49 protein-coding genes (2 of these 49 running past the window's edge) are annotated in these 57487 nt (G+C 66.1%); 21 read left to right on the top strand and 28 right to left on the bottom strand.

Annotation, left to right across the window (positions count from 1 at the left end):
• Positions 1-846, top strand: the 3' portion of a protein-coding gene (locus ASF90_RS06925; protein WP_055847668.1) for a PH domain-containing protein. 663 nt of this gene lie to the left of the window's left edge; 846 of the gene's 1509 nt are visible here — the last part of the coding sequence; the start codon falls outside the window, past its left edge; the stop codon is at positions 844-846.
• A gap of 82 nt (positions 847-928) precedes the next feature.
• Here ASF90_RS06925 and ASF90_RS06920 read toward each other — a convergent pair whose 3' ends face one another.
• Positions 929-1987, bottom strand: coding sequence for a CDP-glycerol glycerophosphotransferase family protein (locus ASF90_RS06920; protein ID WP_115560233.1), 1059 nt, complete (start codon positions 1985-1987; stop codon positions 929-931).
• Here ASF90_RS06920 and ASF90_RS06915 point away from each other — a divergent pair, their 5' ends adjacent.
• A complete protein-coding gene (locus ASF90_RS06915) occupies positions 1988-2812 on the top strand; it encodes a glycosyltransferase family 2 protein (protein ID WP_055847662.1) in 825 nt (274 codons plus the stop codon).
• 199 nt (positions 2813-3011) lie between these two features.
• Here ASF90_RS06915 and ASF90_RS06910 read toward each other — a convergent pair whose 3' ends face one another.
• From ASF90_RS06910 to def, 5 genes are all read right to left on the bottom strand, one after another.
• The gene (locus ASF90_RS06910; protein ID WP_055847659.1) at positions 3012-4289 is read right to left on the bottom strand and encodes an O-antigen ligase; all 1278 of its coding nucleotides are present in this window, start codon (positions 4287-4289) and stop codon (positions 3012-3014) included.
• Between the two features lie 152 nt (positions 4290-4441).
• The gene (locus ASF90_RS06905) at positions 4442-6163 is read right to left on the bottom strand and encodes a glycosyltransferase family 39 protein (RefSeq protein ID WP_055847657.1); all 1722 of its coding nucleotides are present in this window, start codon (positions 6161-6163) and stop codon (positions 4442-4444) included.
• A 49-nt stretch (positions 6164-6212) separates the two neighbouring features.
• The gene (gene rsmB / locus ASF90_RS06900) at positions 6213-7523 is read right to left on the bottom strand and encodes a 16S rRNA (cytosine(967)-C(5))-methyltransferase RsmB (RefSeq protein WP_055847654.1); all 1311 of its coding nucleotides are present in this window, start codon (positions 7521-7523) and stop codon (positions 6213-6215) included.
• A complete protein-coding gene (fmt, locus tag ASF90_RS06895; RefSeq protein ID WP_055847651.1) occupies positions 7523-8446 on the bottom strand; it encodes a methionyl-tRNA formyltransferase in 924 nt (307 codons plus the stop codon). Before fmt ends, rsmB begins: the two co-directional genes overlap by 1 nt.
• A 313-nt stretch (positions 8447-8759) precedes the next feature.
• Complete coding sequence (gene def / locus ASF90_RS06890; RefSeq protein WP_055847648.1) at positions 8760-9272, bottom strand: peptide deformylase; 513 nt, start codon at positions 9270-9272, stop codon at positions 8760-8762.
• Between the two features lie 131 nt (positions 9273-9403).
• Here def and ASF90_RS06885 point away from each other — a divergent pair, with 131 nt between their 5' ends.
• The 9 genes from ASF90_RS06885 (at position 9404) to ASF90_RS06845 (ending at position 19468) form a co-directional block, all read left to right on the top strand.
• Positions 9404-10540, top strand: coding sequence for a LysM peptidoglycan-binding domain-containing protein (locus ASF90_RS06885; RefSeq protein ID WP_055847644.1), 1137 nt, complete (start codon positions 9404-9406; stop codon positions 10538-10540).
• 71 nt (positions 10541-10611) lie between these two features.
• Positions 10612-11748, top strand: coding sequence for a DNA-processing protein DprA (gene dprA / locus ASF90_RS06880; protein WP_055847641.1), 1137 nt, complete (start codon positions 10612-10614; stop codon positions 11746-11748).
• A gap of 43 nt (positions 11749-11791) precedes the next feature.
• Positions 11792-12265: a DUF494 family protein gene (locus ASF90_RS06875; protein WP_003484452.1), complete on the top strand. Its 474-nt coding sequence runs from the start codon at positions 11792-11794 to the stop codon at positions 12263-12265.
• A 40-nt stretch (positions 12266-12305) separates the two neighbouring features.
• Complete coding sequence (locus ASF90_RS06870; RefSeq protein ID WP_055847638.1) at positions 12306-13028, top strand: pilin; 723 nt, start codon at positions 12306-12308, stop codon at positions 13026-13028.
• A 40-nt stretch (positions 13029-13068) separates the two neighbouring features.
• Positions 13069-14400: an RDD family protein gene (locus ASF90_RS06865; protein ID WP_055847634.1), complete on the top strand. Its 1332-nt coding sequence runs from the start codon at positions 13069-13071 to the stop codon at positions 14398-14400.
• Positions 14401-14582: 182 nt separating this feature from the next.
• A complete protein-coding gene (locus tag ASF90_RS06860; RefSeq protein ID WP_055847631.1) occupies positions 14583-17096 on the top strand; it encodes a DNA topoisomerase I in 2514 nt (837 codons plus the stop codon).
• 8 nt (positions 17097-17104) lie between these two features.
• Positions 17105-17668, top strand: coding sequence for a Sua5/YciO/YrdC/YwlC family protein (locus ASF90_RS06855; RefSeq protein WP_055847628.1), 564 nt, complete (start codon positions 17105-17107; stop codon positions 17666-17668).
• A 376-nt stretch (positions 17669-18044) separates the two neighbouring features.
• Positions 18045-18818, top strand: a complete 774-nt coding sequence (locus tag ASF90_RS06850) for a hypothetical protein (RefSeq protein WP_055847625.1) — start codon at positions 18045-18047, stop codon at positions 18816-18818.
• A complete protein-coding gene (locus ASF90_RS06845; protein WP_055847622.1) occupies positions 18815-19468 on the top strand; it encodes a hypothetical protein in 654 nt (217 codons plus the stop codon). The genes ASF90_RS06850 and ASF90_RS06845 overlap by 4 nt, the downstream gene beginning before the upstream one ends.
• Positions 19469-20238: 770 nt before the next feature.
• Here ASF90_RS06845 and ASF90_RS06840 read toward each other — a convergent pair.
• The gene (locus tag ASF90_RS06840) at positions 20239-21015 is read right to left on the bottom strand and encodes an SDR family oxidoreductase (protein WP_055847620.1); all 777 of its coding nucleotides are present in this window, start codon (positions 21013-21015) and stop codon (positions 20239-20241) included.
• A gap of 107 nt (positions 21016-21122) precedes the next feature.
• Here ASF90_RS06840 and ASF90_RS06835 point away from each other — a divergent pair, with 107 nt between their 5' ends.
• Positions 21123-21338: a hypothetical protein gene (locus tag ASF90_RS06835; RefSeq protein ID WP_046964303.1), complete on the top strand. Its 216-nt coding sequence runs from the start codon at positions 21123-21125 to the stop codon at positions 21336-21338.
• Positions 21339-21486: 148 nt separating this feature from the next.
• On the opposite strand, the gene sppA is transcribed toward ASF90_RS06835, so the two are convergent.
• Positions 21487-23388, bottom strand: a complete 1902-nt coding sequence (gene sppA, locus ASF90_RS06830) for a signal peptide peptidase SppA (RefSeq protein WP_055847617.1) — start codon at positions 23386-23388, stop codon at positions 21487-21489.
• Between the two features lie 84 nt (positions 23389-23472).
• Complete coding sequence (locus ASF90_RS06825; RefSeq protein WP_055847614.1) at positions 23473-24849, bottom strand: MATE family efflux transporter; 1377 nt, start codon at positions 24847-24849, stop codon at positions 23473-23475.
• Between the two features lie 272 nt (positions 24850-25121).
• Here ASF90_RS06825 and ASF90_RS06820 point away from each other — a divergent pair, with 272 nt between their 5' ends.
• On the top strand, positions 25122-26279 hold the full coding sequence (locus ASF90_RS06820; RefSeq protein ID WP_082473512.1) for a DUF3667 domain-containing protein: 1158 nt from the start codon (positions 25122-25124) through the stop codon (positions 26277-26279).
• A 151-nt stretch (positions 26280-26430) separates the two neighbouring features.
• On the opposite strand, the gene ASF90_RS06815 is transcribed toward ASF90_RS06820, so the two are convergent.
• Both ASF90_RS06815 and ASF90_RS06810 read right to left on the bottom strand, forming a co-directional pair.
• Positions 26431-27021 (bottom strand): DUF3106 domain-containing protein, encoded by a 591-nt coding sequence (locus ASF90_RS06815; RefSeq protein ID WP_055847607.1) that lies wholly within the window; start codon positions 27019-27021, stop codon positions 26431-26433.
• Positions 27008-28039 carry a hypothetical protein gene (locus ASF90_RS06810; protein WP_055847603.1) on the bottom strand — a complete coding sequence of 344 codons (1032 nt, stop codon included), beginning with the start codon at positions 28037-28039 and terminating at the stop codon, positions 27008-27010. The genes ASF90_RS06815 and ASF90_RS06810 overlap by 14 nt, the downstream gene beginning before the upstream one ends.
• A 459-nt stretch (positions 28040-28498) precedes the next feature.
• On the opposite strand from ASF90_RS06810, the gene ASF90_RS06805 reads away from it, so the two are divergent.
• Complete coding sequence (locus ASF90_RS06805; RefSeq protein WP_055847600.1) at positions 28499-30721, top strand: primosomal protein N'; 2223 nt, start codon at positions 28499-28501, stop codon at positions 30719-30721.
• 249 nt (positions 30722-30970) lie between these two features.
• Here the strand turns inward: ASF90_RS06805 and ASF90_RS06800 are convergent, their stop codons facing one another.
• From ASF90_RS06800 to ASF90_RS06790, 3 genes are read right to left on the bottom strand one after another with little or no spacing between them, the layout of a single operon-like run.
• Positions 30971-31621 (bottom strand): glutathione S-transferase, encoded by a 651-nt coding sequence (locus ASF90_RS06800; RefSeq protein WP_115560237.1) that lies wholly within the window; start codon positions 31619-31621, stop codon positions 30971-30973.
• Positions 31622-31623: 2 nt separating this feature from the next.
• The gene (locus ASF90_RS06795; RefSeq protein ID WP_055847594.1) at positions 31624-32451 is read right to left on the bottom strand and encodes an NYN domain-containing protein; all 828 of its coding nucleotides are present in this window, start codon (positions 32449-32451) and stop codon (positions 31624-31626) included.
• Positions 32448-33035: a hypothetical protein gene (locus ASF90_RS06790; RefSeq protein ID WP_055847591.1), complete on the bottom strand. Its 588-nt coding sequence runs from the start codon at positions 33033-33035 to the stop codon at positions 32448-32450. The genes ASF90_RS06795 and ASF90_RS06790 overlap by 4 nt, the downstream gene beginning before the upstream one ends.
• Before the next feature lie 117 nt (positions 33036-33152).
• Here ASF90_RS06790 and ASF90_RS06785 point away from each other — a divergent pair, with 117 nt between their 5' ends.
• Positions 33153-34445 (top strand): NAD(P)/FAD-dependent oxidoreductase, encoded by a 1293-nt coding sequence (locus ASF90_RS06785; RefSeq protein ID WP_055847588.1) that lies wholly within the window; start codon positions 33153-33155, stop codon positions 34443-34445.
• A 52-nt stretch (positions 34446-34497) separates the two neighbouring features.
• Entirely contained in the window at positions 34498-35112 is a 615-nt protein-coding gene (locus ASF90_RS06780; RefSeq protein ID WP_055847585.1) for a trimeric intracellular cation channel family protein, read from the top strand.
• A 146-nt stretch (positions 35113-35258) separates the two neighbouring features.
• On the opposite strand, the gene rpoH is transcribed toward ASF90_RS06780, so the two are convergent.
• The 6 genes from rpoH to rhlB all read right to left on the bottom strand — a co-directional run bounded on the left by rpoH (position 35259) and on the right by rhlB (position 41333).
• Positions 35259-36134: an RNA polymerase sigma factor RpoH gene (gene rpoH, locus ASF90_RS06775; RefSeq protein ID WP_055847581.1), complete on the bottom strand. Its 876-nt coding sequence runs from the start codon at positions 36132-36134 to the stop codon at positions 35259-35261.
• 198 nt (positions 36135-36332) lie between these two features.
• On the bottom strand, positions 36333-37058 hold the full coding sequence (gene ung, locus ASF90_RS06770; RefSeq protein WP_055847577.1) for a uracil-DNA glycosylase: 726 nt from the start codon (positions 37056-37058) through the stop codon (positions 36333-36335).
• Positions 37055-37897, bottom strand: coding sequence for a response regulator (locus ASF90_RS06765; RefSeq protein WP_055847573.1), 843 nt, complete (start codon positions 37895-37897; stop codon positions 37055-37057). Before ASF90_RS06765 ends, ung begins: the two co-directional genes overlap by 4 nt.
• Positions 37898-37905: 8 nt before the next feature.
• A complete protein-coding gene (ftsX, locus tag ASF90_RS06760) occupies positions 37906-38856 on the bottom strand; it encodes a permease-like cell division protein FtsX (protein ID WP_055847570.1) in 951 nt (316 codons plus the stop codon).
• A complete protein-coding gene (ftsE, locus tag ASF90_RS06755) occupies positions 38853-39539 on the bottom strand; it encodes a cell division ATP-binding protein FtsE (RefSeq protein WP_003484499.1) in 687 nt (228 codons plus the stop codon). Before ftsE ends, ftsX begins: the two co-directional genes overlap by 4 nt.
• 75 nt (positions 39540-39614) lie before the next feature.
• Entirely contained in the window at positions 39615-41333 is a 1719-nt protein-coding gene (gene rhlB / locus ASF90_RS06750) for an ATP-dependent RNA helicase RhlB (RefSeq protein ID WP_055847567.1), read from the bottom strand.
• 198 nt (positions 41334-41531) lie between these two features.
• Between rhlB and trxA the strand changes: the two genes are divergently transcribed.
• Positions 41532-41873: a thioredoxin TrxA gene (gene trxA / locus ASF90_RS06745; protein WP_046964286.1), complete on the top strand. Its 342-nt coding sequence runs from the start codon at positions 41532-41534 to the stop codon at positions 41871-41873.
• A 217-nt stretch (positions 41874-42090) separates the two neighbouring features.
• Complete coding sequence (rho, locus tag ASF90_RS06740; protein ID WP_055847564.1) at positions 42091-43965, top strand: transcription termination factor Rho; 1875 nt, start codon at positions 42091-42093, stop codon at positions 43963-43965.
• Between the two features lie 245 nt (positions 43966-44210).
• Here rho and ASF90_RS06735 read toward each other — a convergent pair whose 3' ends face one another.
• From ASF90_RS06735 to ASF90_RS06725, 3 genes are read right to left on the bottom strand one after another with little or no spacing between them, the layout of a single operon-like run.
• The gene (locus ASF90_RS06735; RefSeq protein WP_055847561.1) at positions 44211-45083 is read right to left on the bottom strand and encodes a hypothetical protein; all 873 of its coding nucleotides are present in this window, start codon (positions 45081-45083) and stop codon (positions 44211-44213) included.
• Positions 45084-45142: 59 nt separating this feature from the next.
• The gene (gene aceK / locus ASF90_RS06730) at positions 45143-46882 is read right to left on the bottom strand and encodes a bifunctional isocitrate dehydrogenase kinase/phosphatase (protein ID WP_055850212.1); all 1740 of its coding nucleotides are present in this window, start codon (positions 46880-46882) and stop codon (positions 45143-45145) included.
• A gap of 13 nt (positions 46883-46895) precedes the next feature.
• Complete coding sequence (locus ASF90_RS06725; RefSeq protein WP_055847558.1) at positions 46896-47837, bottom strand: LysR substrate-binding domain-containing protein; 942 nt, start codon at positions 47835-47837, stop codon at positions 46896-46898.
• Positions 47838-47939: 102 nt separating this feature from the next.
• On the opposite strand from ASF90_RS06725, the gene ASF90_RS06720 reads away from it, so the two are divergent.
• On the top strand, positions 47940-48278 hold the full coding sequence (locus ASF90_RS06720; RefSeq protein WP_055847555.1) for a hypothetical protein: 339 nt from the start codon (positions 47940-47942) through the stop codon (positions 48276-48278).
• Between the two features lie 79 nt (positions 48279-48357).
• Here ASF90_RS06720 and ASF90_RS06715 read toward each other — a convergent pair whose 3' ends face one another.
• From ASF90_RS06715 to ASF90_RS06695, 5 genes are all read right to left on the bottom strand, one after another.
• On the bottom strand, positions 48358-50589 hold the full coding sequence (locus tag ASF90_RS06715; protein ID WP_055847551.1) for an NADP-dependent isocitrate dehydrogenase: 2232 nt from the start codon (positions 50587-50589) through the stop codon (positions 48358-48360).
• A gap of 373 nt (positions 50590-50962) precedes the next feature.
• Positions 50963-51517: a hypothetical protein gene (locus ASF90_RS06710; RefSeq protein ID WP_055847548.1), complete on the bottom strand. Its 555-nt coding sequence runs from the start codon at positions 51515-51517 to the stop codon at positions 50963-50965.
• A gap of 107 nt (positions 51518-51624) precedes the next feature.
• Complete coding sequence (locus ASF90_RS06705) at positions 51625-51918, bottom strand: LysM peptidoglycan-binding domain-containing protein (protein ID WP_055847545.1); 294 nt, start codon at positions 51916-51918, stop codon at positions 51625-51627.
• Positions 51919-52021: 103 nt separating this feature from the next.
• Positions 52022-52837 (bottom strand): NADPH-dependent 7-cyano-7-deazaguanine reductase QueF, encoded by an 816-nt coding sequence (gene queF / locus ASF90_RS06700; protein WP_055847543.1) that lies wholly within the window; start codon positions 52835-52837, stop codon positions 52022-52024.
• Between the two features lie 162 nt (positions 52838-52999).
• The gene (locus ASF90_RS06695; RefSeq protein ID WP_055847540.1) at positions 53000-54316 is read right to left on the bottom strand and encodes a M20 family metallopeptidase; all 1317 of its coding nucleotides are present in this window, start codon (positions 54314-54316) and stop codon (positions 53000-53002) included.
• A gap of 306 nt (positions 54317-54622) precedes the next feature.
• Here ASF90_RS06695 and ASF90_RS06690 point away from each other — a divergent pair, with 306 nt between their 5' ends.
• Positions 54623-55864, top strand: a complete 1242-nt coding sequence (locus tag ASF90_RS06690) for an efflux RND transporter periplasmic adaptor subunit (protein WP_055847537.1) — start codon at positions 54623-54625, stop codon at positions 55862-55864.
• Between the two features lie 93 nt (positions 55865-55957).
• Positions 55958-57487, top strand: partial view of an efflux RND transporter permease subunit gene (locus ASF90_RS06685; protein ID WP_055847533.1) — the start only. Its footprint extends 1719 nt past the window's final position; only the first 1530 of its 3249 coding nucleotides appear in the window; its start codon is at positions 55958-55960; the stop codon falls past the right edge of the window.

The following is a 57487-nucleotide window of genomic DNA, read 5'->3' as shown; positions in this document are numbered from 1 at the left end:
CGCTACGTCAGCCAGATCCATCCGGGCGCGGCGGTGACCACGATCCTGGTGGCGATTGCCGCCGTGGCGGTGCTGCTGGCCATGCGCGCGCTGTCGGTGGCCCTGGCCGTGGCGCAATACCACGGCTTTCATCTCAGCGAATCGGAGCGGCGCCTCACCGTGGAGCGCGGCCTGCTGACGCGGATCCGCAGCAGCGTGGCACTGCGGCGGATCCAGTCATGGACGGTGTACGAAAGCCGGCTGCATCGCCTGTTTGGCCGCCGCCAGTTGCGCGTGGATACCGCCGTGACCAACACCGGCGACAACCACGATAGCGCGCTGAAAGAGCTGGCACCGATCGCCGAGCCGCAGCGGTGCGATGCCTTGCTGCAGCGTCTGCTGCCGGGTATTGCGTGGCCGCCGGCGCAGTGGCAGGCGATCGCCACGCACTGCTGGTGGCGGCTGAGCCTGCCGACGCTGCTGATGTTGCTGCCGCTGGTGGCCGGGCTAGCGTGGCAGTTCGGCAGTCAGGCTGCGTGGCTGCTGCTGTGGCTGCCGTGGAGCGCCTTCAAGGCGCATCGCCAAGTGCACCGCATGGGCTATGCGGTGGACGCGCGCTATGTGGCGGTGCGCGGCGGCTGGTGGAAGCGCTGGTGGCGGCTGGCCGAACTGGACAAGCTGCAGGCGCTGCAATTACAACGCTCGCCGCTGGATCGCCTGACCGGCACCGCCACGCTGTGGCTGGACACCGCCGGCGCCAGTCCCACCGGCCCGGCGCTGCGCTTGCGCTTTGTGCCATTGGCGCAGGCGCAGGCGCTGCAAACGCAACTTGGCGCCGCGCTGGCACGGCGCAAGCTGCGCTGGTGATTGCTGATTGCTGATTGGCGATTGCTGATCGCTGGTTGGACCAGCCTCGCTGATCGGCAGGGAGATCGCCCACGACCGACGATCAGCGCTGCGCCGGACCCCAATAGCCGAGTTCGCGCCGAATCTGCAGCCCTCGCCACACAGCGCCCAGCGGCTTGCGTCGCAGCGTGCCGAGCTTGCCGGCGATGAAATCCTCGGTGGCGGCAATCACCCGTTCGGACGATCTGCCATCGCGATACGGATGGATCGCATCGGCATAACTGGCCAGCGCGCTGCGTAGTTCGGCATCCGGCGCCAGCGCACGTGCCAGCTGCTGCGGCAACTGCGCCGGCTGCTGAAAGTCCAGCATATGCGGCTGCGGCACGCGGTTGCGGAAGGTCACCACCGGTTTGTGCTGCACCACGAACTCGGAAACGATCGACGAGGTATCGGAGACCAGCACATCGGCCGCACGCTGCGCCGCCACGACCTCTTCGGGCTCGACAAACCGCGCATTGGCACCAGCCAGCGCGCGATATCGGTCGAACAATTCCGGCGCGCATTTGGGATGCAAGGTGAGCAGCCAGTATTGCGCACCGCGCGCGATATCGGCGGCGATTTCCTCATACAGCACAGGTGCCGCGCTCAGGCGCTCGGTAAAGGTGGAACCGAACAGGATCACCGGCCGCCCGTTAGCGGGCGCACGCAGCGTGGCGCTGTGTCCGCCGTCATCGCGAAACACCGGATCGAGCTTGGGCCAGCCGGTCTCCACCACCGCAAAATGGCCCTCGCGCGCCGCCAGCGCACGAAACGGCGCAGTGGTGGCCGGGCCTTGCGTGCAATACAGATCGAACAAGCCGCGCACGCGAAAATGGCCGCGATTGTCCTCGCGCTTTTGCACGTTGAAGCCATGGAAGAGCTGCACCTTGGCGCCGGAGATAAACGGCGGCACCCAGTTGGCCGCACTGAACACCGCACGCGGACGCAGGGCCAGCGCCTCGCGCAACCCCACTTCGCGTACGCCCGGCAGCACCAGTCCGCGCGCACCGCCTTCGTACCAGGCGGCAACCGTGTCGCCGCGGGCCTGTAATGCCTGCGCCAATGGCGCCAGAATAGGCAACGCGTAACGCTCCGTTGCGAACAGCAGGTAATCGGCCATCACATGTCCTCTTCGACCGCACCCGACGAACGGCCTCGCATTAGCGCCTGCATTATCGCGTTCAACGAGGCCGATCGCCTACGCGACTGCCTGACCTCGCTGGCGTTCTGCGATGAGATCGTGGTGGTGGACTCCGGTTCCACCGACGCCACTGCTGCCATTGCCAGCGCGCATGGCGCGCGCGTGCTGCAACGCGCCTTCGATGGCTACCGCAGCCAGAAGGCGTATTGCGTCGCGCAAGCCGGCCACGACTGGGTGCTGTGCCTGGATGCGGACGAACGCATCAGCGACAGTTTGCGCGCATCGATCCTGACGGCACGCGATGCCGGCTTTGCCGACGCGGCCGGCTACCGGTTCGCGCGGCTCTCCGAGTATTTCGGCCGCTTCTTGCGCCACGGCAATGCGTATCCGGACCGCGTGCTGCGCCTGTTCGACCGACGCCGTGGCGGCTGGCGCGGCAAGCGCGAGATCCACGAAGCGGCCAGCGTCGATGGTGCCGTGGTCACCTTGCGCGGCGACCTGGTCCACTACCCCTATCGGTCGCTGATGCAGCAGCTGGCCAAGACCCAGCGCTACGCACAGATGATGGCCGAGCACGACTACGCCCGCGGCAAGCGCGCGACCTGGAGCAAGCTGGTGTTGGCACCGGCCTGGCGCTTCTGGCGCGGCTATCTGCTGCGCGGCGGGTTTCGCGATGGCTGGCACGGGCTGATCTACGCCTACGTGCGTGCCAACTACGTGCGCCAGAAGACCATCATGCTGTGGCTGCTACAGCACAACCAGCCGGTACAGGACCCGCCGCGCGCCGCGGATCAACGCAGCGACTGAGCGCGGTCAGCACGGCTGCTGCGCTCATCGCCAGGCGGCGCGACCGATGCGCTCGGTGGCCACGTACTCGTCGCACAGATGAGTCGCTTCGCATGGGCGGGCAACCGCATGACGGCTTGCGAAGGTCTTGATGCTTGTTGGCCGCACTCAGCCGATCAGGTTCCGAACACGCGAAGCGTCTCCAACTCACCACCGCTCGCTACGCGTTGCCGACAGCCTTCGGCATTGCCGGCTGTGCCTGACGTGCGGCCAGGCCCACCAATATGCCGACCATCGCCGAGTAGAAGCTTGCCGAGACCTGGTGCGCGAACATCGACTGGGTCAACCCGCACAGCGCATAGCTGATCACGATCATCACCCCGGCCGCCGCCGGCCCGCGGAACTGCACCTGCCCGCTGCGTCGATGCAAGCGCACGAACACCCACAGCGGCACGCCATAGACCGCAATCAGCAGCAACAGCCCGGGCACGCCCTGGGTGGCACCCCATTCGGCCAGATCGTTATGCGCATGGCCCAGATGGCAGCGCAGCAGCCAGGTGCCGCTGGAACAGACCGGCAACTCGCGCATCGCATCATCGAACCGACCTACACCGACGCCGGTCAGCGGATGCGCGCGCAAGGTATCCCAGGCCACATGCAGGCGTTCGATGCGGGCCCCGGCAGACGAATCGCTGTCGCCCACTTCGTAGCGTTGCAGATCGCTCTGCAACTCGCCCAGGCGCATCTGGTCGGTCAATGCGGGCACGCTGACGACCACGCCCACCGCCAGCACCGCACCGCCGACGAAGGTCAGCAGCCGCATGCGCGCGCTATGCCACGGCGCGCCCCAGGCCAGCACGCCCACGGTGGCCAGCAACGCCAGCCACACGCCACGGCTGCCGCTGAGCACGATCACCACCACCGCTGCGACCCCCGCAGCGACCAGCCAGCGCACAGCGCCGACCGGACGACAAAACGCCACCACCACCAGCAACATCAGCGCGATGTCGGCAAACACAATCGCATTGGTAAAGCCTTCTGCACGGTCGGCGCCATTCATCACCTGCAGCAATGCGATCAACATGGCCGCAAACACGCCGGCCAATGCGCCCCGCCACAGCCAGACCTGGCGTGGTTGCAAGGCGTAAGCCCATAACGCTGCCCAGGGCAGCACCAGAAAGCGCGAGCGGTTGTCGACATCGCGCAGGCCGTGCTCGAACAAGGCGATCGACAGCAGCGACATTGCGATCACGACCACCGTCAGCCACCCCACCGCGCGCAACGCACCGCTGCGCGCCGCGATGCCGGCACGCAGGCTGCGCCAGCCGACCAGCGAGCCAAGCAACAAGCACAGGCCGAACGGCAGCAAGCCGCTGGGCATGCTCACCACCAACGCGGTCAGCGTGAACACCCCCAGCTCGGCGATGCCCACGCCCGCGCGCGATGCCACGGGTGCGGACTGCGGGAGCGAAGTGGGCTGGGTACGCAGTGAATTCATTGAAAGATCGGTGGCGGAAGGGGGCGAGACAGGCACTGCACGTCAGCAACGCCGACCAAGCTAACGATGTCCCGCATGAATGACTGCTAGACAATCGCCAGTCACTGCAGTGGCCTGATGCAGGCAGGACCTGAAATGCGCGCGTGAAGGGCTCATTCGACGTCCAGGTTGCCCTGCTCTTTTTCTTCGACCGCCCGCTCCGTGGAGCTGGCCACGCAGTCGCCGCGCACCGCATCGCCCGGCACCAGCCACCAACGACGGCGATTGGCCACACCGACCAGCTGGCTGCGACTGCGGTCTACGCAACCCAGCAGCGCCGTCTCCTGCGCCATCAGCCAACGCTGCCCCGGTTGCTCGGCCTGCCAGGCCACGCCGCGTCGCAGCTGTTCTTCCCATGCCACCTTGAAGCCGAAGGTCTGCGCCGGGCGGTCGGCCATCAGCAGGTTCTGCTCCTTCCACGCCACCAGGCCGAGCTGGGCATCCGGGCCGATACGGCGCCCGACCTCGCGCATCACCGCACCGGCCGAACTGGAATCGTTGAAGATCGGGTAGCAGACCAGCCCGAACGCCACCCACCACGCGCCCAGCAGCGACACCACCGCCAGCGCGGAGCGGCGCACGCGCAACAGCAGCAGGCTCGCCACGCCCCAGGTGCCCACCGCCAGCAGAAGCCAGCCCAGCGGGTCGGTGGCTTCGCTGCCGACCCCGCGGCTGTCCATGATCTTCTGCTCGAATCCGGGGTGCCCGATCAGCATCGCCGCCCCGCCTGCGGCGAAGACCACAGTCAGCAGCAGCGCAAAACCGAACAGCACCCGCTGCACCCCGACCCGGCGCAGCAAACCCGCGGCCAGCGGCGCCAGCGCCAGACAGAACATCGGCAACGCCGGCAGGATGTAGACATCGCGCTTGCCGCTGGGGATGGTGAAGAACACCAGCACCAGCAACCACCACGCCAACGGCAGCAGATAGCGCGCATCGCGCCGGCGCAACCGCCGCCGCCACGCCGGAATCGCCCATGGCAACAGCAGGACGGTCGGCATCCACATCGTGGCCATGCTCTGCAGGTGGTACCAGATCGGCTGCGCGTGATCCCACGAACTGGCGTAGCGCTTGGCGGTCTGGCGCAGCAGGATGTCGTTGAGATACACGCGGTATTCGGGCTGGCCGGCGGTCAGCGCGGTGACCATCATCGGCACGAACCACAGCGCGATCGCCACGAAGAAGAACAGCGGCCCGAGCCAGAAGCGGCGGTCGCGCACATGCACGCGCACACCCGGCCAACCGCGTGCGGCGGCAATGCCGGCCGGGATCAGCATCAGCAGCGCGATGATGCCCACGCCCTTGGTGATCACACCCAGCCCGGCGGCAAACCAGCCCAGCGTCCACCAGCGCCAGGCCGGGCCCAGCAACAGATGCCGCAGCAGCCCGTAATTGGCCAGGGTGATCCAGAACACCACAAGCGGGTCGATCTGCGCCTTCTTGGCCTGGAAGGTGAAGTGCAGGGTGAACAGCAGCAGCCACGCGGCATACACCCCCACCCGCCGGGTCCATAGCCGCCGTCCCAGGTCGTACACACAGGCCAGCGTGCCCAGCGCCGCGAGCAGCGACGGCAGCAGGAACGCCACCCGCCAATTGCCCAGCAGCGTGTAGAACAGCGCCTGCAGCCACATCAGCATCGGCGGCTTGTCCGAATACAGCTCGTTGCCGCGATGCGGGAACAACCAGTCCCCGCTCAGCACCATCTGCTTGGCGACCAGCGCAAAACGCGGCTCGTCCGACGGCCAGGGGTCACGCAACCCCAGCCCGGCACCGATCACCAGTACCGCGGTGATGGCCAGCAACCAGAAATCCTTTGAAGCACGGGTCTTGAGCATGGCAGGCGGCAATGGGACGCGAAAAGGGAGCGCCGGCATCGGCGCGCGATCAGGACGCTTTTAGCAAAAGCGCGTAGAAGAAACCGTCGCAGTACTGCTCGCCGGGAAACCGCTGACGTCCCGGGCCCGCCGCATGGCCGAACTGCGCAACCAAGGGCTGCGCCTGCGCATCGGGCGTGCGTTGCAGGAAGGCCTCGACCTGCCCCTGGTTCTCGCGCGCCAGCAGCGAGCAGGTGGTGTAGAGCAGCTGGCCGCCCGGACGCAACGTGCGCCACGTCGCATCCAGCAAACGCGCCTGCAGGGCGCACAGCGCATCGATGTCGTCGGCGCGGCGGTGCAACAGCACATCCGGCTGACGACGCACCACGCCGGTGGCCGAACACGGCGCATCCAGCAGTACCGCATCGAAGGGCTGACCGTCCCACCATGCCGCCGGGTCGGCCGCATCGGCCGCATGCAGCGCGACCTGCGCGTTCGGCACGGTGCGCTGCAACGTCTGTTGCACACGTTCCAGCCGGCGCGCATCCACATCCAGCGCGGTGAGCTGCAACTGCGGGTAACGCTCCAGCAGATGCGCCGCCTTGCCACCGGGCGCAGCGCAGGCATCGAGTACCCGCGCTGCCGGCGTCAGCGTCAGCGCGTCGGCCACTTGCTGCGCGGAGCCGTCCTGCACCGAGACCTCGCCTTCGGCAAAGCCCGGCAACTGGCTCACCGGCACTGCACTGTGCAACCGCAGCGCATCAGGCAGCACCGTGTCGATCTGTGCGGCGATGCCCACCTCTGCCAGCCGCGCCACGTAGGCGGCTGGGTCGGTGCGCCCGCGATGCACGCGCAGCCACATCGGCGCCATCTGCGCGCTTGCGACGAAGATCGCTTCGGCCTGCTCGCCCCAATCGGCACGCAGCTGCTTGCGCAACCACGACGGCCAACCGGCATCGTCCGAGACCGCCGGAAATCCTTCGCGCTGCGCACGCCGCAGGATCGCGTTGACCATGCCGGCCTGGCGCGGCCGGCCCAGCGCGCGACACGCCTCCACGGTGGCCGACAGCGCCGCGTGCGCGGGCAGTTGCAGCACGTCGAGCTGAGCGAAGCCGGCCATCAACAATGCCTTGAGTTCGGCATCGCGCGGCGGCAGCGGGCGTTCCAGCCACTGCCGCAAGGCGACGTCGTAGGCCGGGCGGCGCCGCAGCACCGCAAAACAGATCGCCTCCACCAGCGCACGATCGCGCGGATCGGCAATCCCAGGCAGCGCAGCGGTCAGTTCGGCCTTCAACGAACGGCCCTGGTCGAACACGGCCGTGAGCACCTTCGCGGCTGCCAGCCGTGAGGCGACGCCGGCCGCCGCGGTGTCGGCGGCCATCAGCGCAGCGCCGGCAGGTCGCGGCGCGCGTTGAGGTAATCGGCGGCGGTGATCGCCTTGCCGCCCTCACGCTGCAACACGCGCACCCGCAGCGCGCCCTGCCCGCAGGCGATGTCGATGCCCTGCTTGCTGGCGGCCAACAAGGTGCCCGGCGGCTGTTGATGGGCCAACTCGAGCGCCACCGCGCCATGCAGACGCACCCGCTCGCCGGCCAGCGTGGCCTCGGCCACCGGCCACGGATTGAACGCACGCACGCGCCGCGCCAGTTCCTGCGCCGGCTGCGCCCAGTCCAGCCGCGCCTGCGCCTTGTCCAGCTTGTGCGCGTAGGTGACGCCCTCGGCCGGCTGCGCTTGCGCCACCGGGCGAATGCCGGCACGCAGCAAGCCCAGGCCATCGGACAGCACCTGCGCGCCCAGCGCGGCCAGGCGGTCGTGCAGCTGGCCGCCGGTTTCCTGCTCGCCGATCTCGATGCGTTGCGACAACAGCACCGGGCCGGTATCCAGACCGGCTTCCATCTGCATCAGGCAAACACCGGTTTCGGTATCGCCGGCCTCGATCGCACGCTGGATCGGCGCGGCGCCACGCCAGCGCGGCAGCAGCGAGGCATGCACATTCCAGCAACCGTGGGTCGGCGCAGCCAGCACCACCTTGGGCAGGATCAGCCCGTAGGCCACCACCACCATCAGATCGGCATTGAGTCCGCGCAGCGTGGCCAGCGCCTCGGGCGAGCGCAGCGTCTGCGGCTGGTACACCGGAATGCCGCGCGCGATCGCCTCCAGCTTCACCGGCGACGGCGTCAGCCCGCGACCGCGACCGGCCGGCCGATCCGGCTGCGTGTAGACCGCCACCACTTCATGTCGTTGCGCGGCAACGCGTAACGAGGCGACAGCGAAGTCCGGCGTACCGGCGAAGACAATTCTCATAGGGCTGGGATTCGGGAGTCGGAATTGGGGATTAGCAACCGCGGGTGACGCAGCCGAATGGAATCGGCGGGCCGATGAGTGGGGATTGGGGAAGTGGGATTGGGAATTGGCAACAGCGGTTGGCTGGTGCTTTCAGTCGCCGGGATAGACAGGCCGGACTTCAAACCAGGTCTGTGCAGAGACACACGACCTCGCGCCCCATGCATGACGCCGTCAATCAGGTTTGTTGAACAAACGACCTGCACACCGGCATCAACACGTGCACGGGGACCGCATTTGCCAATCCCCACTCCCGAACCCCAAATTCCCGCCCTCAAGCCACATGCTTGCGCATTTTGGCCAGCTTCTTGCGCACCATTTCGCGCTTGAGCGGCGACAGGTAATCCACGAACAACTTGCCGTCCAGGTGGTCCATCTCGTGCTGGATGCATACCGCCAGCAGCCCATCGGTGCTCAGCTCGTGAGGCTGCCCATGGCGGTCGAGATAACGCAGGGTGATCGCATCGGCGCGGCTGACATCGGCAAAAATGCTTGGCACCGACAGGCAGCCTTCCTGATACACCTGCTCGCCCTGCCTGGTGATGATTTCCGGGTTGACGAACACCTGCGGGGTGTTCTTTTCCTCGCTGACGTCGATCACCAGGAAGCGCTTGTGCACATCCACCTGACTGGCAGCCAGGCCGATGCCGGGCGCCTCGTACATGGTCTGGAACATGTCATCCAGCAGCGTCTGGAACGCCTGGCTGGTGACTTCGGTCGCATCGACCGGCACGGCTTTGGTGCGCAGCCGCGGATCGGGAAATTCGAGAATAGGGAGCAAAGCCATGGGGTTACCCGTCCAGAAACACCGGCGCGGCGCCGGCAAGACGGGGGCATTCTAGCGCAATGCTTGCGTGGCGCCCCGGTTTCTGGACTATAGTGCGCGGACCTGTTGGGGAATCAGGCAAGAAGGCACTCATGTTGAACCGACTTCGTACGGTCGTCGCTGCGGCGATGCTGACCGTCGCGACCTACGCTGCCGCGCAAGCGGTGGGCGAGCATCCAGACACCTATGTGGTCCGCAAGGGGGATACCCTTTGGGACATTGCTGGGCGTTTTTTGCAAAAACCATGGCTGTGGCCAGAAATTTGGCAAGCCAATCCACAGATCCAGAATCCGCACCTGATCTACCCGGGTGACGTGATCAGCCTGGCCTACCTGGACCGTGTAGGGAAAGGCACGATCCAGCCCGGCCCGCGCCAGGAAGCGCCGATCAACGCGATTCCGCTGGCTGATGTCGAGCCGTTCCTGAAGAATCTTCGCGTGGTCGAAGACTTCGACGAGCTGCCCTACGTGGTCGGCCTGGAAGGCGGACGCTCGCGCGCCACCACCGGGCAGGTCGCTTATGTGGTCGGTCTGGAAGACGCGCAGCCGGGCCAGCGCTTTGCGGTGGTGCGTCCAACCGTGAAGTTCAGCCTGCCCAAGCCCAACGAAGACCTGGATATGGCGGGCAATATCACCGCCGGCTCCGGCAACATCTGGAAGAACTTCATCGCGCCGAGCACGCGCCGTGAGTTCCTCGGCTATGAGATGGCGCAGGTCAACGTCGGCACCATCACCCGCAGCGCGGCGGGCGGCAATTCCAAGGCGGCGACCTTGCTGCTGCAGGACAGCGGCCGCGAAGTGCGCGCCGGCGATCGCATCGTGGCAGTGGAAGCGCAGCCGTATGATCTGCAGTTCATCCCGCATCCGCCGTCCGACCAGGCGCTGCAGACCGAGCTGCGCGTGCTGGCCATTTCCGACGCCTTCATCGTTGGCGGTACCCGCGACGTGATCGCCATTTCCGGCGGCGCGCGCGAAGGCATCAACAACGGCACGGTGTTCTCGATCTGGCGCAAGGGACGCACCGTCAGCGACCGCGTGAAGCATTCGCGCTTCTCGCGTACCGATGACGATTTCAGCGGCCCGTCTGGCTCCACCGTCGGCCTGCCCGATGAATATGCCTCGCACGCGATGGTGTTCCGCACCTTCGACAAGGTCAGCTATGCGCTGGTGATGGAAAGCGTCAAGCCAACCGGCCTGGGCTACTTCGTCAAGCATCCTGACGCGCAGTAATCTGAAAGTCCGATGCGGTAACGCGACGGCGCCTGAGGGCGCCGTCGTCGTTTTCGGCCCAGGCTGTGCGCATGGCTCCCACCTCTCCCGATCTGCGCGCAATGTTGATGTTGCTGTTGGCTGGCGGCCGCAGCCCACCGCGTCGCGCGCTGCTGAGCTCTTTCGCCAGCCTGTCCGACGTTCTGACTGCCGGGCCCGGCGCCTGGCGTGCGGCCGGCTGCGACGACCTGCAATCGGAACGGCTGCAGACGCCCGACCCGCAAGCGCTGGATGCGGCGCTGCGCTGGTGCGAACAGCCCGGCCACCACCTGATCGGCTGGCAAGACCCGGACTACCCGGCACTGCTGCGCCACATCGCCAACCCGCCGCTGGCGCTGTTCGTGGACGGCGACCCCAACGCACTCTGGCATCCCGGCGTGGCCGTGGTCGGCAGCCGCTCCGCCACCGCTGGCGGACGCGACCACACCCGCGCCTTCGCATCGAGCCTGGCATCTGCAGGCCTGGGCATCGTCAGCGGGATGGCCGCCGGCGTGGATGCAATCGCACACGACGCCGCGCTCGCCCAGCCTGACGGCATCACAGTGGCGGTGGTCGGCACCGGTGCCGACGTGGCTTACCCCGCGCATCACCAGGCATTGCGCGATCGCATTGCCGCACGCGGCGCAGTGGTCAGCGAATACCTGCCCGGCACCGGGCCGGTGGCCGCGCATTTTCCGGCGCGCAACCGGATCATTGCCGGGCTGGCGCTGGGCACCTTGGTGGTCGAAGCGGCGATGCGCTCGGGCGCGCTGATCACCGCGCGCCTGGCGGCCGAGGCCGGGCGCGAGGTGTTCGCCCTGCCCGGCTCGCTGCACAACCCGCTCGCGCGCGGCTGCCACCACTTGATCCGCCAGGGTGCAACGCTGGCGCAGGAACCGGCCCAGGTCATCGAGGGACTACAGCTGCTGTCGGGCGAGTTGGCCACCGCCTTGCGCGAGCGCCTGGCCGCCCCCACTCAGGTGCCCAGGACGACGCGCACCACCACTTCCACGCGCCCGGACCCCGACTACCAGCGCTTGTGGCAGGCACTAGGCCACGACCCTACCCCTATGGATTCCCTGGTCGAACGCACCGGATTGACGGCCGCCGCGCTGTCCTCCATGCTGCTCATCATGGAACTGGAGGGAGACGTGGTCACCGAGCACGGTCGCTATACCCGCAATCCCTAGTTTCTTCACCTCCACAGCGTCGCGCGACGCAGGCCGAGGGGCAATGAAAGAGAGCATTCTCGATGTACTGCTGTACCTGTTTGAACATTATTTCAGCGAAGACGCGGACCTGGTCCGTGACCGTGACTCGCTTCAGAATGGCCTGATCCAGGCCGGCTTCAGTCCCGCAGAAATCAGCAAGGCGTTCGACTGGCTGGACGCGCTCTCCGAGCAGCGCCCAAGTGTGGCGCGTCCGCATGTCGATGGCCCCGTGCGCATCTATCACGGCCCGGAGCTGGACAAGCTCGATGTCGATTGCCGTGGATTTCTGCTGTTCCTCGAACAACACCGCATTCTCGATGCCGACCAGCGCGAGTTGGTGCTGGACCGCGCCATGGCGTTGGACCAGGACGAGCTGGATCTGGACGACCTCAAATGGGTGGTGCTGATGGTGTTGTTCAACCAGCCGGGCGCGGAAGCGGCCTATGCCTGGATGGAAACCCAGATGTTCCTGGACGAGCCTGAACCCGTACACTGAAGGCTGAAGCCGCCACGGACGTGCGTGCGAGGGGACGGGGATGAGCAGTTGGTATTACGCCGAAGGCAACCGCCAGCGGCGTGGCCCGGTGGCCGACGAGGTTCTGCTGGGCCTGTATCGCGATCGTCAGATTGCCCTGGACACGCTGGTCTGGCGCGAAGGCCTGGAGCAGTGGATGCCGCTGGCCGCCTGTGCCGACGCGCTCGGCCCGCCGATCTCCACCGATCTGCATGCCGCTACGGTCCCGCCGCCATTGCCAATGGCAGCAGCGGGCGCCCCGCCGGTCAACCCTGCGTCACCGCACCTGCGCCAACCTGCCAAGGGGCCAGCATGGCCACTGCTGTTGGTGTTGGGCGCGGTGGCAGGCTTGTTTGTGGTCGTTGCCATGATCGGCATCCTCGCGGCGATCGCATTGCCGGCCTACAAGGACTATCAGACCCGCGCCAAGGTCACCGCGGCAGTTGCTGCATTGGCGCCACTGAAGCCGCAGATCGCCGACTTTCTCGCGCGCGAAGGCCGCTGCCCGGAGAATGGGGATACCGGCTTCCAGACGCCCGAGCACTACGCCAACGGCACCCTGACCAGCGTGCAGATCGGCCGTTTCGACACCAGCGCCTGCGGTGTCGAGGCCATGCTGCATGCTCCCGGCTCGCCCAAGATCGACGGCAAGGCGCTGTGGCTGGATTTCGATGCGGATGCCGGCACCTGGCAGTGCAGTTCCGAGATCGACGACAACCAACTTCCGCAGGACTGCCGCGGCTGACCGGTCGCTGCACGCACAACGCATCATCCAAGGGGACATCATGACGCAGTGGTACTACGCCGACGCACAGCGGCAACGCCAGGGGCCGGTCGACACGGACACGCTTGCCGCGCGCCTGTCGCAGGGCATCATCGATCACACCAGTCTGGTCTGGCGCGAAGGTCTGCCGCAGTGGGTGACCCTGAGCGAGGTTGCGTCCGAACTGGGCCTGGACACGCTGGCGCCAGCATCCCCGCCCATTGCAGCCGATGCGCCGATGCCCGAACAGGGCGAGGCTGCGCCGGCCGTCGCACTGCCTGCTGACACCGCGCCCCGGGATGCGGCACCGGTTGCCGCAGCCCCGGCGACGGACCTCCCGTCGCAGGCCTGGTCGAGACAAGCAGAGCCTGCCGCGGCTGATGCTAATGCGGATGCGCTGCCCGGACCCGGACCATCTCCGACTCACTCCGACGCGACGCCGGAAGCCGTGTCCTGGACGGGCGCGCCTGTGGACGCCGCAGACCATCCGCCGCACACGGCTGAGCACGCGCCAGCCAGTCAATTGACCGCCTCTGCGCCGGTCGCGTCCGAGGGCAACGAGTCGTGGCCCGGCACGCCTGCCGCTGTGGATCCCGCCGTGCATGCGCCAACCCCAGCGGCGACCGCTGCTACCACCCCACCGCCCACAGCCCCGGCCGCCAGGCCGTTGCCAAGTGCCTGGGACACCCCGGTAGCGGCATTGCCCGCTGCTGCAGTCGTCACCCATGACGCGCCAGTGGTCTACGCGGGCCTATGGCGGCGTGTGGCGGCCAGCATCCTGGATAGCCTGATCACCACCTTCGCGGTCTATCTGATCGTGATTCCGCTGGTGTTCGTCGTGGCGCTCGGCACCAGCATGGGCGATTCCGCGTCGTCGATGGACGACGGCAGTGCGCTGGGCATCGCCATTGTGGTGATGTCCTACGGCATCGGCCTGGCCATCCCCACGCTGTATTTCGCCTGGATGCAATCCAGCCGGCTTCAGGCCAGCCTGGGCAAGCTCGCCTGCGGCATCAAGGTCGTGCGCGCCGACAGCAACGGAGCGCGGGTCGGGTTCTGGCGCAATGTGTTGCGCTATCTGGCCTACATGCTGATCAGCGTGCTCACCCTGGGGATCGGCGCGGTCGTGGCGGCCTTCATGGCCGGCATGTCGCAGCGCAAGCAGACTCCGCACGACAAGATCTGCGACACGCTGGTTGTGGACCGCTGGGCCTTCACCGACCGCCCGGAGCTGCAATCGCGCGGCCTGGACACGGTGTCGATCGTGGTGCTGGCCATTTACGGGGTGATGCTGGTGTTGTCGATCGTGGTCGTGGTGATCATGCTGGCGACGATCGGAATGAGCCAGAGCTAGCAGTTCGCCGCGCCCGCCGCTTGACACGGCGGCGTCCGCCGTGATCTTTCTAATAAGAGAACTGAACGCCCGGGAGTACTCCCCGGGCGTTAACGTGTGGGAAACGGCCGATCTGCTTCCCTCAACCGGCCAATTAGGCCACGCTACCTGCCCCCCGGGCTCTGCCCCAAGAATTTGCCACCATGCCCAAGCACCTGCTCATCGTCGAATCGCCCGCCAAGGCCAAGACGATCAATAAATACCTCGGCAAGGACTTCACCGTCCTGGCCTCGTATGGGCACGTGCGCGACCTCGTCCCCAAGGAGGGTGCGGTCGATCCGGATAACGGCTTTGCGATGCGTTACGACCTGATCGAGAAAAACGAGAAGCATGTAGAAGCCATCGCCCGTGCCGCCAAGAGCGCCGACGACATCTATCTGGCAACCGACCCGGACCGCGAGGGTGAGGCGATCAGCTGGCATATCGCCGAGATCCTGAAAGAGCGCGGCCTGCTTGAGAACAAGACCATGCAGCGGGTGGTGTTCACCGAGATCACGCCGCGCGCGATCAAGGAAGCCATGCTCAAGCCGCGTGCGATCGCCGTCGATCTGGTGGACGCCCAGCAGGCCCGCCGCGCACTGGACTATCTGGTCGGCTTCAACCTGTCGCCGGTGCTGTGGCGCAAGGTGCAGCGCGGGTTGTCGGCCGGCCGCGTGCAGTCGCCGGCGCTACGCATGATCGTCGAGCGCGAAGAAGAGATCGAAGCCTTCATCGCGCGCGAATACTGGTCCATCGATGCGCATTGCCGGCATCCGTCGCAGCCGTTCAACGCCCGCCTGATCAAGCTGGACGGGCAGAAGTTCGAACAATTCACCGTGACCGACGGCGACACCGCTGAGGCTGCGCGTCTGCGCATCCAGCAGGCCGCGCAAGGCGTGCTGCATGTCACCGATGTGGCCAGCAAGGAGCGCAAGCGCCGCCCTGCTCCGCCGTTCACCACCTCCACACTGCAGCAGGAGGCGTCGCGCAAGCTCGGCTTCACCACCCGCAAGACCATGCAGGTGGCGCAGAAGTTGTACGAAGGTGTGGCGCTCGGCGACGAAGGCTCGGTCGGTCTGATCAGCTATATGCGTACCGACTCGGTGAATCTGTCGCAGGACGCGCTGGCGGAAATTCGCGACGTGATCGCGCGCGATTTCGGCACCGCGTCGTTGCCGGATCAGCCCAACGCCTACACCACCAAATCCAAGAACGCGCAGGAAGCCCACGAAGCAGTGCGCCCGACCTCCGCGTTGCGCACGCCTGCGCAGGTGGCGCGTTTCCTGTCCGACGACGAGCGCCGCCTGTACGAATTGATCTGGCGCCGCGCAGTGGCCTGCCAGATGATTCCGGCCACGCTCAATACCGTCAGCGTCGATCTGTCGGCCGGTAGCGACCACGTGTTCCGTGCCAGCGGCACCACCGTGGTGGTGTCGGGCTTCTTGGCGGTCTATGAAGAAGGCAAGGACACCAAGAGCAGCGAGGACGAGGACGAAGGCCGCAAGCTGCCGCTGATGAAAGCCGGCGACAACATCCCGCTGGACCGCATCGTCGCCGATCAGCATTTCACCCAGCCGCCGCCGCGCTTCACCGAAGCGGCGCTGGTCAAGGCGCTGGAGGAATACGGGATCGGCCGTCCGTCCACCTACGCCTCGATCATCCAGACCCTGCAGTTCCGCAAATACGTGGAAATGGAAGGCCGTAGCTTCCGCCCGACCGACGTCGGCCGCGCGGTGTCCAAGTTCCTGTCCGGGCATTTCACCCGCTACGTGGACTACGACTTCACCGCCAATCTGGAAGACGATCTGGATGCGGTGTCGCGCGGCGAAGCCGAGTGGATTCCGTTGATGGAGAAGTTCTGGGGCCCGTTCAAGGAACTGGTCGAGGACAAGAAGGATTCGCTGGACAAGACCGACGCCGGCAGCGTGCGCGTGCTTGGCGCCGACCCGGTCAGCGGCAAGGAAGTCAGCGCGCGCATCGGTCGTTTCGGCCCGATGGTGCAGATCGGCACCGTGGAAGACGAAGAAAAGCCCACGTTCGCCTCGCTGCGTCCGGGCCAGAGCATCTATTCGATCTCGATCGAGGACGCGCTGGAACTGTTCAAGATGCCGCGCGCGTTGGGCCAGGACAAGGAGCAGGACGTCAGCGTCGGCATCGGCCGGTTCGGGCCGTTTGCACGCCGTGGCACCGTGTATGCGTCGCTGAAGAAAGAAGACGACCCGTACACCATCGATCTGGAGCGTGCGGTATTCCTGATCGAAGAGAAGGAAGAGATCGCGCGCAACCGGGTGATCAAGGAATTCGACGGCAGCGACATCCAGGTGCTCAACGGCCGCTTCGGTCCGTACATCAGCGATGGCAAGCTCAATGGCAAGATCCCGAAGGACCGCGAGCCGGCGTCGCTGACCTTCGAGGAAGTGCAGCAGTTGCTGGCCGACACCGGCAAGCCGGTGCGCAAGGGCTTCGGCGCCAAGAAGGCAACGCTCAAGAAGAATGCAGTGAAGGATTCGGCCAAGGTGGCCAAGGACGCCGCCGCGAAAGACGCCGCAGCCAAAAAGACTGCGGTGAAGAAAGCGGCCACCAAGACCGCTGCGAAGAAGGCGCCGGCCAAGAAGACTGCGGCCAAAAAAGCCGCCAAGCGCGTGGTCAAGAAAACCGTGAGCAAGGCGGCAGGCTGAGACCCCGCATGGATCACACGCTAGGCCTGGAAAGCGCCGTCGCCACCCTGCAGAAGGGTGGCGTGATCGCCTACCCGACCGAAGCGGTCTGGGGGCTGGGCTGCGACCCGGCCCAGGAGGCCGCCGTGCTACGCCTGCTGGAGATCAAGCGGCGCCCGGTCGACAAGGGCGTGATCGTGGTGGCATCCGGCATCGAGGTGCTGCGCGACTGGGTCGATCTCGACGCGCTGGAGCCGGCCCGCAGGGATGAAGTGTTGGCCAGCTGGCCCGGCCCACATACCTGGATCCTGCCAGTCACCACCCGTGCGCTGCGCTGGGTCACCGGCACGCACGATGGGCTGGCCGTACGCATCAGCGCGCATCCGGTCGTGGCGGCGCTGTGCGCGGCCTGGGGCGCACCACTGGTATCCACAAGCGCCAACCTGGCCGGCGAGCCACCAGCACGCAGCCGCGAGGCCCTGGACCCCGCGCTGCTGGCGACCATCGATGGCGTGGTGGCGGGCGATGTCGGCGAGCTGGCGCAGCCCACCCCGATCCGCGATGCCCGCACCGGTCAGAGCCTGCGCGACTGAGCTTGGGGTATGTGGGCGGCCTCTGGCACCGCAGCAGCAGGCGTCTGGCGGGTGAGAGACGACCGGCACCATGAAGATCGTGCACGGCGCCTACGCGCCGACCGAAGGTCACCGCTTCAATCACAACAAGCTGCTGCTGGCGTGCACCGACGTGATGTCATGGCGAGGGCGCTTTCAAACCCGCGTACACAGATCGCCGTGTCCCAGGTCTAGCGCCAGCGCTCACTGACAACGTCACGCAACAGGCCGCCGACCGGCCACATCGCCACGCCCCAGACGCAGAATCCATTGGCCCGCCCGCTTTCCCGCACGTGGGCCTGAGCAGCGCCCGTCCGCACACTTTGCTGCGCGGCCGCCAAGCGCGCACACTCGGCGCATGCGCACTCTTCCAACCTTTTTGTTGCTGGCCTGCGCGCTGCCTGCCTTGGCAGCGAGCACGGCCGCCAAGCCGGACCCGAACGTGCGGGTCTACCGCTGCGTCAGCAGCACCGGGACCGTGGCTCTGCAGGATGCGCCGTGCAGCAGCGGTCGCCAGCAGGTGCTGGACATGCAGCGCCCGCAGGACCCACCGCCGCGACCGCAACGCGTGGAGGCACCTGCCCCGGTTCCGGCTGCGCCGCCGCGCGAAGTGCGCATCGTTACCGTGCAACCGCCGCAGCCGATGTACGAGTGCACCACCGAAGACGGCGAGCGCTATACCAGCGACAGCCCGGAAGGCAATCCGCGCTGGGTGCCGACCTGGGGGCCGGCCTATGTGGGCAATGCGGTTGGCCCGCCGATCAGCGGCGGCGGCATCCAGCGTCCACCGATCTCGGTCAACCCGCGCCCGGCGATTGCGGTGCAGGGCGGCGCCGGGCGGGGCAGCATCCGCGGCAGTGCCAGCTTTGGCGGCGGTAGCTACCAGGGCGGCTATCAGGACAGTTACCACGGCGGCGGCTACGGCGGCACGGTGATCGTGCCTTACGGCAATGTGCAGATCCGCGACGAGTGCCATGCCCTGCCCGAACAAGAGGTCTGCGCGCGGCTGGCAGACCGCCGCTGGGAGTTGATCCGTCGCTACAACAGCGCGCTGCAGAGCGAACGCCAGGACCTCAGCCGCGAACAACGTGGCATCGAAGCGCGTCAGCAACGCGACTGCGGCGGCGCATGAGCCGCGCCTTGTGGCTGATGCTGTTGCTGGGTTGGGTACCGGGCGCCAACGCCCAGGACGTGGCCATCTACCGCTGCACCGATCCCTCCGGGGCGCTCACCGTGCAGAACATGCCGTGCCCGAAGGGCATGCAGCAACAAAAGAAAATGATGACCGCACCGGCGGCGGTGCCGTTTGCACCGGGCGGCACGCCTGCACCCGCACCAGTACGTACTGCGCCAGCTGCACGGCAGCCGCCCGCTAGTCCCGCTGCCGTGCCTGCTGCGCCGGCAGCTGCATCGACGCCACCGCCGCTGACGCCCACCTCCACGCTGCCTCCGCCGCCGTTGTTCGAATGCACCGCACACGACAATGGCCGCTACTTCACCGAAGACCGAGAACCGGCCACACGCTGCCTGCCGATGCAGACCACCAATTTGGCCGGCGGGCCGGCAACCGGTGGCGGCAGCGCCTGCGAAGTGGTCACCGACCGCTGCGCACCGGTGCCGGATCAGAGTCTGTGCGAGGCCTGGCGCAAACGCGCCGAGCAGGCTGAGGCGACCTGGCGTTTCTCCGACGAGGCGCAATCGGCAGAGCGCAAGCAGCGCTACGACCAGATGCGCCGGGTGCTGGACGAAAGCCGCTGCGCCAATCCATCCGCTGCGCCCTGACTGACTCTGCAGGGCTGCGTGCCGGAAGGCGATCGATGGCGAGTGCGTCATGCCTGCACATGACCGATGCCCCCATCCGCCCTTCGGGCACCTTCCCCCCGCGATGTGGGGGAAGCGATGCATCTCCTGCCGACGCGGGGTTCCTTCTACTTACGTAGCAAAGACTCCCCTCACTCGCGGCAACATCCGGCCAACGTCTGCCATCCTCACAGCGCGCAAGGAGCTGACAGGCGTCACGCGAGCCCGGGCTTGCGGCCGGCACCGGTTGGTGCGGAAGGCGATCGATGGCGAGTGCGTCATGCCTGCGCATCACCGATGCCCCCATCCGCCCTTCGGGCACCTTCCCCCGCGATGTGGGGGAAGGGATGCATCTCCTGCCGACGCGGGGTTCCTTTTGCTTACGTAGCAAAGACTCCCCTCACTCGCGGCAACATCAGGCCAACGTCTGCCATCATCACAGCGCGCAAGGAGCTGACAGGCGTTACGCGAGCCCGGGCGGCCGGCACCGGTTGGGTGCGGAAGCAGATCGATGGCGAGTGCGTCATGGCTGCACATGACCGATGCCCCCATCCGCCCTTCGGGCACCTTCCCCCGCGATGCGGGGGAAGGGATGTCTCCCGTGCCAGTGCATCCCGTGCCGACGCAGAAATCCTCTGGTTGCGCGCGTTGCGGATTACGCGCCCTTCTCTGGTTAAGCGTCTTTTCGTTTACAAGCCGTTGCCAGATCGGCCGCAGCCGCCTGACAGTGGCCGCATCGTGTGCCGGTGAGGCTAGAACCCGTAGCGCAGAAACCCGCCATCCACCGCGATGCATTCGCCGGTGATGTAGCTGGCGGCAGGCAGGCACAAAAAGCCTACGGCTGCGGCGACTTCTTCGGGTTCGCCAATGCGGCGCATCGGGGTGCGGTCGATCACCTGTTCGTAGTAATCCGGATCCGACAACGGGCCGGAGGTGCGCCGCGTGCGGATGTACCACGGCGCGACCGCGTTAACGCGGATGCCGTCCTCTGCCCATTCCACCGCCAGATTGCGCGTCATCTGCTGCAGCGCGGCCTTGGTCATGCCGTACGGCGCGCCGCTGCGCACATGGGTGATGCCCGAGACGCTGCCCACATTGACGATGGCCGAGGCGGCATGCCGGGTCAGCAGCGGATGCGCATACCGCGACAATTCGAATGCGGAAAACACGTTGGTTTCGAAGATGCCGCGCCACTCGTCTTCGGTGTAATCGATCGCGGCGCGGGTGATGTTGCCGCCGGCATTGTTGATCAGCAGATGCAGGCCGTCGGCGTGGTCTTCCACCCAGTCCAGGATCGCGCGACGCTCCTCATCGTCGGACACATCGGCCGCCAGCCCATGCAGCTCGCGCTCGGGAAATTCTTCGGCCAGTTCGTCGCGTGCCTGCGCCAACGCATCGGCATCGCGCGCCACCATCAGCAGATCCGCCCCGAAGCCGAGCAGTTCGCGTGCGATGGCCAATCCAATACCGGCACTGGCGCCGGTGATGAGCGCGGTCTGTCCATCCAGCCGCCAACGCTGCGTTGTCACGTGGGTGATCCTCTTTCAAAACGCGGAAAAACGGTCGCTGCAGCGCAGTTGACGCGCAGCTGCGGCACCGGCGTTAGGATACCGCCACCGCTCGCGAGGTCACGACGATGAAACTTCACTGGATGCTTGCCGCCGTTTTAACGTTGCCGCTGGCTGCCTGTCAGCGCCCGCAACCGGCGCCCACCGACCAAAAGCCCGACCCGCAGGCCACCGCCTTGCGCGACCACATCCAGCAGCCATTGAACAAGGCGCACGCGGTGCAGGCCGCTACCGACCAGGCTGCGGAAGATCAGCGCAAGGCCATCGACGCCGCCACGCAGTAAGCGCGAGGCGCGATAGGCGCGATCAACACCGTAACGCCGCTGTCAGGCCGCTCGCATGAGCTGAGCATCAGGCATCAGGCGACACAAAAACAACGACGCCGGCACAAGGCCGGCGTCATCGCTACAGTCAGTGGCGTGGTTTGCCGCTTCAGAACCCGCAGAAGCAATACGCCAGCGCCTTGACCGGCGTGCCACCGGCCTTGCTGTCGTGCACGGCGCTTTCGACGAAACGCAGCTGCGTGTCCACTTCCGGCAGCGAACGCGCCAACATGGCGCGCGCCATGCCCGAGTCGCTCAGCATCCACGCACCCATGCGGCTGCCGGCAAATCCGCTCATGAACTGCGAGAACGGCGTGGCCGGCTTTTCCACGTAGTGCACGCGGAACTTGCCCTTGCTCAATTTGGCGCGATTGGCCGCATCGGCCACCGCGTCCTGCATGCCGCCGAACGCATCCACCAAGCCATGCTGCTTGGCCTGCGCACCGCTCCACACGCGCCCGCGGGCGACCTTGTCGATGGCTTCCACCGACTGGTGACGCGCCTGTGCGACCTTGCCGGTGAAATCGGCATAGCCCTTGTTGATCACCGCCTGGATGACCTGCCCGGCGGCAGGGTCCAGTGGACGGGTGATGTCGAACGCACCGGCAAACCGCGTGGTGCCCACGCCGTCGGTGTGCACGCCGATCTTGTCCAGCGCGCGGGTCAGATTCGGCACCATGCCGAAGATGCCGATCGAGCCGCTGATGGTCGACGGGTCGGCATAGATGCGATCGGCGTTCATGCTGATCCAGTACCCGCCCGAAGCGGCCAGATCGCCCATCGACACCACCACCGGCTTGCCGGCCTGCTTGAGCGCGACCACTTCGCGACGGATCTGCTCGGAGGCGAACACTTCACCGCCCGGTGAATCCACGCGCAGCACCACCGCCTTGACCTTTTCGTCGTCGCGCGCCTGGCGCAACAACGCGGCGGTGGATTCGCCACCAATGCGGCCGGCCGGCTGCTCGCCGCCGCTGATCTCGCCGGCCGCCACGACAACGGCCACCTGCGGACGGCTGTCCATCGGCGAGCGCTGTGCCTGCAACTGACTCAGATAATCGTTGAAGCCGATATTGCGGAAGCCGCTGTCGGCATCGCTATCGGCCACGCCACGCTTGGTCAGCAGCGCATCGACGTCCTCGCGGGTCTTGAGCCCGTCGACCAGTTTTTGCTGCAGCGCGAACTTGGCCAGATCGCCACCTGCCGCCACCACGCCTTCAGGCAGCGTGTCGATGCCGGCGGTCAGCTGCGCCGGCGTGAGCTTGCGCGCGGTGCCGACGTCGGCCAGGTAACGCTGCCACACGTCGTTCATCCAGAACAGATCCGCTTCCTTGGCATCGGCCGAGGCCGCGTCGAGGATGTATGGCTCTGCAGCGGACTTGTATTCGCCCACACGGAACAGGTGCACGTCCACGCCGAGCTTGTCCTGCAAGCCTTCGCGGAAGTACTGGCGATAGCGCCCAAGGCCTTCCAGCAGCACGCTGCCCATCGGATCCAGATAGACCTCGTTGGCCTGCGCGGCGAGCAGGTACTGGCCCTGACTCATGCTCTCGCTGAAGGCCACGATCTGCTTGCCGGAAGCACGCAGCTTCTGCAATGCGGCGGCCACTTCGCGCTGCGAAGCGAAGCCGGACGGCTGCAGCTTGTCCAGATTCAACAACACCCGTTCGATCTTGCGGTCCTTGCCGGCCGCTTCGATCACCCGCACCAGGTCGCGCAACTGCACCTCTTCGGCGCTCTTGTCGCCCACGGCCTTGGCCAGCGAACGGCTCACCGGGTCGGCGCTGAACTGCTCGACCAGCGTGCCTTCGGGGTTGATGACCAGGGTGGTGCGCTCGGCCAGCGGCTTGGTGCCGTCGCCACGCGCCATCGCTACCACGAGCACCAGCAGCAACAGGAACAGGAAACCGAAGAACACCAGATTGAAGATCAGGCGCCGGGTGAAATTCATCACGTCCCACAGGCCGACGAAGAAACTGGCGATGGGACTGCGACGCACAGGGTGGTTCATGGAAAACTCCGTCGAAAAGACGCTGCATGTACGTAATGCTGCCCAGCATACCGGCTGCGCACCGCCCACGGCATGCGCTGAAAGTCAGGGGGTCGCGTCGGCAGTCAGCCGCCGGCTGGTCTGCCGGAAACGCAGACCCATCAGAATCGACGCGGTGGTCAGGCCCAGGATCAGGCCGATCCACATGCCTTGCGGCCCCCAGCCCAATCCCAGGCCGAGCCCGGCGCCGATCGGCATGCCCACGCCCCAATACGAGAACATCGCCAGGAACATCGGCACGCGGGTGTCCTTGAGCCCGCGCAGCGCGCCGGCCGAGAGCACTTGGATGCCGTCGGGAAACTGGAAGGTGGCGGCAAACAGCAGCAACACCGACGCCAGCGCGGCCACCGTCACATCGTTGGTATACACACCGACGATGGCGTCGTGGCCAAGCAGCAGCGCACTGGCCGACAACGCCTGCGTACCCAGCACGATGGCGTAACCGGCCCAGGTGGCACGCCGAATGGCCAACGGATCGCCACGCCCCACCGCGTGACCGACGCGCACGGTGGTGGCCTCGGCCACGCCCATCGGCACCATGAAGCACAGCTGCGCCACATTGATGGCGATCTGGTGCGCCGCCGCTTCGGTCGAGCCCAGCCGGCCGATCAACAGCGCAGTGACGATAAACAGGCCGCCTTCCATCAGCACGGTGATGCCGATCGGCAGCCCGGTGCGCAACAGATCGCCGATGGCGCGCCAACGCGGCCCTTCCAGATGGGTGAACAACTCCAGGTGCGCAAAGCGCCGCGCGCGCCATAGATACAGCGCGAATACGCTGGCCTGCACCCACATGGTGATGGCCGAGGCCATGCCCAGGCCTTCGGCACCGTGCTCTGCAAAGCCGAACTTGCCGTAGGTCAGCACATAACCCAGCGGCGCCAGCACCAGCAAGCCGCCAAACCCCAGCAGCATGGTCGGCAGCGTCCAGTGCATGCCTTCGCTGAGATAGCGCATGCAGAAGTAGAACGTCAGCGCCGGCACGCCCCAGCGCACCGCGTGCAGAAAGTCGGTGGCACCCGGCACGATGTCCGGCGCAATCCCGAAAGTGGGCAGCAGCGGCGGCACCACGCTCAGAAACGCGAACATCAATGCGCTCAGCCCCAGCGACAGCCACAACGCCTGGCGAAACAACGGGCCTATCTCGCGCTCGCGCCCGGCGCCGCGCAATTGCGACACCGAGGCGGTCAAGGAAATCAGCGTCCCGATCGGCACCAGCATCGGCAGCCACAGCAGCGCGGTGCCGATGGTCACCGCCGCCAGCGTCGCAGTGCCGTGGTGGCCGGCGATGACGTTGTCGACAAACCCGATCAAGCCGGTAGAGACGTGACCAAGCACCAACGGCAAGGCCAGCAGGCCGGTGGTGCGCACTTCCGCGGCGAAGCCTGGCGTCGCGGACGCGGGGGCAGGAGAAACAGACATGACACACCGATTGCTGCGCGGACTACGGCCGTGCCGGGAGGCGCTGGCACCGGGTCGCGTGGGGCCGCTATCTTACGCGTACTTTCCGATTGCGCCCTGACGCGCGCCTGGGCAGTTCTCGCCGCGCTCGCTGCTATGTGCGCGGCAACAAAAGCAGCTGCCGATGTTTCCAGGCAGCCGCATGCTGACGCTGTACCGTGTGCCAGGCGTGGACCTTCGCGGTATCGCATCGGGCACACGACCTCTCCATCACCGCCAACTGGACCTGGCTCATGTCCCTGCACCCGACCGCGTTGCATCCATCGGACTGTGAAAACTGTTCCACAGCATTGCAAGGCGCGTTTTGCCACGCCTGCGGGCAAAGCGCGCATAGCCCGGTGCGCAGCGTCGCGCACGCGGTGGAAGAAGTCTTCGAGTCGTTCTGGCACTTGGATGGACGGATCTTCCGCACCTTGCGCGATCTTCTGGTTCCCGGCCTCGTGGCGCTGCGGTTCCTGAGTGGGCAACGGGTGCGCTATGTCGCGCCGATGCGGCTGTTTCTGGTGGTGAGCCTGTTGACCTTTTTCATTGCACGCATCGCAGTGCATGCCTCTGACGAGGACGTCGCGGCGCCCGGCACCACGCACAGCGCCGTACCGAAGGACTTCGCGCATGCGCGCACGCCGGCGCAGGTGGAAGCAGTGCGTGCGCAGATCGTCGGCACGCTCACCCAGACCCGCAAGGTAGTGCCGGCAGGCATCGCGCGCGACGGCGTGGATGCCGGCATTGCCCGCGCCGAGAGCGAGGCGCGCAAGCGGCTGGCGCAACTGCACCAGGGCGCGCGGCTGGAAAGCGCCGCGCCGGCGGTCGATGCCCCAGACAACAGCACGTTCTTTTCGCTGGGAGGCAAACCCTGGGACCCGGTCAGCAACCCGCTGACCGTTGCGCCGTTGCCGCAGTTCGCCAACCGCTGGCTCAACGTGCAGCTGGACCACATCCGCGCCAACCTGCCGCGCCTGCGCAGCAATCCGCAGCTGCTCTACAACGCGTTCTTTGCGGCGGTGCCATCCACCTTGCTGGTGCTGGTGCCGTTGTTTGCGCTGTTGTTGCGCGTGTTCTACCTGCGCAGCGGGCGGGTGTATCTGGAGCATCTGGTGGTGGCGCTATATAGCCATGCGTTTCTCTGCCTGAACCTGCTGGCGATGCTGCTGCTGTCGCTGCTCAGGGAATCGGTGGCGCAGGTGGCTCCCCCCATCGCCTGGAGCATCGGCCTGCTCCAGTTCGGGCTGGCAGTGTGGATGCCGCTGTATCTGCTGGGGATGCAGCGCCACGTGTACGGCCAATCGTGGTCAGCCACGGTGCTGAAATACCTCGGCCTGGGCAGCATCTATTTCGTCGTGGTCACATTTGCTGCCGCGTTCTTGATGGTGGCGAGTCTGGCGCGTCTTTGACGCTGCGCACTGCAACTGCGGCGCTGCAGTCGCACGGGCCAGACAGCGCGGTGCAATCCGGGATGCGCGGCTGACAGCCGCGTTGTTCGCACAACGCAGGTCGATGAGCACTTGCCGCGCCAACGCGCGGCAATGCACCGCGCATCGGCGATCAGCGCGCCAGTTGCCGCTTCAGCCAGGCGCTGCGGGTGGCCGGGGCTTCGGCCAGCAAGGCGTCGCGTAACCCATCGCGGTCCTGCGGCGGGGTGCGTTGGGCGAGGACCGCCAGCTGTTCCAGCTGGCCGGCATCCAGGCTGCGTAGCACCGCCAGCAGGCGCTCGCGCTGGTCGACCGGCACATAGCCGATCAGCGGCTGCAGCTGCGGATAGAACGCGCCCACCTGCGACCCCAGACGCCAGCCATCGCGATGCAGGCGATCCATCGCGCTGAACTGGGTGCGCAAGGCGCGTTGCTGGTCCTCGGGCAGGCCGTGCAGCCGTTCGCGCGCCTGCCGCAACACCACACGGTCGGTGGCGGTCAGGTCCTTCCACGCGGCATAGCGCGCGCGCAGGTCGGCCTGCTGTGCCGGCGTCAGTGCCGCCCAGCGCGCGCGTTGCTGCGCGGCGCTTGGCGCTGCCGACAGGGCGGGGGCGCTGGCAGGTTCGGTGTGCCCGCTTTCGTCCAATGCCGCTGGCAGGGCCTGCGCGCCGGCGATGCCGGTACTGGCGAGCATCAGCAGGCCGAACCACTTAGTTGTCGTCATCGACCGTCTCCAGAGGGGCGGAAGGCTGCTCAGTCGCGGTGGCATGCGCGCCGGATTCGTCCGCCGGCACCGGGTGGCCGGCGGCGTACCAGGCGTAAAAGTCTGACGCACGCGCCAACTCCAGGTCCGGGTCGGCCAGCATCGTCTGGTCGCGCGGATCCATGCCCGGGGCGGCAGGAGCCTCCGGCAGGTCGGACGCCGGCAGTTCTTCCACCACCACTGGCGCGGCGTCGGTGACATGCAGCACGCCGGCCGGCGCCTGCGAGACCGGCTCAGGCGGCAAGCTGGGCCGTCGGTGGGTCCAGCACCAGCCCAGCACCGTCAGCAGGAGCGCCAGTGCGAGTCCCCCCAGGGCAATACCGGCATGGCGCCGATCCAGCTGTGGCCACTGCCACTGCCGCCTGGGGCGGACCTGTGCCGGGGTGGCGCGGCGTGGCGCGGGCGGCGCCTCTGCCGGGATGGCGGGTTGCAGCGCGACGCCGGCCAGCGAGGCGTCGCGCAACTGGCTGAGCCGGGTCAGCTGGGACGGGGTGAGATCGCGCAGCTCCGTTTGCGCCGCCTCGGCCAGCACGCGCCACGCCTGTGCATCGGGATTGCCGGCCGCATCGCGTGGACAGGCACGCGCCAGCGACTGTCGATAATCCGCCACCGCGATGCCCTGTACGTCGCTGGCGGCCTCCTCTTCCAGCCCGGCCACGATCCGCAGCAGCAGCGCCAGCCGGTCGGGGGTCTGCATCCGGCCCAGTGCGGTGAAGGGCGGCAGCCAGGTGCCAGGCATGGGCTCGCGGCGCAGTGGCGGGGCGGTTGCCAGCAGGCTCCAGAAGCGCATCGGCCAGCCAGCCATCGGCCGTCCCGCTGCCTGGCTGCTGAAAGCGCGCAGGGCAGCGGCCAACGCCCGCTCGGCTGCCGCCACGTCGCCGCATTGCAGCTGCGCCAGTACCAGGCCCCGGCGTTCCACACCCCGCAGAAAGGCTGATAGTGCGGCGGGGGTAACGGGGGCGTCGGGGACTACGGTCATGTGAACTCCAGCATCGGCCGGCATGATACCGACGCACGTCCGCCACGCCGACCGCTTGACAGATCGCACGACCCTCGATCCGGTCGCGAGCGCTACCCGCGTACGTTGTGCACAGCGGCAGACACACCGATACGCGACCGTCTGTCAACTGTTGTTTTTTCTTTGTTGCAATCGTGTTTCACGCCTAAGCTATTGATATATATTAAATTTCGATGTGTGGCGAAAAAATGTCCAAGAGGTTGCCAAGGCAAGTGAATCCGCCTTCACCGCGTGGAGCACGAGACTAATTCACAGGCTTATCCACAGGCAGTGTGGATAAACCCGTTTCCTCAGGCCTCACATAGGTTTACGTCGTATTTATCACTTGGGTCACAGAAAGGCGCTGCAAGTGATCACACCGTCTTCACGAGTGAAATTGCGCAAGTCGGGGGTGCTGGACAGTGTCGGTAGACTGAGCGCATGCCTTCCACTGTCCTCACTTTGCGCGTCGCCCTGCCGGTGCCGCTGCCCCAGCTGTTCGATTACCTACCACCTGCCGACGCCCCGCTGACCGATCCAACGCGGGTCGGCTGCCGTGTGCGGGTTCCATTTGGGTCGCGCGAGTTGATCGGGGTAGTGGTAGAGATCGGCCAGCTGGCATCGGCCGATGGCCTGCGCCCGGCACTGGCCTGGTGCGACCAGGCGCCGCTGCTGGTGGATGAACTGGCCCGCTCGCTGCAGTGGCTGGCCCGTTATACCCATGCTCCCCTCGGCGAGGCCCAGGCCAGTGCCCTGCCCGGCCCGCTGCGTCGCGGCGAGCCGCTGGCCGACACCCATGCCTGGGCCTGGCAGCTCACCGAGGCCGGGCGTACCGGGGCAAGCAGCCTGCGTGCGGGCAGCCGGCCCGCCCTGCTCGCCGCCCTGTTGCAGACCGGTGCGGTGGGCGAAGAACAGCTGGACCCGCTGCTGCCGCAGTGGCGCGAGGCCGCACGCAGCCTGGCCAAGCGCGGCCACGCCGAACGCGTGGCGGTGCCGGCCGATGCCATCGCGCCACGGCCCGGCACTGGTCCCGCACTCAACGACGAACAACGCGCCGCCGCCGCCGCGATCCGGGCGCACACCGGCTTTGCTACCTATCTGCTCGACGGCGTGACTGGCAGCGGCAAGACCGAGGTCTACCTGCAGGCGATTGCCGACTGCCTGGCCGCCGGCAAGCAGGCGCTGGTGCTGGTCCCGGAAATCGGCCTGACCCCGCAGACGCTCGGCCGCTTCCGCGCGCGCCTGGGCGTGCCGGTGCATGCGCTGCATTCGGGCCTGTCCGATGGCGAACGCGCCCGCGTCTGGGCGGCGGCCTGGCGCGGCGAAGCCAAACTGATCGTCGGCACCCGTTCGGCGGTGTTCACCCCGCTGCCCAACGCCGGGCTGATCGTGATCGATGAGGAACACGACGGCAGCTACAAGCAACAGGACGGCATCCGCTACCACGCCCGCGACTTTGCTCTGGTGCGCGGCAAGGCGCTGGACGTGCCGGTGATCCTGGGCAGCGCGACCCCGTCGCTGGAAAGCCTGCACAACGCCTATTCCGGCCGCTACCAGCACCTGCGGTTGTCGCAGCGCGCCGGCGACGCCCGCCCGCCGCGTGTGCGCGTGCTGGACGTGCGCAAGCGCCCGCTCAAGGACGGCTTGTCGCCGGAGGTGCTGGCCGGCATCGGCGCCACCCTGGCGCGCGGCGAGCAGGTGCTGGTGTTCAAGAACCGCCGCGGCTATGCGCCGGTGCTGCTATGCCACGACTGCGGCTGGACCGCTGCCTGCCAGCGCTGCAGCACGCCGCTGCACCAGACCCCGATGACCGTGCACGCCGGCGGCCGCCGCCTGCAGTGCCACCACTGCGGCGCCCGCCAGCAGGCGCCGCTGGCCTGCCCGGCCTGCGCCAGCCTGGCCTTGCAGCCGCAGGGCATCGGTACCGAGCGCCTGGAAGAACGGCTGACCGAGGCGTTTCCGGCGTTCCCGGTGGTGCGCATCGACCGCAGCACTACCCAACGCCGCGACAGCCTGGAAACCCAGCTCGCCCGGCTCGGCACCGATGCCGGCATCCTGGTCGGCACCCAGATCCTGGCCAAGGGCCACGACCTGCCGCGGTTGACCATGGTGGTGGTGGTCGGCATCGATGAAGGCCTGTTCTCAGCCGACTTCCGTGCCGCCGAAAAACTCTCTCAGCAGCTGATCCAGGTGGCAGGGCGCGCCGGGCGCGCCGATCGCCCCGGCGAGGTCTGGCTGCAAACCCACCATCCCGAACATCCGCTGCTGCAGACCCTGGTCAACGGCGGCTACCACGCCTTCGCCGATGCCGAACTGCAGCAGCGCGAGGCCGCCGGCTTTCCGCCGTTTGCGCATCTGGCGCTGTTCCGCGCCGAAGCCAAGGATGTCGCGGCGGCCAACCAGTTCCTGATGGCGGTGCGCGAACTGGCCACGGCCGACACCAGCGCGCAATCGCCCGCGTTTGCAGAGGTGGAGTGCTACGGCCCGATGCCTGCACCGATGCCGCGCCGCGCCGGTTTCCAGCGCACCCAGTTGTTGCTGTCCGCACAGCAACGCTCGGCGCTGCATCGCCTGCTCGATGCGCAGCTACCGGCCATCTATGCGCTCCCGCAGGCGCGCCGCGTGCGCTGGTCGCTGGATGTGGACCCGATCGATTTGTATTAGCGCTGGGCGTATCGCATACGGAGTTGCAGCCAGACGCACGTGGCGCGGTGTACCCAGGCTCTGTAGGAGCGCACCTGGGCGCGAGGGTATTCCCGGTCACGTTGCGTCGCGCCCAGGTGCGCTCCTACGACAACGCGCGCTATCAGGCCGCGCGATGTACAAGGCCCACTTCACTGGAGAAACGTGTGAAGTCGGCGGCGCGTTCGGTGCCTGCAATAAACAACGCTGGCCTGAGCGGTGGCTCGAAACTCAGGTCAGCGCCGTCATCACGCCGCGTTGGTATGAAGGCCGTGTGCGCAAGCGCTGATACCACGCGTGCAAATGCGGCAGCGCAGGCCGCTCGATCGGCATTTCGAACCATGCATAGATGAAACTGCCCAGCGGAATATCACCCATCGCAAAACGCTCGCCGGACAGATACGGCTGCTGCGCCAATGCCGCATCGGCGCGTGCCAGCAGCTCGCCCGAGTGCGCCAGCGCCGCGGCGATACGTACGGCATCGCGCTCGGCCTCGGGTGTGCGCAGCACGCCCCAGAACAGGTCGCGGAACACGTTGGCAAAGGTCGAGGTGGTCCAGTCCATCCAGCGATCGCCCACTGCGCGCTCGGCCGGCGATGACGGATACAACGCCGGTGCGTACTGCGCGGCGAGATACCGCACGATCGCATTGGATTCCCACACCACCACCGCGCCATCCTGCAAGGTCGGTACCACGCCGTTCGGATTCAGCGCGCGATAGGCCGGCGTGTCATTGCCGCCGAAGGCGCCGCCCACCTCGATCGACGTATAGGCCACACCGGCTTCTTCGGCACACCACAACACCTTGCGCACATTGCTGGAATTGCGACGCCCCCAGAGCGTGATCGTCGGCTGTGCGGATGCCATCGCGTCGTGCGTCATCGTCATTTTCCGGAGGCAGGTTTGGCTGTTGCGCGCGCTGCACGCTTGAGGCGGGCTTGTGGTTCCGGTGCAACGGCAGGCACGGCAGTTTTCGCACGGTTGTCGCTGCCCTTGGGCGTATCGCGTACCCACAAGGCCTGCTCGTCCAGCTTGAGCTCGAACAGGCCGATCGCGCGCACCAGATCGCTGAGTTTGCGATAGCCGTAATTGCGTGGATCGAACGAAGCCTGGTTAGCCACCTGCTTGCCCACCGCACTCAACAACGCCCAACCATCGTCCTCGCATGCGCTGACGATGGCGTTGCGCAGCATCTGCACCAGGCGTGTATCGCTGCGCAACGCGGTGGCATCCTTGCGCCCGGCAGCGGTATCGCGGGCCGCGGCGGCTTGCTCGCCCAGCGCTTCCACATAGGTGAATTTGGAGCAGGCATTGACGAACGGCGCCGGGGTTTTCTTCTCGCCAAAGCCATAGACCTTCATGCCATCGGTGAGCAGGCGCATCACCAGCGGGGTGAAATCCGCATCGCTGGAGACGATCGCAAACCCATCCAGATTGCGCGCGTACAGCAGGTCCATCGCATCGATCACCATCGCCATATCCGAGGCGTTCTTGCCGGAGCTATAGGCAAACTGCTGGATCGGCCGAATCGCATAATCGTGCAAGGCCGCTTCCCAGCCTTTCAGGTGCGGGCTCTTCCAGTTGCCGTAGGCGCGGCGCACGTTGGCCACGCCATAACGCGCCACTTCCGCCAGCACCACATCGATCTTGCCGGCCGGCGCATTGTCGGCATCGATCAACAAGGCGATCCGTTTGTCGGGATTGTCGGTCATGCGCGTTCCTCCAAAGACGTGCCCGCGTCGGTTTGCATCTCCGATTCGGTTTCTATTTCCGATTCGGTTTCTATCTCTGATTCGGTTTCGGTTTCGGTTTCGGTTTCGAGCTCGCTATCGTCAGCGGCCGGCAGCGCGAAGTGCCTGCCATCGCGCATGATGAGTTCTCCGTCGGTCAGAATCTCCTGCTCGGAGTCGGCACTGACCCAGGTGGCCTGCACGCGGCCGGCGCCGCGATCGCCTTCCACATTGAACACAAACTCCTCGCTTCCCTGCGCCAGACTCGTGCGGTACAGATCGACCCGCATCGTGTGGATCTGGCCGATATGTTCCTGCACCACAGCGTCGGCTTGCAGTGCAGTACGCGCCTGATCGGTAAATAGCGACCAGCCGATGCCGAGCAGCCACACGCTCGCTGCCAGGACCACGATCCCGAACAGCGTTGCGCAAGCCAGCACGCCGATCAGCCCGATCGCCACGCTGCTGAGCTTTTTCCTGGCCGCGGGCGCGGGCGGGGCAGCCGACGTTGCAGTAGGCATGGCGGCTGGCGACAGCGGCGGCAGGGGCGGTGGCAATGAGGACATGCGATGGCCGTCAGAAGTGGATGCGACATGATGCCGCAGCCACGCGGCGCCAACGCGTCATGTTCATTGGGAATTTGGCATTCTGTCGTGCCCGCGTTGCCTTCCATCGGACCTACGATGACCTCATCTCCCTCCCCCGCTCCCTTGCATCTGGTTGTGGTCGGCGGCGGTTTCGCCGGCTTGTGGGCGACCCGCGCGCTCGATGACCCCGCCATCCGCATCACCTTGATCGACCGGCAAAACCACCATCTGTTCCAACCGTTGCTGTACCAGGTCGCCACCGCCGGGCTGTCGGCACCGGATATTGCCGCACCGCTGCGCCATATCCTGCGCGAGCAGCGCAATGTGGAAGTGCTGCTTGGCGATGTGGCCGAAATCGCGCCAACCCGTCGCGAAGTGGTACTGACCGATGGCAAGACGCTCGGCTACGACATGCTGCTGCTGGCCACCGGCGCCACCCATGCCTACTTCGGCAACGACCAGTGGGCCGAACATGCGCCCGGCTTGAAGACCCTCTACGACGCGCTGGTGCTGCGCCGCAAGCTGCTGCTGGCCTTCGAACGCGCCGAGGCCGAATCCGACCCAGCCGCGCGTGCGGCCTGGCTGAGCTTTGCGGTAGTCGGCGGCGGCCCCACCGGTGTCGAGCTGGCCGGCACCCTGGCCGAGATCGCCCGCCACACGCTCAAGAACGAATTCCGCCACATCGACCCGCGCCAGGCGCGCGTGCGCCTGGTCGAAGCCGGCCCGCGCGTGTTGCCGTCGTTCCCGGACGATCTCACCGACAAGGCGCGCAAGCAGCTGGAGCGGCTTGGCGTGGAAGTCCACACCGGCACGCCGGTGACCCATATCGATGCGCTGGGTTACCAGCTTGGCGACAGCTTCGTCCCCGCGCGCACCGTTGTGTGGGCCGCCGGCGTGGCCGCCTCGCCGCTGGCGCGCACGCTGGGCGTGCCGCTGGATCGCGCCGGCCGCGTGCTGGTGGCGCCGGACCTGAGCGTGCCCGGCCATCCTGAGATCTTCGTCGGCGGCGATCTGGCGTCGGTGCAGCAGAACGGTCGCCCGGTGCCGGGCGTGGCGCCGGCAGCCAAGCAGATGGGCAAACACATCGCCAAGGCGATCCGTGCGCGCCAGCGCGGTCAGACGGCGGCCGCGTTCCGGTATCAGGACTTCGGCAACCTGGCCACCATCGGCCGCATGGCCGCCATCGTGCACGTGGGCAAGCTCAAGCTGTCCGGCATCGTGGCGTGGTGGTTCTGGCTGGCCGCGCACGTCTACTTCCTGATCGGCTTCCGCAACCGCTTCGTGGTGTTGGTGAACTGGGCGATGGCGTACTGGAGCTACCAGCGCGCCGCACGCATCATCTTCGGTGGCGCAACCGACGACCCGCCGCCCAACACCAAGGACGGATGACAGCGCCACCGGCCGTGCGCGATGCTGTGCGGCCTGATTCGACGGTCTACGTGTGGCAACTGTCCTGTTCCTGCTGGATCTGCTCGGCACCTTCGTGTTCGCCCTCAGCGGCGCGACCGTGGCAGTGCGCAACCGCCTGGACCTGTTCGGCGTGCTGGTGCTGTCGTGCGCGGCCGCTGTCTCCGGCGGCATCGTGCGCGACGTGTTGATCGGCGCCACCCCGCCGGCGGCACTGGTCCACCCGCAGTATCTGCTCACCGCCTGCCTGGCCGGCGTCGCCGGGTTTTACTGGCACGCGGCAGTGGAGCGCCTGCGCAACCCGGTGCAGATTTTCGACGCAGCGGGTCTGGCGCTGTTTGCGGTCTACGGCACCAGCAAGGCGCTGGACTACAACCTCAGCCCGCTGAGCGCCACCTTGCTGGGCATGCTCAGCGGCATCGGTGGTGGCATCGCACGCGACCTGCTGGTCGCCCGCACGCCGGTAGTCTTGCAAGCGGAGTTATATGCGGTCGCCGCGCTTGCCGGCGGCGGCCTGGTGGCCGTCGGTCATGTACTCGGCGTGCCGCAAGCCTGGTCGCTGGCAACCGGTGCCGGCGTGTGCTTCGGCCTGCGTTTCATGGCGATCCGTTATGGCTGGCATCTGCCGGTGGCCCGCTTGCCGGAGTAGTCGTCATCGGCCAAAGCGATGATGCCGGCCGCATTGCCTGGACAGTGCGTCAGGTTTCTGGAGTCTGTGGAAACCGCACACCGCCAACGCAAACGGCCCGGATCAACCGGGCCGTTCGTGCAGCATGTACCGCGTGATCGAACCGATCAGGCGACGAACAGCGCCTTCATCTTCTTCAGCGCGTTCGCCTCGATCTGGCGGATACGCTCGGCCGACACGCCGTATTCGTCAGCCAGCTCCTGCAGCGTCACCTTGGATTCCGAATCCAGCCAGCGGCGCTTGACGATGTCGCGCGAGCGCGTATCCAGACCGGCCATGCCTTCGCTCAGCAACTGCAGCTGGTTGTCTTCGCTGTCGTGCCGCTCATAGGCCTGCGAGGGATCTTCTTCGTTGGCCACCAAGTAGCTGACCGGCGACGGCGGACCATGATCGTCATCTTCATCCGACGACGCGTCGAAGCCGATATCGCGGCCGGACAGGCGCGACTCCATCTCCATCACTTCGCGCTCGGAGACGTTCAGGTCCTTGGCGACCGCGGTCACTTCGGAGGCGTTGAGCCAGCCCAGACGGGTCTTGGACTTGCGCAGGTTGAAGAACAGCTTGCGCTGCGCCTTGGTCGTGGCGACCTTGACGATGCGCCAGTTCTTCAAAATGAACTCGTGCATTTCGGCACGGATCCAGTGCACCGCGAAACTGACCAGGCGCACGCCCATCTCCGGGTCGAAACGCTTGACCGCCTTCATCAGGCCGATATTGCCTTCCTGGATCAGGTCGCCCAGCGGCAGGCCGTAGCCGTTGTAACCGCGGGCCACGTGCACCACGAAGCGCAGATGGGAATGGACCAATTCACGCGCTGCGTCCAGATCCAGCTCGTCGCGGAAGCGGCGGGCCAAATTCTGTTCCTCATCGACCGACAGCACCGGAATCTGGTGCACGGCACCGATGTAGGCGTCCAGCGAACCGAGCGCACTGGGAATCGGGAGATTGTTTGCCACAAGGGCAGTCGAGGTAGTCTGGTTCATAGGCACCATCTTAGCAGTCGAACTATTGGACTGCCGGGTACAGAAAGAGTTCCCAGCGTTCCATTTATAGGACGTTCGGGCTTTCAGCCTTGGCGGCGTTCTACCGCACAGCTCCCCGAATTCAAGCCCTACGCTACCACTGCGCCCCTGCCCAGACCGTGACAAACCTGTGGCGAAATGCGCGTGCGCAAGGGTTGTTCAGCCGGCGGCCGACGTTGTATCCAAGGCGTTGCGCGGCGGCAAGGACCAATCGACCGGCTGGATGCCGCGACGCTGCAGGTGCTCGTTGGTCTTGGAGAAATGCTTGCATCCCAGAAAGCCGCGATGCGCCGACAACGGCGAAGGATGCGGCGCCTTGAACACGCGGTGGCGTGCCTGGTCGATGACCTTGCCCTTGGACTGCGCGTAGCTGCCCCAGAGCAGGAACACCAGGCCTTCGCGCTCGCGGTTGAGCGTCTCCACCACATGGTCGGTGAAACCTTCCCAGCCCTTGTTCTGGTGCGCGCCGGCGCGGCCCTGCTCCACCGTCAGTACCGCGTTGAGCAGCAACACCCCCTGGCGCGCCCACGGCATCAGATAGCCGTGATCGGGACGCGGGATGCCGAGGTCGTCCTGGATTTCTTTGTAGATATTGAGCAGCGACGGCGGCACCGGCACGCCGGGCAGGACCGAAAAGCACAGCCCGTGCGCCTGGCCCTCACCGTGGTACGGATCCTGGCCCAGGATCACCACCTTGACCTGATCGAACGGGGTGGCATCGAAGGCGGCAAACATCTGCGGGCCGGGCGGAAACACCCGCGCGCCAGCCGCCTTGCGCTGGCGCAGAAAGGCCGACAGCTCCTGCATCTCCGGGCGCAGCAACCAGTCGCCCACCTTTGCCTTCCACGACGGTTCCAGCTGGATACGCCCTTCCACTTCGGTCATAGGGTGATGGCCTGGTCTTCCAGGCGTGCCAGCCGCAATTGGAACAACACCTTGGTCACCAGCAGGCGCTCTTCGATGGGTTTTTGCACCAGGTCGTTGGCGCCAGCGCGCAGCAGTTCGGACTGGTTGCGCGGATTGGTGTCGCCAGTCATCACCAGCACCGGCAGGCGGCGCTTGCCGTAGGCGAAATCGATGCGGATGCGCTCGACCACATCGCGGCCGTTGAGCTCGCCTTTCAGGGTCACGTCGGTCAGCACCACGTCGATACGGCGCTCGGTGCGGCCCAGCGATTCGGCGGTGAGCAGCGCAAACGCATCCTCGGCGGTGAGCACGTGCACCACTTTCAGGCTCTGGCGCTCGAGCATGCGCTTGGTCGCCTCGGCCACCACGCGGCTGTCTTCGATGTAGAGCACGGTGGCGCCCACCACCGGCTCGGGCTGCACATAACCGCGGATAAAGGTCGCCAGGGCTTCATGGCCCAGCGCCTTGTCGAAATAGTCGGTGACGTACTCGGTAAAACGACGCTCGACCAGATGCTGCTGCGCATCGCCGGACACCACGATCACCGGCACATAGGCCTGGCCGGCCGCTTCGCGCACGCTGCGCGCCAGGGTCAGGCCATCGCCATCGGGCAAGGACAGCGAGGTGGTCACCAGATCCACCGCACCGGACTCCAGCGCAGCGCGCGCTTCGGCAATGCTGGCGCAACCAATCACCTGCACATTGGGCAGGTCGCGCCGGAGCACGTCGGCAATGAGCTTGCGTACCAGCTTCGAACCATCGACGACCATCACACGTGGTGCGTCGCTGATCAGGTGTTTGAGATCTGGTGGATGCATGGCAGGCCTCAGGTCTCGGTGGGACGGGTCTGACGAAGGAAATGGCCGGTCACCAGCCAGGCGCCCAGCCAACCCAGCACCAGGGTGCCGATCAGCACCATCACAGAATGCAGCAGATCCAGCCCGTGCAGGGTAAAGGAACTGCCGTAGCTATCGGCCAATGTGGCCAATGGCGCGCGCAATGCCAAGCCCGAGGCAGCGATGAGAGCGAGCGCAACAGCGCCGGCGCCCAGCCCGTACCACGCACCCAGATACAGGAACGGGCGACGGATGAAGCCATCGCTGGCACCGAGCAATTGCAGCACGCCGATCTCTTCGCGCCGCGACTGAATGTCCAGCCGCACCGTGTTGCCGACCACCAGCACCGCGCCGATGCCAAGCAGCGCCGACAGCACCTGCACCAGGCGTTCGCCGAAGTGCAGCCAGCCATCCAGACGCTTGCGCCACAACGCGTCGTGCTGCACCTGGTCGGTCTGCGGCAAGGCCTGCAATGCGCCGGCCAGCTGCGCATCGTCGGCCGCATCGGTGGGGGTGACGATCAACAGCGTGGGCAGCGGATTCTCGCCCAGGGCATCGGCGGCTTCGTCGAGTTTTGCGCTCTCGCGCAACGCGGCCAACCCCTGCTCGGGCGTGCGCAGCGTCACCTGCGCCACGTCGGTGCGCGCACGCAACTCGCCGGCAAGCGCTTGCGCGGCATCGGCGGCGACATCGACCTTGAGGAACAGATTGATTTCGCGCGACTGCTGCACGCTGCCGGCCAGCAGCTTGACGTTGTCCAGCGCGATCGACAGCCCCAGCGGCAGCGCCAGCGCCAAGGCCATCACCACGATGGTCAGCAACGTTGCCCATGGCTTGCGCATCGCGCGGCCCAGGCTGAAGGCGATGCTGTGCAGGTGGTGGTCGATCCACACGCCGAAACGCGATGGCGCCACGGCTTCGGTATTGGCGAGCTTGCTCATTCGGCCAGATCCTGCGGCGAGATGTCGTCGACCAGGCGGCCGTGATCCAGGATCAGCACCCGCTTGCGCATCTGCTTGAGCAAGGCAAGGTCGTGGCTGACCACCAGCACGCTGGTGCCGCGCGCGGGCAGTTCGGCAAACAACTGCATGATTTCGGCGGCCAGTGCCGGGTCGAGATTGCCGGTGGGCTCATCGGCCACCAGCAGGCGCGGCTCACCGACGATGGCACGCGCAATCCCCACGCGTTGCTGCTCGCCCGCCGACAGCTGCGACGGCAAGGCTTTTTCGCGATGAGCCAAGCCGATGCGTTCCAATGCAGAGCGCACCCGCTTGCCGATCTCGGCGCGACGGGTGCCGCGCAGGATCAACGGCAATGCCACGTTCTCGGCGATGCTGCGGTCGTTGAGCAGACGATGGTCCTGATAGACCGCGCCTACCTGACGACGATGCAGCGGAATCTGCCGGCCACGCACCTTGAGCAGGTTGCGCTCGCCCAACAGCACGGCGCCCTGGCTGGGACGCTCGCTGAGGTGGATCAATTTGAGCAACGTACTTTTGCCGGCGCCGGAGTGGCCGGTCACGAACAGCATCTCGCCATCGGCCACTTCGAAGCTGACATCGGTCAGCGCCTGGTGGCCCCCGGCGTAGTGCTTGCTGACGTTGTCGAAACGCAGAACGGTCATCCAGCGATTATGCCGGAGCGCCAGCGCTTACGTCGCATCGCCGAAGACCGGCGATGCGATTGATGCCGCCAGTGGTCAGTTGCCCGAGACCAACGAACGCAGACGGCGGCCGATCCTGCTCAGCAGCGACGGGCTGCCGCCCGGCTTGGCGGCGGCACGCACTGGCTTGGCGACCACCTGGGTCGGCTTGCGCGGCGCGGCGGGTGCGGGCACCGGCGTGGATGCGACCGGCTCGGCGCCTTCGACCGGACGGCCGTTGCGACGGCGACGACGCTTGCGCGGTGCGCGCTCGCCCTCGACGTCGATGGTGGACGGTGCAGCCGCTGCGGCGTCAGCAATCACCGGTGGGACCGCTGCAGCTGCTGCAACAACTGGAGCCTCGCCCTCGACGCGCGGCTTGCGACGCGGACGCGGCTTGCTATCGGCACTGCCACCGTCGCGACGGCTGCCGCCACTGCCACTGCGCGAGGCGCCGCCCGGACCGCTGCGACCGCCGCCGCGGCGCTGTTCTTCGGCCGCACGCTGCTCGCGCGCCTCCCGGAAAATGGTGCCCACGCTGTCGCCAGCGTCTTCATCGACCTCTTCGCCTTCCACCGCCACGCGCGCCGCACGCGGCAACGGTGTCAGCAGCTCGGTGGTCACCGGCTCGACCGGGATCTTCTGATCGATGTAAGCCTCGATGTCCGGCAGGCTCATCGCGTAGCGCTCGCAGGCGAAGCTGATCGCATCGCCCTCTTCGCCCAGGCGCGCGGTGCGGCCGATGCGGTGCACGTAATCTTCGGCATCGAACGGCAGGTCGTAGTTGTAGACGTACTTGACCCCATCGATATGCAGGCCACGCGCGGCCACGTCGGTGGCGACCAGGATCTCCAACTGGCCCTTCTGGAAGCGGTTGAGCAGCGACTCGCGCTTCTTCTGCGGCACGTCGCCGGACAACACACCGACGCGATAACCGTGGCGTTCCAGGGTGCGTGCCACGCGCTCGACGAACGCCTTGGTGTTGACGAACACCATGGTGCGCGCACCTTCGCTGCGCGACAGCAGGCCCAGCAGCAGCGTCTGCTTCTCTTCGTCAGACGGGAAGTAGATGCGCTGCCGTACGCGTGCGGCGGTGATGGTTTCGGTCTCCACCACGAGCTTTTCCGGCTCGTTCATGTGCTCGTAGGCCAGCTCCAGCACGCGGTGGCTCAGCGTGGCCGAGAACAGCAGCGTCTGGCGGGTGCCGCGCTCGGGCATGCGCCGCAGCAGGAAGCGGATGTCCTTGATGAAGCCCAGGTCGAACATGCGGTCGGCTTCGTCCAGCACGCAGATCTCGCAGGCATGCAGCGAGACCACCTTGTGCTGCTTGACGTAGTCGATCAGCCGGCCCGGGGTGGCGATGATCACGTCCACACCCTGCTGCAGCAGCTCGCGCTGCTTGTCGTAGTCCACCCCGCCGTAGACCAGCGCAAAGCGCAGGCCCAGGTCGGCGCCGAACTTGACCGCGTCCTTGTGGATCTGGATCGCCAGCTCGCGGGTGGGCGCCAGGATCAGCGCGCGCGGGTCTTCCGGCTTGCGGTCGGCCAGCGCCGGGCGGATCAGCAGGCGGTTCATCACCGTCACCAAAAACGCCAACGTCTTGCCGGTGCCGGTCTGGGCCTGGCCGGCGACATCGCCGCCCGGCAGCGCGACCGGCAAGGTCAATGCCTGGATCGGGGTACAGCGGGTAAACCCGGCGCTCTCCAGCCCGGCAACCAACGCCGGCTGTAGGTCGAACGAGGAAAAAGTCAAATCGGTCAGCGGTTTGTCGCTCATTATTCCGTCTTCGTGAGGCGCCCTGGGCAGCCCGGGCGCGGCTTGCATCGATGCCGACAGCGTCGCAAACTGCGGCTCTTGTGGCGGACAGCGCGGCTTCAGGACTGACACTTGATTCAGTCGCGCAATGCCCCAGTTTAACGCAATGTGGCGGCCTGCCCGATCCGGGTGGGCCGTTTGGTTTCCAGGAGACCCAACGTGAGCGACAAGGTTCAACATGTCGGCGATGCCGACTTCGATACAGCAGTACTGCAATCCGGCGAACCGGTCCTGGTGGATTTCTGGGCCGAATGGTGTGGCCCGTGCAAGATGATCGCACCGGTGCTGGACGATCTGGCCGATACATACCAGGGCAGGCTCAAGGTTGCCAAGGTCAATGTGGACCAGAACCGCGCCCTGGCCATCAAATACCACGTGCGCTCGATCCCGATGCTGTTGCTGTTCAAGGACGGGCAAGTGCAGGCGAGCCAGATCGGGGCGGTCGGCAAGGGCCAGCTGACCCAGATGATCGACAAGACCCTGGGCGGCGCGGCTGCCTGAGTGAACGGGCGTCCAGCGATGGGCGCCCTGCGGTTCGCCGGTAGTTAAACCCTGCCAAGGCGGACGCTTGCGCGGTTGCGCGTCGCGGTGATAGTGTCAGTTGGTCCGGCACACGTTCGTGCGCCGCCGTACCCCTCTAGAAACTTCTTCTAGACTCCCATCTACCAATAGTTCGCCCCCCAGCCGGGCGCTCGCACCTTAGCGAGGAATCACGCACTTGTCCGATCATCCTTCCTCCGATACCGGGAGCAGCGTCGACGCTCCCGTCGAGAAGCGCGTGCGCAAGCCGCGCGTGAGCAAGACCGCCGCCTCCCATGACGATGCCGGCGCACAGCAGTCCAATCTGCCCTTGCCCGCCAGTCCCGCACCCGACGCTCCACGCGCCCCGCAGGCACCGTCGCACGCTGCCAATTCGGCATCGGCGCAGACGTTCGGCGATGGCGCAGGCGCCGGCAGTTCGCCCGGTAACAGCGGTAACAGCCAGGGCGGCGACAGCCACGGCGAGCCCCGCGAAGGCGGCCAGTCGCAGCAGCAGCGCTTCAATCAGGCGCAGCAACAGCAGAACCAGAATCAGGCGCAAAGCCAGGGCCAGCCCCAAGGTCAGGGTCAAGGCCAGCAGCCGGGCCAGGGCCAGAACGCTGGTCAGAACCAGCAAGGCCAGGGTCAGGGGCAGAACCAGCAGGGCAACCGCCGTGACCGGTTCCGCAACCGCCGCGACCGCGGCCCGCGCGATCGGTTCGGCAACGAAAGCGGCGGCATGCCCTCCTCCGATGGCAGCAACGAGCCGTTCATCGCGCGTCCGCATCCGGCCGTGCCGGAAGGCTTTCCGGTGTATTCCCTGAGCGATCTCAAGCGGATGCCGGCGCAGAAGCTGCTGGACATCGCAGATCAGCTCAACATCCAGGAAGGCGTGGCGCGCGCGCGCAAGCAGGACGTGATCTTCGCCCTGCTCAAGGTGCTGACCCGCCATGGCGAAGGCGTTGCCGCCGACGGCGTGCTGGAAATCCTGCCGGACGGCTTCGGTTTCCTGCGTGCCGCCGAAGCCAGCTACCTGGCAGGCCCGGACGATACCTATATCTCGCCCAGCCAGATCCGCCGCTTCAATCTGCGCACCGGCGATCATTTGTCCGGCCGCATCCGCTTCCCCAAGGATGGCGAGCGCTATTTTGCGCTGTCGATCGTGGACACCATCAATGGTGAGCCGCTGGAAGCGAGCAAGAACAAGGTGCTGTTCGAGAATCTGACCCCGCTGTTCCCGCGTCGCCGGTTCCGTCTGGAACGTGGCGATGGGTCCACCGAGGACATCACCGGCCGCATCCTGGATCTGATGGCACCGCAGGGTAAGGGTCAGCGTGCGCTGATCGTCTCCCCGCCGAAAGCCGGTAAGACGATGATGATGCAGCAGGTGGCCACGGCCATCACCAGCAATCATCCCGAAGTGCACATGATCGTGTTGCTGATCGACGAGCGCCCGGAAGAAGTGACCGAAATGCAGCGCACCGTGCGCGGCGAGGTCATCTCCTCCACCTTCGACGAGCCGGCCGCGCGCCACGTGCAGGTCGCCGAGATGGTGATCGAGCGGGCCAAGCGCCTGGTCGAGCATAAGAAGGACGTGGTGATCCTGCTCGACTCGATCACCCGCCTGGCACGTGCCTACAACAACGTGGTGCCCAGCTCCGGCAAGGTGCTCACCGGTGGTGTGGACGCCAACGCCCTGCACCGTCCGAAGCGTTTCTTCGGTGCGGCACGTAACGTGGAAGAAGGCGGCTCGCTGACCATCATTGCCACGGCGCTGGTCGAGACCGGCAGCAAGATGGACGAGGTGATCTACGAAGAGTTCAAGGGCACCGGCAACAGCGAAGTGCATTTGAACCGTCGCATCACCGAAAAGCGCGTCTACCCGGCGATCGACATCAACCGCTCGGGCACGCGTCGCGAAGATCTGTTGATCGAGCCGGAGCTGCTGCAGAAGATCTGGATCCTGCGCAAGCTGCTGCATCCGATGGACGAGATCGCGGCGATGGAATTCCTGCTGGACAAGATGAAGACCACCAAGTCCAACGACGAGTTCTTCAGTTCGATGAAGCGCTGAGGCCGGTCTGGATTAGCGCGACGAGAAAGCCCCGCACTGCGGGGCTTTTTTGTGGGCGGCGTTCGCGTGAGAAAGCACTTGGTCTTCCAAGCTCGCTCGAACTGGCGCGCGGTCGTTGCCGATCAACTGCCGTGTTGACCGAGAGCTCGACGGCCGTATGTGGTGCAAGCGGCCGTCGGAGGGCTGATCTGAGAGCGGGCCGACTGCGCAACACCCGCCGCGCCGATTCAGAACCGCCAGTCGTCTTAGCCTTCCTGCAGCGGCGTGATCAGGCGTACGCCTTCGCCGCGGACGGAAAACAATCCCGATCCCGGCAGGGCGTCCGGGCTGTCGGTCGTGGCGGCTGCGTCATTCTGCATTCGCCACGACGCGGTCTGACGCGGGCCCGGCAAATACGACTGCCATTTTTTCTGCTTGGCATCCAGGTCCTTCTCGGACGCTGCGATGTCGAACGTCACCGGCACGCGCATCTCCCAGAACGGCGCAGTGCGCTCAGACCCGGCAGTGGCCGCAGTGAAGGTCCAGCTGCGCGCCTTGGCGATGGAGGCGTCGGCAAATTCCTTGCGCCAGCGCGCACGCTTGGACTCGGGAACCAGTGCGGTGAGGTTGACCTGTTCGGCAACCACATCTTCCACCTTGCCATCGCGTCCGATCTTGAGCAGCAGGTAGACCACACCGGTAGCGCCGCCCCTGAAGGCATTGACCGGATAGGGCGGCGGCGCCATACCGTTGGGTTGTGCGCTGACGCCCTGCGGGGTCTGGCCGCCGAAATGCGCGCTGCGGATCGACACCCGATATTGATTGTCATCGCCAGGCTTGGCGACCAGCAGCAAGCTCATCGGCAGCCGCGCCGGCAAGGCATTGCCATCGTCCTTGACCGGATCGAACCGCCACGCGGCCACCGAGTGCTTGATCCGCTCGCGGACAGCTGCAGGCAAACGCTCCTCGTCGACGAGCGCCACTGCGGTCACGGTGCCGTCGGGGGTCAGCGTCAACTCGCCGGTGACATTCATGCTCGCTTCGATCTGCGCACGCGCAGCGTCCGGCTTGGCGTGCGCAACGCCCATCGCTGCCAGCGAAAAAAGGATGCCCAGACCTAACCGTTGCTTCCACTGCATTGTCTTACTCCATTGGTTGATCGCACGTTTTACCAGCCTGCCGCTATAAACGAAACGGCCTAGGCAAGCCGCCGCGACTCCGCATACGGCGGAGTGTCCGGATAATCGTCTTCGCGCAGCCGGGCTTGCAGGTTGCGCCACCACTGCGCGTCGAACAGTTCCGGGTGGATATGTTTGACCGCCTCCAGTTGCGAGGCCGGCAAGCCCATGAACAAGGCGAAGCGCTCGGGAAATACATCGCGTGGGCCGACGTGGAACCAGGGTTCGGCGGCGAGTTGTTCTTCGTAGGTGGTGGGCGTGGGCCAGTCGCGAAAGGTGCAGTCGGTGATCAGACACAGCTCGTCGTAGTCGTAGAACACCGCGCGCTGATGGCGGGTGATGCCGAAGTTCTTTAGCAGCATGTCGCCGGGAAAGATGTTGTTGCGCGCCATGTCCTTGATCGCCTGGCCATAGTCCAGCGCGGCGGCATGCGCGGCTTCGGGTAGTTGTTCGCGCAGGTACAAATTGAGCGGGCGCAGCCGCCGTTGCACGTAGCACAGCGCAATCAGGACATCGTCGCCGTCCTCGCTCAGGCTCATCGCGCAGCTGGTCTGCAGTTCTTCCAGCAGCGCTGGCGAGAAGCGCGCCTTGGGAAAGCGCAGAAATCGATACGGCTGTGCGTCGAGCAGGCGGCCGATGCGATCGAGCTGGAAGACCAATTCGTATTTCCCTTCGACCTGCGCGCGGCTCATGGTCTTGGGATAGGCGAAACGGTCGCGAATGAGCTTGAACACCAGCGGATAACTGGGCAGCGTAAACACCACCATGACCATGCCGGGCGTGCCATCGGCATGCACCAGCTGCTCGGACGGCTGCGCCTGAAAATGGCTGAAAAACGTGCGATAGCGCTCGGTCTTGCCTTGCTTGGCGCGGCCCAGCATGGTGTAAAGCTCGTCGACCGGCTTATGGGTCAGCAGGCTGCGCAGAAACACCACCGCATCGCCGACCGTGGACAGATCGGCCTGAAAATAACTGCGCGAGTTACTGAACAGTTGCGCGACATCGCTGCGCTTGGTCAGCACCGCTTCGGCGCGCAAGCCGGCACCGTCGTTGATCAGCGCGATGACGCACGGCGAAAACCGATGCTCGCCGAACACACGCCCGACCAGATACGCGCGACGTTCGCGATAGAACACCGTTTCCAGCAGTTCGACGCTGCGCACCGGGTGCTCACCCCAATGCGCCAGATCGTCGAGCAGACGCACCGCAATGGCCGCCGCGCAGCGGGTGCGGTGCGCATACGGCACGGCGAATGCGTAATCGCCCAGCACGCGCACCAGCATGTCGGTCAGCCGGCCCGGCGACACGGCGTAGGTATGCCGTGCGACCGGCACGGTGATGGCATCGGTGGGCTCAATATCCAGCGCGATGAATTCGATATCGGCATCCACGCCATGAGTGCCGAAGTAACGCCGCGTCAGCGTGTTGTAGAAGGTCTTGTACAACTCCTGATCGATCAACCCGGCCAGCAGCGCGGCGTAATGACCGCGTGCGCGCATCCACAACGCGCGGTCGTGCGCCTGCCCCAGCAGCACGGCGCGCAGGCGCAGCATGCATTCGGTGATGTACTGATCGTAGAGCGCGATACGTGCGACGGCGTCATCGCGCGCAGCGCTCCAGTCGCGCGTTTCGAAGCGCTGCTTGGCACGTGCGGTGATCTCTGAAAACCGTGCGTGGTAATCCTCGAACGCTTCGTACACGGCGTGGGCGATCGCCAGCGCGCGGCGTTCGGATTGCGGCGGTAACGGGAGCTGGCTCATGGCGGCAGTGTACTCAGCGCTTGCGGCGACGCGGGGTGGGCAGCGCAGCATGCGGGGCGACCGCTGCCTGCTGCGCGTGCGCAGCATGTTCGCGCGCCTGTGTTTGCAGCCATGCGCGAAACGCGAGAAAGCCGGTGTGTGCGGCCGACCGTGGCGGGTACACCAGGTAATGCGACCAGCTGGTCTTGAGCCGTTGCGCGGACAGCGCCACCAGTTGGCCGGATGCCAGCAACAGGCGTGCGCGCGTCACCCGCCCCATCGCCACACCGACGCCATCCAGCGCCGCGCGGTGATGGGACTCGGAGTCGTCGAGCACGGCGGCATAGCGACGCGGCGGCTCGCCACCGAAGGTTGTAAACCAGCGCGGCCAGTCGCCATCCGGGTCGCCCAGCAGCGGCCATTGCTGCAGCGGCTGCGCATCGATGCCGCCCATGCGCGCGATCAGCGCCGGGCTGGCCATCGGCACCAGCCATTCGTCGAACAACGGTTCGGCGATTACGCCCGGCCATTGCCCGGCGCCGATGCGCATGGCCGCATCCACGTCCGGCTGGCGCTCGAAATCCACCAGTCGCTCGCTGGAAAGCAGATTGATCTCGATGGTGGGATGGGCTGCCAGAAAATCGCTCAGGCGCGGCACCAGCCATGCCGAGGCCATCGACGGGGTGATGCTCAGGGTGAGTGTGTCTTCGCGGCGCGCGGCGAACGGCTGGAACGCCTCGGCAATCGCATCCAGATGCGGTGCGATGCGGTCGAGCAACTGTTGCCCCTGCGGCGTGGCGCTGACGCCGCGCGCGTGCCGCTGCAGCAGCCGATAGCCCAGGCGCTGTTCGAGTGCACGCACCTGGTGACTGAGCGCGCTGACGGTGAGATGCATCGACGCGGCAGCGCGCGACAGATTGCCCAGACGCACCGCACTGACGAAGCCCTGCAATGCGTGAAGCGGCGGACGCGACATGGCTCACCCTTGAATGGAATTCAATACAGACTTGCAAAAGCCTCGCTTTTGCAGGGCCAAGCCTGCGCCTACTGTGGCTTCCACTCAAGTGGGGGCAGGATCATGCGCATCTTTACCGAGTTGCTGTTCCAGCACGGGCACATTGCCGACGTGGCGCTTGCACGGCAATTGGCAGAAGCCGGCACGGCAGTGGAAGCCAAGGCCAAGGCCAAAGCCGAGGCCGAGGCCGAGGTCGAGGTCGAGGCCGGAACCGGAACCGGAACCGGAACCGGAACCGAAATCGAAGCCGAAATCGAAGCCCAAGCCGAAGCGGCAGGGCAGACCGCGCGGCGCGCGGCGGTGGCGAGCGCGGCGACACCTCAGCAGCACGCCGAGCACCGCATGGCGCGGCGCGCACGCCGCTTGGTCCGGGCAATGACAGCGCTGTCGCCCTTTCGATGAAACGACAAGGCCCGCCTGTCAACGAGGCGGGCCCTGCATATCGCACTGACTACACGCACCGCCATGCGGTGCGCGGGGATCAGGCCTTCAACGTCGCCAGTACGTCATTGAAGGTCTTGCTCGGGCGCATCGCCTCGCTGACCTTGGCCAGGTCCGGGTGGTAGTAGCCGCCGATGTCCACCGGCTTGCCCTGTGCGCCGTTGAGCTCGGCCACGATGGTGGCTTCGTTCTCGGTCAGCGCCTTGGCCAGCGGTGCGAACTTGGCCTGCAATGCGGTGTCTTCGGTTTGCGCGGCCAGGGCCTGCGCCCAATACATCGCCAGATAGAAATGGCTGCCGCGGTTGTCGAGCTCGCCCACCTTGCGCGCCGGCGACTTGTTGTTGTCCAGGAACTGGCCGTTGGCCACGTCCAACGCCTTGGCCAGCACGGTGGCCGACGGGTTGTTGTAACGGTTGCCCAAATGTTCCAGCGACGCGGCCAGCGCCAGGAATTCGCCCAGCGAATCCCAGCGCAGGCAGTTCTCTTCGACGAACTGCTGCACGTGCTTGGGCGCCGAGCCGCCGGCGCCAGTCTCAAACAGGCCGCCACCTGCCATCAGCGGCACGATGGAGAGCATCTTGGCGCTGGTGCCCAGCTCCATGATCGGGAACAGGTCGGTGAGGTAATCGCGCAGCACGTTGCCGGTGACCGAGATGGTGTCCTGGCCCTTGCGGATGCGCTCCAGCGAGAAGGTGGTGGCTTCCACCGGCGGCAGGATGCGGATGTCCAGGCCGTTGGTGTCGTGATCCTTGAGGTATGTCTCGACCTTGGCGATGACCTGCGCGTCATGCGCGCGCGCCTTGTCCAGCCAGAACACGGCCGGGGTATCGCTCAGGCGTGCGCGTTCGACCGCCAGCTTCACCCAGTCCTGGATCGGTGCGTCCTTGACCTGGCACATGCGCCACAAATCGCCGGCTTCCACCGCATGCTCGAACACCGTCTTGCCATTAGCATCGGTGACCTTGACGGTACCGGCAGCCGACAGCTGGAAGGTCTTGTCGTGCGAGCCGTATTCTTCGGCCTTCTGCGCCATCAGGCCGACGTTCGGCACCGAGCCCATGGTGGACGGGTCGAAAGCGCCATGCGTGCGGCAGTCGTCGATCACCGCTTGATACACGCCGGCATAGCAACGGTCCGGAATCACTGCCTTGGTGTCTTGCAGCTTGCCTTGCGCATTCCACATCTGGCCGGAGTCACGAATCATCGCCGGCATCGAGGCGTCGACGATGACGTCGCTGGGCACATGCAGACTGGTGATGCCCTTGTCCGAATTGACCATCGCCAGGCCCGGACGCTGCGCATATTCGGCCTGGATATCGGCCTTGATCTGCGCCTGCTGCGCGTCCGGCAACGCGCCGATGCGGGCGTACAGATCGCCGATGCCGTTGTTGGGATCGAAGCCGACCGACTTGAGCGCGTCGGCGTGCTTGCTCAGCGTGTCCTTGTAGAACTCGCCGACCACTACGCCGAACAGCACCGGGTCGGAGACCTTCATCATGGTGGCTTTCAGATGCACCGAGAACAGCACGTCGCGGGCCTTGGCATCGGCGATCTGCGCATCGATGAAGCTGGCCAGCGCGCGCTTGCTCAGCACGGCGGCATCGACGATCTCGCCGGCCTTCACTGCAACCTTATCCTTGAGCACGCTGCTGCTGCCATCGGCAGCGACGAATTCGATCTTCAGCGTGCCGGCCTCGGCCAGCGTGGTGGACTGTTCGCTGCCGAAGAAATCGCCGTCGTCCATGTGCGCCACGTGCGACTTGGAGTCGCTACTCCACTTGCCCATGCGGTGCGGATGCTTGCGTGCGTAGTTCTTGACCGACAGCGGTGCGCGGCGATCGGAATTGCCTTCGCGCAGCACCGGATTCACTGCACTGCCCTTGACCTTGTCATAGCGCGCCTTGATGTCTTTTTCCGCGGCGTCCTTGGGCTCGTCCGGATACGCCGGCAACGCATAGCCCTGGGCCTGCAGTTCCTTGATCGCGGCCTTGAGCTGCGGCACTGAAGCGCTGATGTTGGGCAGCTTGATGATGTTGGCTTCCGGCGTGGTGGCCAGTTCGCCCAGTTCTGCGAGGTCGTCGGCGATCTTCTGCGCGTCGGTCAGGCTCTCGGGGAACAACGACAGAATGCGACCGGCGAGCGAGATATCGCGCGTTTCGACCACGATCCCGGCGGTATCGGTGTAGGCATCGATGATCGGCAGCAGCGACTGCGTGGCCAGGAAGGGAGCTTCGTCGGTGAGCGTGTAGAGGATCTTCGGTGTCTTCGACATGAGGTGCGATGGCTCTTGTGGTCGGGAGGAGCGCCGATGCCCGGCGACGTTGACGTTGGCGTGCACGACGGGGGTCGCTAGCGGCACGCCGATCGGCCAGCGCGGCGGACGCGGCATTGGATCAGCACGGCATTGTCGCGTCTGAGCCGCGCCCGGGTAAAGCGACCACAGGCGGACGCTTCATCCCGCCACACGGCCAATCGACATGGATGCAGCTGTAACGAATCCATTGCCGAATGAATGCATAGCAAAAAGGCGCAATCTTGCGATCGCGCCTTGTGCTGCGGTTTGATGCAGGCGGACGTTGCCGGCTGCGGACATGACGGCGCTCACGTAGAGAGCCGTCGCCACAGGTGGCTGCCAATTACGACACTTATTTGACCGTAATGGTCTGCGCGCTACCTGCCGGTTTACTGTCGACCATGACCTGCGCGGTGTACGTGCCGGCGGGCCAGCCATCGGGCTTGCTGAAGCTGAGATTGGTGGTTTCTGCACCCGTGGTGGTCAGCGTGGCGTTCTGCTCGCCGGCCACCTGGCCGTCCTGATAGGTGAGCTTGGCCGAGACCGCTACGTTGTTCGCGCTGCCATCGGTCTTGACCGACACGATGATGGTGTCCTTGGCGCCGACGGTGGCAGACGGTGTCACTGTTTTGTCAGCGGCGGCCTTGGTCCCGACTACGACGCTGGAGACGCTCACCGCAGAACCCATCGCGGCTGCGGTGTCGGTGCTGGCGGCGCCGGTCGCGGTGCTCTGCCCGGCTTGGTCGCTGGCCGGCGGCGTGGCAGCCGGACCTGGCATCGCCTCAGTGGCAGCGCCGGAGGTGGGATCCTTCGAAACGCTGGCGTCTTCGTCCTTCTTGCAACCGGATAATGCGAGCACGCCGGCAAGCGCAATCACGAGCGTGCTTGAAACAGATTTGGTACGCATGGATCAATCTCCGATGATCGAAAAGATCGTTGTTTCTGGAATGTTTTTGCAAGACGCACACGCGTCGTGCGACGCGCCTTGCAATGCAGTGGCGATCGCGCGGGCAGCTACGCTTTGTGCGGCAAACGCAGGACCTGACCCGGGAAAATCTTGTCCGGATCCTTAAGCGTTTCGCGGTTGGCTTCGAAAATGCGCGGCCACAATGCGCCATCACCCAAGTGACGTTTGGCGATGCTGGACAGACTGTCGCCTGCCTGCACAGTGACCGATTCCTCGACCAGCTCTGCGGTGCTTTGCACGCTGGTGCGCACGTTGGAAAAATCCGGCGCAGGCGTCACGTCGGCGGTGCTATCGACCGACGACGTCACATTGGAGAAATCTGCTTTTTTATCGGCACTCATTGCTGCGTTCCTTCGTGCATCACGAGGATTGCAGGGTGCGCGGAGCGCTGTTAAGCGTGGATCGCGCCGCCGTGAAGCTGGCGCGATCCTCGAACGCGAACGATTACTGGCGCAAATCGCGAAAGATCGACAGCGGCGTGGGCACGCTGGGCGAGCTACGCAGCGGGTTGATATCCAGCCCGCCACGCCGGGTGTAACGCGCCTCGACCACCAGCCACTCAGGGGCGCAACGGGTCAGCACGTCATTGAAAATGCGCTCCACGCATTGCTCATGAAACTCGGCGTGGTCGCGGAAACTCACCAGATAGCGCAGCAGGCCTTCGCGGTCGATCGGCGCGCCCCGATAGCGCAGCGTGACGCTGGCCCAATCCGGTTGGCCGGTCACCGGGCAATTGGATTTGAGCAATGCCGAGGTCAGCATTTCTTCCACGGCCGCCGCTGTCTGCGCACGCAGATACGCCGCATTGGGCGGGCCGTAATCGTCGATGCTGACATCCAGGGTATCGATCGACTCGCCTTCGCCCACCGCATCGATCGGCGGCAAACCGAATTCCACCGATACATCGGCGCCGGCACGCGTGGACAGGTCGGTGACGATGCGCGTGCGCACCGCTTCGGCACTGTTGAAGCGCGTGGCATTGAGCGAGTTGAGATACAGCTTGAGCGATTTGGATTCGATCAACGACGGCGAATCGAAGGGCACATGCAAGGTGGCCGTGGCCACGCACGGCTTGCCCTGTGCATCCAGCCAGCTCAGCTCGTAGGCGTGCCAGCGATCGCGGCCTATGAACGGCAACGCGCCGGTCAGGCCGATCGCCTCGCGACCGGCCGCGCGCGGAATGGGAAACAGCAGCGACGGATCGTAGCCGCTGGGGTAAGCGACCTCACGACCGAGGGTGGAATCTTCTGGGGTATTCATCGCGCCATTTTAGGCCGAGCCGACTGGCCCTGAGCTATATGGCGAACGCTGGAGCACCGAACTGGCGACGGCAGCAGCGGATCTTCAAGCAGCCCGCCGACCCACTTGATTGGCAACGGTCAGCGGGAATCGTGCAACGGCACACGATTCCCGACTCCCGATTCAGCCTGTCTCAGCTTGATGCAGATAATCCAGCGACACCTGCAACAGCGCGCGCAGGCCCACGTCCAGCGAGGATTCGTCCAGCAGGAACTGCGGCGAATGGTTGCTGGGCGCGGTGGCCGGGTCGATGCCCTTGGCGGTGGAGCCGACGAAGAAGAACATCGACGGCACCTGCTGGGCGTAGAACGAGAAGTCTTCGGCGCCCATCTGCAGCGGCGGCTCGTACACGTTGTCGACGCCCACCACGGCCTGCAGGCTGGGCAGCATCTTGGCGGTCAGGGCCGGGTCGTTGACCGTGGCCGGGTTGCCGTCCTGGTCGGGCACCTTGGCATCCACCTTGGCGCCGTGTGCGGCGGCGGTGTGCTCGGCCACGTTTTTGAGGTCGGCAAAGATCTGCTGGCGCATGCCTTCGTCGAAGGTGCGGATGGTGCCGACCATTTCCACATCGTCGGGGATGATGTTGTAGCGGATGCCGCCCTTGATCGCGCCAAAGCTCAACACCGCCGGCTGCTTGGACAGGTTGGCGCGGCGGCTGATCACCGTCTGCGCGGTGGAAATCATGTCGGCGCTGGCCACGATCGGGTCGATGCCGTTCCACGGCGCCGAACCGTGGGTCTGGCGGCCGATCATCTTGATCGCAAAGCGGTCAGAGGCAGCCATCAGCGGACCGCTGCGCACGGCGATCTTGCCGGCCTGCACGCTGGAGAACACATGCAGGCCGAACACCGCCTGCGGCTTGAAGTCGGCAAACAGGCCTTCCTTGAGCATCAGCGAGGCGCCGCCTTCTTCGTTGCCGGGCGCGCCTTCTTCGGAGGGCTGGAAGATCAGCATCACTTCGCCAGGCAGCTGGTCGCGCATGCCCACTAACGCTTCGGCCACGCCGAGCAGGATGGCGGTGTGGGCGTCGTGGCCGCAGGCATGCATCACCCCGACCTGCTCGCCACGGTACTCGGCGGTGGCCTTGGAGGCGAAGGCCAGCCCGGTCTGCTCTTTGACCGGCAGCGCGTCCATGTCCGCGCGCAGCGCGATCCTGGGGCCGGGCTTGCCGCCCTTGATGATCGCCACCACGCCGTGATGGGCAATGCCGGTGCGCGGCTTGAGGCCGAGCTTGCGCAGCTGCGCGGCCACGGTGGCGGCGGTGCGCTCTTCGCGGTTGGACAGCTCCGGGTGCTGGTGGAAGTCGCGGCGCCACTGCACCACCTTGGGCTGCAACGTGCTGGCGACGGTCTGGACCTCGGGCCGTGGCGCGGCCTGTGCGGCGGCAAGCGTAGGCAGGGCCAGCAGCAGCGCGCTGGTCAGCAGGCGGGAATGGCGCATCGAGAATCCTCCAATGAGTGGCCTTCACTGTAGTGCACCGCACCGCCAGAGCGCAGCGTGGCCGGTGGCGAAGGCCTGGTTGGCTGGTGGCACCGGCTCCCGGGCCATGGTGGGGACCGATTCAGCCCGGCGGTCAACCGCAGCGCCTCTGACGCGTTGCCGCTGCACGCATCCGTGAACCAAGCGGGCGTTTCGTTCGATGAGCCGTTACTTCAGTAACGCTCAATTGCCCGGACGCAACGATATGCTTCGCAATGCCGCCCCACGGTCGCCCCAAGCGCCCGGCCCGCCCTCAGGAGTTGTCGCATGTCGCGTTTTTGGAAGATCACACTGCTGGTCGTAGCGGTGCTCGTCGTGGTGTTTGTCGCAATGCGGATGATGGGCGGGGGCAATCGCGGCAAGCAGGCGGACGCGCCGGATGGCAATGGCACCGAAAACAGCGGCCCGGTGCCGGTGACGGTGGTGCCCGCCACGACCCAGGACGTGCCGGTGTACGCCAGCGCGCTGGGCACGGTGACCGCGCTCAACACGGTCACGATCAGCCCGCAGGTCGGTGGCCAGCTGATGAGCCTGAATTTCAAGGAAGGCCAGGAAGTGAAGAAGGGCGAGCTGCTGGCCCAGATCGATCCGCGCACCTTGCAAGCCAGCTACGACCAGGCGCTGGCGGCCAAGCGGCAGAATCAGTCGCTGCTGGCGACGGCGCGGGTGAACTACCAGCGCTCCAACGACCCGGCCTACAAGCAGTACGTCTCGCGCACCGACCTGGATACCCAGCGTAACCAGGTGGCGCAGTACGAGGCGGCGGTGTCGGCAAACGATGCGCAGATGCGCTCGGCGCAGGTGCAATTGCAGTTCACCCGCGTGACCTCGCCGATCGACGGCATTGCCGGCATCCGTGGCGTGGACGTGGGCAATATCGTCAGCGCCAGCTCCACCATCGTCACGCTGACCCAGATCCGCCCGATATACGTGTCCTTCAACCTGCCCGAGCGCGAGCTGCAGGCGGTGCGCAGCGGCCAGGCGGCCACCCCGCTGGATGTGGCGGCGCTGGACCGCGGCGATGCCCATGTCATCAGCGGCGACGGCAAGCTGGATGTCATCGATAACCGCATCGCCGCCGATAGCGGCACCTTTGGCGCGCGCGCGATCTTCGACAACACCGACAACGCGTTGTGGCCGGGGCAGTTCGTCAACGTGCGGCTGCAGCTGCGCACCATCTCCGGCGGCACCGTGGTGCCGACCCAGGCCGTGCAGCGTGGCCCTGAAGGCGATTACGTCTACGTGGTGGGCAACGACAACACCGCGCAGATGCGCACCGTGGTGCAGGGCGTGGAAGTGGACGACAGCCATGTGCAGATTACCAAGGGCCTCAAGCCCGGCGAGCGCGTGGTCACCGAAGGCCAGTTCCGGCTCAAGCCGGGCAGCAAGGTCAGCGCGCTCAAGCCGGGCGAAACTCCGCCCGAGCCCACCGAAGCCGAACTCAAGGCGGCGCAGGACAAGCAGAAGGGCGGCGGCAGCGGCGGCCGACGTGGCGGCGGCCCGCGCTAATGCCTGACCACTGGCGACGGGACACCCCGTCGCCAGTGCGCGTCGGCGCCCTGCGCGCCGGCACCGATTGACGTCTTCAGCAAGGACTCCCCCGTGGGCTTTTCGACCATCTTCATCCGCCGCCCCATCGCCACCTCGTTGTTGATGGCGGGCGTCCTGCTGCTGGGCATCCTGGGCTACCGGCAATTGCCGGTGTCGGCATTGCCGGAAATCGACGCGCCCAGCCTGGTCGTGACCACCCAGTACCCCGGTGCCAACGCGACCACCATGGCCTCGCTGGTGACCACGCCGCTGGAACGCCAGTTCGGGCAGATCTCCGGCTTGCAGATGATGACCTCCGACTCGTCGGCGGGCCTGTCCACGATCATTCTGCAGTTCTCGATGGACCGCGACATCGACATCGCCTCGCAGGACGTGCAGGCGGCGATCCGCCAGGCCACCCTGCCCTCGTCGTTGCCGTATCAACCGGTCTACAACCGGGTCAATCCGGCCGATGCGGCCATCCTCACCCTCAAGCTCACCTCCGATTCGCTGCCGCTGCGCGAGGTCAACCGCTACGCCGATGCGATCCTGGCCCAGCGCCTGTCGCAGGTGCCAGGCGTGGGCCTGGTGTCGATCGCCGGCAACGTGCGCCCGGCCGTGCGCATCCAGGTCAACCCGGCGCAGCTGTCGAACATGGGCCTGACCATGGAGTCGCTGCGCAGCGCACTGACCCAGACCAATGTCAGTGCGCCCAAGGGTTCGCTCAACGGCAAGACCCAGTCCTACAGCATCGGCACCAACGACCAGCTCACCGATGCGGCGCAGTACCGCGAGACCATCATCAGCTTCGCCAACGGCGGCCCGGTGCGGCTGGCCGATGTGGCCAACGTGGTGGATGGGGTAGAAAACGACCAGCTCGCCGCGTGGGCCGATGGCAAGCCGGCGGTACTGCTGGAAATCCGCCGCCAGCCCGGCGCCAACATCGTGCAGACGGTAGAGCAGATCCGCAGCATCCTGCCGCAGCTGCAATCGGTGTTGCCGGCCGACGTGCATCTGGAGGTGTTCTCCGACCGCACCGAAACCATCCGCGCCTCGGTGCACGAGGTGAAGTTCACCCTGGTGCTGACCATCGCGCTGGTGGTGGCAGTGATCTTCGTGTTCCTGCGCCGGCTGTGGGCCACCATCATTCCCTCGGTGGCAGTGCCGCTGTCGCTGGCCGGCACCTTCGGGGTGATGGCGTTCGCCGGCATGTCGCTGGACAACCTGTCGCTGATGGCGCTGGTGGTGGCGACCGGGTTCGTGGTCGACGATGCGATCGTGATGATCGAAAACATCGTGCGCTACATCGAACAGGGCAAGACGGGCCCGGAAGCGGCCGAGATCGGCGCCAAGCAGATCGGGTTCACCGTGTTGTCGCTGACCGTGTCGCTGGTGGCAGTGTTCCTGCCGCTGCTGCTGATGCCGGGCGTCACCGGTCGGTTGTTCCATGAATTTGCGTGGGTGCTGTCGATTGCGGTGGTGATCTCGATGCTGGTGTCGCTGACGCTGACGCCGATGATGTGCGCCTACCTGCTCAAGCCCGACGCCCTGCCCGAAAGCGAAGACGCGCACGAACGCGCAGCAGCGGCGGGCAAGACCAAT

Origin of the sequence: Xanthomonas sp. Leaf148, from assembly GCF_001423585.1 — a bacterium.
GTDB lineage: Bacteria > Pseudomonadota > Gammaproteobacteria > Xanthomonadales > Xanthomonadaceae > Xanthomonas.
Note: the sequence above shows the minus strand (reverse complement) of the source record. Positions and strands in the feature narration are given on the sequence as shown.

What these genes read in the sequence shown, in the direction of transcription:
- ASF90_RS06915 (WP_055847662.1), top strand. Translation starts at nt 1,988, where the DNA reads ATGTCCTCTTCGACCGCACCCGACGAACGGCCTCGCATTAGCGCCTGC.
- ASF90_RS06910 (WP_055847659.1), bottom strand. Translation starts at nt 4,289, where the DNA reads ATGAATTCACTGCGTACCCAGCCCACTTCGCTCCCGCAGTCCGCACCC.
- ASF90_RS06905 (WP_055847657.1), bottom strand. Translation starts at nt 6,163, where the DNA reads ATGCTCAAGACCCGTGCTTCAAAGGATTTCTGGTTGCTGGCCATCACC.
- rsmB (WP_055847654.1), bottom strand. Translation starts at nt 7,523, where the DNA reads ATGGCCGCCGACACCGCGGCGGCCGGCGTCGCCTCACGGCTGGCAGCC.
- fmt (WP_055847651.1), bottom strand. Translation starts at nt 8,446, where the DNA reads ATGAGAATTGTCTTCGCCGGTACGCCGGACTTCGCTGTCGCCTCGTTA.
- def (WP_055847648.1), bottom strand. Translation starts at nt 9,272, where the DNA reads ATGGCTTTGCTCCCTATTCTCGAATTTCCCGATCCGCGGCTGCGCACC.
- ASF90_RS06885 (WP_055847644.1), top strand. Translation starts at nt 9,404, where the DNA reads ATGTTGAACCGACTTCGTACGGTCGTCGCTGCGGCGATGCTGACCGTC.
- dprA (WP_055847641.1), top strand. Translation starts at nt 10,612, where the DNA reads ATGGCTCCCACCTCTCCCGATCTGCGCGCAATGTTGATGTTGCTGTTG.
- ASF90_RS06875 (WP_003484452.1), top strand. Translation starts at nt 11,792, where the DNA reads ATGAAAGAGAGCATTCTCGATGTACTGCTGTACCTGTTTGAACATTAT.
- ASF90_RS06870 (WP_055847638.1), top strand. Translation starts at nt 12,306, where the DNA reads ATGAGCAGTTGGTATTACGCCGAAGGCAACCGCCAGCGGCGTGGCCCG.
- ASF90_RS06865 (WP_055847634.1), top strand. Translation starts at nt 13,069, where the DNA reads ATGACGCAGTGGTACTACGCCGACGCACAGCGGCAACGCCAGGGGCCG.
- ASF90_RS06860 (WP_055847631.1), top strand. Translation starts at nt 14,583, where the DNA reads ATGCCCAAGCACCTGCTCATCGTCGAATCGCCCGCCAAGGCCAAGACG.
- ASF90_RS06855 (WP_055847628.1), top strand. Translation starts at nt 17,105, where the DNA reads ATGGATCACACGCTAGGCCTGGAAAGCGCCGTCGCCACCCTGCAGAAG.
- ASF90_RS06850 (WP_055847625.1), top strand. Translation starts at nt 18,045, where the DNA reads ATGCGCACTCTTCCAACCTTTTTGTTGCTGGCCTGCGCGCTGCCTGCC.
- ASF90_RS06845 (WP_055847622.1), top strand. Translation starts at nt 18,815, where the DNA reads ATGAGCCGCGCCTTGTGGCTGATGCTGTTGCTGGGTTGGGTACCGGGC.
- ASF90_RS06835 (WP_046964303.1), top strand. Translation starts at nt 21,123, where the DNA reads ATGAAACTTCACTGGATGCTTGCCGCCGTTTTAACGTTGCCGCTGGCT.
- sppA (WP_055847617.1), bottom strand. Translation starts at nt 23,388, where the DNA reads ATGAACCACCCTGTGCGTCGCAGTCCCATCGCCAGTTTCTTCGTCGGC.
- ASF90_RS06825 (WP_055847614.1), bottom strand. Translation starts at nt 24,849, where the DNA reads ATGTCTGTTTCTCCTGCCCCCGCGTCCGCGACGCCAGGCTTCGCCGCG.
- ASF90_RS06820 (WP_082473512.1), top strand. Translation starts at nt 25,122, where the DNA reads ATGTCCCTGCACCCGACCGCGTTGCATCCATCGGACTGTGAAAACTGT.
- ASF90_RS06815 (WP_055847607.1), bottom strand. Translation starts at nt 27,021, where the DNA reads ATGACGACAACTAAGTGGTTCGGCCTGCTGATGCTCGCCAGTACCGGC.
- ASF90_RS06810 (WP_055847603.1), bottom strand. Translation starts at nt 28,039, where the DNA reads ATGACCGTAGTCCCCGACGCCCCCGTTACCCCCGCCGCACTATCAGCC.
- ASF90_RS06805 (WP_055847600.1), top strand. Translation starts at nt 28,499, where the DNA reads ATGCCTTCCACTGTCCTCACTTTGCGCGTCGCCCTGCCGGTGCCGCTG.
- ASF90_RS06800 (WP_115560237.1), bottom strand. Translation starts at nt 31,621, where the DNA reads ATGACGCACGACGCGATGGCATCCGCACAGCCGACGATCACGCTCTGG.
- ASF90_RS06795 (WP_055847594.1), bottom strand. Translation starts at nt 32,451, where the DNA reads ATGACCGACAATCCCGACAAACGGATCGCCTTGTTGATCGATGCCGAC.
- ASF90_RS06790 (WP_055847591.1), bottom strand. Translation starts at nt 33,035, where the DNA reads ATGTCCTCATTGCCACCGCCCCTGCCGCCGCTGTCGCCAGCCGCCATG.
- ASF90_RS06785 (WP_055847588.1), top strand. Translation starts at nt 33,153, where the DNA reads ATGACCTCATCTCCCTCCCCCGCTCCCTTGCATCTGGTTGTGGTCGGC.
- rpoH (WP_055847581.1), bottom strand. Translation starts at nt 36,134, where the DNA reads ATGAACCAGACTACCTCGACTGCCCTTGTGGCAAACAATCTCCCGATT.
- ung (WP_055847577.1), bottom strand. Translation starts at nt 37,058, where the DNA reads ATGACCGAAGTGGAAGGGCGTATCCAGCTGGAACCGTCGTGGAAGGCA.
- ASF90_RS06765 (WP_055847573.1), bottom strand. Translation starts at nt 37,897, where the DNA reads ATGCATCCACCAGATCTCAAACACCTGATCAGCGACGCACCACGTGTG.
- ftsX (WP_055847570.1), bottom strand. Translation starts at nt 38,856, where the DNA reads ATGAGCAAGCTCGCCAATACCGAAGCCGTGGCGCCATCGCGTTTCGGC.
- ftsE (WP_003484499.1), bottom strand. Translation starts at nt 39,539, where the DNA reads ATGACCGTTCTGCGTTTCGACAACGTCAGCAAGCACTACGCCGGGGGC.
- rhlB (WP_055847567.1), bottom strand. Translation starts at nt 41,333, where the DNA reads ATGAGCGACAAACCGCTGACCGATTTGACTTTTTCCTCGTTCGACCTA.
- ASF90_RS06735 (WP_055847561.1), bottom strand. Translation starts at nt 45,083, where the DNA reads ATGCAGTGGAAGCAACGGTTAGGTCTGGGCATCCTTTTTTCGCTGGCA.
- aceK (WP_055850212.1), bottom strand. Translation starts at nt 46,882, where the DNA reads ATGAGCCAGCTCCCGTTACCGCCGCAATCCGAACGCCGCGCGCTGGCG.
- ASF90_RS06725 (WP_055847558.1), bottom strand. Translation starts at nt 47,837, where the DNA reads ATGTCGCGTCCGCCGCTTCACGCATTGCAGGGCTTCGTCAGTGCGGTG.
- ASF90_RS06720 (WP_055847555.1), top strand. Translation starts at nt 47,940, where the DNA reads ATGCGCATCTTTACCGAGTTGCTGTTCCAGCACGGGCACATTGCCGAC.
- ASF90_RS06715 (WP_055847551.1), bottom strand. Translation starts at nt 50,589, where the DNA reads ATGTCGAAGACACCGAAGATCCTCTACACGCTCACCGACGAAGCTCCC.
- ASF90_RS06710 (WP_055847548.1), bottom strand. Translation starts at nt 51,517, where the DNA reads ATGCGTACCAAATCTGTTTCAAGCACGCTCGTGATTGCGCTTGCCGGC.
- ASF90_RS06705 (WP_055847545.1), bottom strand. Translation starts at nt 51,918, where the DNA reads ATGAGTGCCGATAAAAAAGCAGATTTCTCCAATGTGACGTCGTCGGTC.
- queF (WP_055847543.1), bottom strand. Translation starts at nt 52,837, where the DNA reads ATGAATACCCCAGAAGATTCCACCCTCGGTCGTGAGGTCGCTTACCCC.
- ASF90_RS06695 (WP_055847540.1), bottom strand. Translation starts at nt 54,316, where the DNA reads ATGCGCCATTCCCGCCTGCTGACCAGCGCGCTGCTGCTGGCCCTGCCT.
- ASF90_RS06690 (WP_055847537.1), top strand. Translation starts at nt 54,623, where the DNA reads ATGTCGCGTTTTTGGAAGATCACACTGCTGGTCGTAGCGGTGCTCGTC.